Consider the following 41,450-nt stretch of genomic DNA (forward strand, 5'->3'; position numbering starts at 1 on the left):
CCGGCTTCCCGGCCGCCAGCCCCCCGAGCACCAACAACGGCAGGAGCAGCAGCACCCCGTATCGGCTTCGTCTCTCCTGGCTCATATCTTGTGGATAAGTGCCTCGACCCTTTTCGGTTACAGGAAGGCACCGGCTCCGTCCCCAAATTCTCCACAATCCGGCCGTCCACTCTCCCGCAGAGCCGCCGCACGAGCCTCCCCACGGCCACCCGCTTCGGGTAGGCAGGAGGCCATGTCACGCACCCTCGGGGCCTCCGGGCCCGCCGTGTCTCCCCTGGGCCTCGGACTCGCCGCGCTCGGCCGCCCCGGGTACATCACCCTCGGCCATGCGGAGGATCTCGGCGGCGATCGCTCCGCCGAGGCCCTGGAGCGCCAGGCCCATGAGGTGCTGGATGCCGCGTACCTCTCGGGCGTCCGCTACTTCGATGCCGCCCGCTCCTATGGCCGGGCCGAGGCCTTCCTCGCCTCGTGGTTGAAGGCTCGCGGCCTGGGCCCGGAGGACGTCGTGGCCGGCTCCAAGTGGGGCTACACCTATACCGCCAACTGGCGCGTGGACGCCGAGCGCCACGAGGTGAAGGACCACTCGCTGCCCACCCTGCGCCGGCAGTGGGCCGAAAGCCAGACACTGCTCGGGCCCTGGCTGCGGCTGTATCAAATCCACTCGGCCACCTTCGAGAGCGGCGTGCTGGAGGACACGGGAGTCCGGGAGGAGCTCGGACGGCTGAGGGACTCGGGGGTGCGCGTGGGGCTGTCGCTCAGTGGGCCCCGGCAGGCCGAGGTGCTGCGGCGGGCCCTGGACATACGTGCCGGCGGCTCGCCGCTGTTCTCCTGCGTGCAGGCCACGTGGAACCTGCTGGAGCCCTCGGCGGGACCGGTGCTCGCCGAGGCCCATGCGGCGGGCTGGGGTGTCATCATCAAGGAGGCCGTCGCCAACGGGCGGCTCACGGCGCGCAACGAGGATCCGGCGTTGTGGTCCTTGCACGAGGTGGCCGCGGGCCTGGGCGCCACGGTGGACGCGGTGGCCATCGCCGCGGTGCTCGCGCAGCCATGGGTATCCGTGGTGCTGAGCGGGGCCACCACCGTGGAGCAGCTCCAGAGCAACGTGCGCGCGCTGGAGGTGAGGCTCGGGGACGAGGCATGGGAGAAGCTGCGCCGCCTCGGCGAGCCACCGGAGACCTACTGGACGAAACGCTCCGCCCTGCCATGGAACTGAGGGGCTACCGGGGCAGCGGGGCCGTCAGCGTGGAGAACATCAGCTTCAACGCCGCGTCCTGGCCCACCAGCAGCTTCGTCGAGGCCACCACCCACTTCACCGTGCGCCGCGACACCTTCACGGCCCGCCGCTCCAGCACCGCCGCGTTGCCATACAGCTTGCGCAGCGTCATCACCGCCAGGAACAGCGGCCACAGGCAGAACAGGCGGATGCCCCGCTCCTGCCCCGGCAATGCCATCACATACTCGAAGGCCTTGCGCAGCTCCCGGTGCGCCACCGCCACCATCTGCCCATGCGCCTTCATCGCCTCGCCCCGGTTGCCCGGCTCCAGCAGCGCCTCGGGCGTCAGGCCGTGCTCGGCCAACAGTGTCCTCGGCAGCCAGCAGCTGCCCCGCTCCAGGTCCTCGCGCACGTCCTTGAGGATGTTGGTGAGCTGCAGCGCGTTACCGAAGGCCACCGCCCTCGGCTCCAGGGCCGCCGCGCGCTCGGCGATGGCCGGCGAGTACCACTGGAAGAGCCGCGTCAGCATCTCCCCCACCGTCCCCGCCACGTAGTAGCAGTACTCCAGCGTCTCCTCGAGGCTCGCCAGCCCCAGGCCTCCTCCCGAGGCGCGGCCCTTGTCCCCCATCTTCCCCATGCCCTTCGTCATGGTCGCCACGCAGGCCGCCACGTGCTCGCGCACCGGGGCCGCGTGCAGCGCCAGCGCCTCCAGCACCCGCGCCGTCCCCTCCACCAGCCGCACCTCCGCCTCCGGCGCCTGCGCCCTCAGCACCCGCGCCCCCTCCTCCGAGAAGCGCCGCGCGTCCGCCTCCCACCCCGCCGGCAGCGTGCTCAGCCGCGCCAGCTCCGCCAGCAACACCTCGCTCGCCGGGCCGTGGGCCTCGTCCTCCAGCGTGTCGGCGATCCGGCACAGCAGGTAGGCCACCATCACCGCCGTGTCCAACGGGCGCGGCAGCACGGGAATGTTCAACGCGAAGGTGCGTGACACCGCCGGCAACACCTCCCGGCAGAAGGCGATGGCGGCGGGTTCGGTCTGCATCGGTATCCGGGTCGACGCGGGAGGCTGTGACGGCTCGTCCCTGGACATGAGGACGTACGGACGGTCTTCCATCGCTCTCCCACTCGGCACGAGACTCGGCATTACCCCAGACCGGCGCTGCGTGCACGCAATCCGTTCTTCTCCCTCACCGTTCCCCGGGCTGCTTCGTCGCCGGCACCTGCCCGGCGGGCTCCAGGGCGTTCACCACATAACCGTCCTTCTCGAGCGTGAAGCGCGCCCGCACCTCCCGTCCCGGCTGGAGCGCCTGGCTCCGATCCGGGGTGAAGCGGGTCCGTGGCGTCAGCTCGAGCGGGAAGACGGCCCCGCCATGCCGCAGCCAGAGCTGATCCCCCCGTACGTTGACCACTTCGCCGTAGAGCTCGCCCTGGCGGGCCTCCTCGCCGGTGCCCGCCGTCCCCGAGCCGCCCACGCCCGCCGTCTCGTCGGTGATGGGGAGGTCCTCGGCGGTGACGGGAGAGTCATCCGAGAGCGGCGTCCTGCGGAACTCGTCCATGTTGTCGGGGAGATCCTCCGGCACCGCGTCCAGTACCTCCTGCGCGCCCGCCGGGGCCACCAGCCCGAGCACGGCGAGCCATGCCAACGCCTTGCGTGCCATGGGAGCCTCCTGTGTCTGGGTTCTCCTCATGGAGATGGGGAGCCCGAGCCGCCCACGCCCGGTGTCTCCCCCGGGGAGGGAGCCGGAGGAAGGGCCTCGTCCGAGAGCAGGAGGGCCAGGAGGGCGCCTTCCTCGGCGAGGCCGAGCGGGACGATGTCGTCGGGAATCCGCAGCGTCACGGGGGAGGGTGGGCCGCGGAGGGTGTCGCACGTGCGCCAGCCGGCGTAGCGGTTGCCGGCCAGGGGCAGCGAGTAGTCACAGCCGCCCACGCTGCCGGAGATGCCCGTGGGGGTCAGCGTCAGCTCGGCCGGATCCGCGCCGAACCAACCGCGCAGGACGAGCCCGGGCTGGGGGGCGCGGGGGATGGCATCGAGCCGCACGGACGCGCCGGCGGCCCGGCCGGTGATGTCGCCGTCCTCGCTCCACTTCAGCTCCACGGGCTGGCCCTTCAGGCTGCCGCGCAGGCCTCCCTGGACGCGGCGCAGCTCGAGCCCGCTGCCGGAGATGGCCTGGGAGCCGACCTGGAGCTGGAAGCGGCGCTCGCCCACCTGGAGCAGGAGGGGCTCGCGGGCGGAGGCGGTGACCTGGGCCGCGGCGAGCGGGCCGAGACCCCACACCAGCACCGCCGCCAGGGGAGCGAGGAGGCCGCGCCTCGGAAACGGGGGCTGTGTCACGGTGTCACCGCCTTTCGTCGATCACCCCCTCAAGCTAGGGGCGCGGACGCGAGCCAGGAACGGGTGCTCCCCCGGATGCTCCTCGGGCGTCCCTCAGACCGGCGGCAGCACCTGCTCCAGGGATACGAGCAGCCGGTCGAGCTCGGAGTCACGCTCCGATTCGAGGCCAATCCGTACTCCAAACCGAAGGGTGACCTCGCCGAAGACAAAGAGCGCCGGGTTGCTTCGCTCGGAGACATCCTGGCGGAACAGCTTCAAGGCTTCGAGGAGAATGGCTCGGGGCGTTCCATCCGGAGCGACCACATCCAGGTAGGAATGGACGGGATTGCTCCCGGGTGGGACCGAGATGGATTGACGATCCGTCGGTGTTCCCGGCTTCGTATCCGGAAGCGAGGAGGCATTCTCGGGCCAGGGAAAGTCCCGACCATGCAGGTACAGGAAGGCGTTGACGCCCGTCTGACCGTTCCGGGACACCCGATGCGCGGTGGCGTACATCAATTCAGCTCGTAGTGACGAAGGGGACGTTGCTGTCCGGGCACATCATCGAGCAAACGCCTGCCCGAGGGGAATCGCTCCAGGGCCTCCTGGGCCCTTCTCCGCTCCATGTCAACGAACCCCCGCAGTACGCGGGTCAGTTCCGCGCCACGCCCCTGCCTCGACAGCAACGCAGCCAGCGACTCGGGCGGCTCACCTGGAAACATCTCCCGGATATATCGGACGTATTCCTGTTGAACCCTCGCCACCTCCTCCTTCAAGGAAGGGCTCAGGGTGAGCAGGCGGAGCTCCAGCAACTGCAGCACCTGCAACTCGACGCTCTCGTCCGACCCCCACATCTCCGGCACCCGGAGGAGTGACTCGAGCCGCTCATCAATGAATTCGAGCAGAGTCCGTTGCAACAGGCTCATTGCTTCACCGCCACTTCCTTTTCGTCCCACTCCCGCCAGGCCAGGCGGTCGGGATACAGATAGTGCTGGTCAAGATAGGACTGCTCGGGAGTGCCATGGGCACCGGTCAGCGCGTCGACGACATGCTGCTGCACGTGCACGGCGACATGCTCCCACCAACGTACCCCACGCTTGGGAACCAGGAAGCGGCCTTCAACGGGAAACAGCTTGCGCGCTCTCGCCGCCACCTCGAGCTGACGGGCAATGGGGAGAAGCTCCCTTGCAGCCAACTCACAGCGATTGCTCTCCGCAGGATACCTGTCGAGCACTTCGGACACGGCTTCGAGCTGAGCGGGTAACCAGGAGATGGTCATCCCGGGGAATGTTAGACGCCGCACGGCGTGAATGCACCCTTTTTATGACCTGAAAGGTGGTGTTCCGGAGCCCTTCCTGTCCGGTCCATGCCACCAGGCTCTGGCAGCCTCACGGCGCCGCGCGCACCGGGTCCTCGTGGTGATCATGTCCCGGCCCGCCGAACGTCCCCGGCCAGGGGGCCTCGGCCGGCTCCAGTCCCGGCAGCGTGAAGCGCTGGAACCGCGCCCTGCTCTCCGAGAACGGGGGATCGCACTCCCCGCAGCTCGTCGCCCCGTCCATCATCGTCAGCGACCCGGGTCCCAGCTCGAACAGCTGTGGAATCGTCTTCGGCGAGTACCCCAGCTCGCACCGGAAGGCCTCGCTCCCATCCCCCGCCCTCACGCCCACCAGCACCGGCCTCCGTCCCTCCGTCGCGAAGCCCAGCACCATCGTCCGCTTCACCCCTCCCTCCGGCCACGTCCCCAGCCGCAGCTCCTTCGACACGAAGCTGCTCCCCGCCGGCAGCCGGTACGTCCACGCCGGCTCCAACCCCGGCACCGCGTACCCCTCCAACCGCGGTGACTCCACCGGCACCCCGTCCGGATTCACCGTCGCTCCCGCCGGGCTCGGCACCAGCACCTCGCGCGTCGCCACCGCCCTCCCCAGCTTCGACGGCAGCGCCTTCACCGGCTCTCCATCCGACGTGCGCAGCGGCTCCGTTCCTCCCTCCGGCAGCAGCAGCCCCCGCACCAGCCCCAGCTCGCCTCCCGGGAAGGGCAGCGTCCTCCTCCAGCGCGGCACCCCGTCCGACGAGAACGCCATCACCAGCGTCGGTGCCCCCGCCCTCAGCGGCGCCCCCGGGTTCACCGTCGGGCTGAACGTCACGTACAGGTCCCCCGAGGGATCCGACGCCAGCCCGAACGGGTGCGGGTGGTTGCACTCGGACAGCAGCGCATCCTCCAGCAGCTGCGCCGACACCAGCCCTCCCGCCGCGTCCAGCACCACCAGGTAGTACAGCCGGCACTGCGTCCTCGAGTCCTGCCCCGCCGGGTACGCCTCGAAGAGCGCCGCCAGCCGATCCGGCGCCATCACCGCCAGCCTCGCCATGAAGAGCGTCGAGGACTTCCCCGCGATGTCCGGCCTCGCCCTCCCCAGATCGAAGCTCCACCGCGGCGCCGCCGTCGCCCGCTCCATCAGCGACACCTTCCCCTGCTGCGGCAGGTCCATGCACAAGAGCCGCTCGTTCCACAACATGCACCGCCGCCCCGTCACCTGCGCCTGCACCGGCGCCTCCCCCGCCGCGTCCAGCACCGGCTTCTCGAAGAAGCCCGCCAGCGTCACGTCCCCCTCCGGGCCCACCAGCAGATCGTGCAGCTTCTGATCCCGCCCCGCCGCGTCGTACGTCCAGTCCGGCACCAGCGGCCTCGCCGGCGGCCGCTCGCACACCGAGCCCTTGCACCGGCCCTCTCCCTGGCACGGCGAGGCCGGCGCGCACACGAAGTGGTCCGGCGGATCCCTCTTCACGCACGCCCCCTCCACGCACACGTCCGCCAGATCGCACCCGCGGGCCTCGCCACAGAAGGTGCCGTTGCGCGCGGGCCTCAACTGGCAGCCCCGCGAGGGATCGCACCACCCCTCCTGGCACGCCCCATCCCCCGGGCACGGCGGCGCCGGCACCGGCTGGCACCCATCCAGCGGGCTGCACACGTCCGTGGTGCAGGCGTTGCCGTCGTCACACACCCGCTCGCGCCCCTTGCAGCGGCCCTGCTGGCACACCGCGTCCAGCACGCACGCGTTGCCCGGATCGCACCCCGTGCCGTCCTCCAGCACCTCCTCCACGCACTCCTCGCGCTCGGGGTCGAACGTGAAGCGGTGGCAGGCCGAGGGCATGGGACAGGGGGGTGCCAGCCGCGCCTCCCCGGACAGCGGCAGCGTCACCGTGCGGCCCGCCTCGTCCGTGCCCACCAGCGTGGCCGAGAACGTCCCCTCCGCACCCGGAGTGAAACGCACCTTCACCGAGGCTTCCTCCGAGGGCCTCACCTCCGCGGGCAGCCCCTCCACCGAGAAGGGCCCCTGCACCCCGTTCCACACCACCCTCACCCCCGAGCGCCCCGCGCTCACCAGCCGGACCGAGGCCTCCCGCGTGGCACCCACGTACGTGGCCGGAAAGGCCAGCGCCTCCTGCGAGAAGCGCACCTGGCTGGAGGAGCCCACCAGGGGCGGCTGCTCCTCACGGCAGGCCCCCAGCAGCCCGCACAGCAGCACCGCCGCCAGCACCCGCCCCCAACCGTCCACTCTCGTTCCGCTCGCCATGCGTGAGCCCCCGCTCCCACGGCTATAGCCCTCGCTCCTCCCAGGCACGAGGGGGCCCGCCCCACATCCTCCTTCCTCCCGTTCACCACCCCACCCTCGCGGGCACTGGCGTTTCTACGGTCCACCCCGGGGGGGAGTCCCGCCAAACCCCCGAAAACACAGGCCCTCCTCCCGGTATGCTTCTCGCAAGTTCCCCAGTCATGGCTTCCATCGAATCCGCCATTTCCGAGCAATTGGCGCAGGCCTTCACGGTCTGCATCCCGTACGAGCTGCAGCCCGGGATGGACCAGCTGCCATCCGAAACCCGGCACACCCTGCTGGGCGAGCTCTTCCGCCTCGCCGTCCAGGCCTGGCAGGAGCGCTGCCTGCTGCCCCGCCACGGCCCCGTCACCCTGGAGTTCCTCCTGGCCGGCTGCGACGTGGGCATCGAGCTGGATGCCCCTCGCGCCCGCCTCACCCTCGTCTCGCTCATCCGGGGCCGGTACTGAGGGGCCTGCCGGGTCCGGGAGCCGCTGTCCGGCAGCCGGTGGCCGATGGCCATGGGCCGGGGGTGTTTCTCCACAGTTCCACTTGTCCCCAGGGCCCTCTGTTTCTGTACTGAGTGAATAGGTATTTATTTAGATCAGAGGTAACAGAAGGGGCTGTGGGCTTGTGGAAAAGTCAGCAAGCTCGCGGAACCCCTGAGGAATCCCGAACCTGCTACATGTGGGGAAGTTGGCGCTTATCCCCGGCCATCCACAGGGTGTGGATCACCCGGGGGGTTATCCACAGCGGGGGTCCCGGCCATCCACAGGCCGTCCACAGGGTGTGTGGGCTATGGTTCGGCCCATGTCCGCACCGGTCCGGGGGGCTCCCCAGCCGCTGAATTCCGCTCTCCCCGATCCGCACCACGGCCAGCGCATCGGAAGATACGAGGTGCTCACCCAACTGTCAGTGGGTGGCATGGCCGAGCTCTTCCTGGGCTACACCTCGGGGCCGGGCGGGTTCCGCAAGTATGTCGCACTCAAACGGGTGCTGCCGGACGCGCGCGGGGACGAGCAGTTCGAGAAGATGTTCCTGGATGAAGCACGCATCACCGCGGCGCTGAACCACCCGAACATCGGTCAGGTGTTCGAGCTGGGCCAGGACGCCGAGGGCCTCTTCCTGGCGATGGAGTTCATCGCGGGGCAGAACCTCAACCAGGTGGCCGACGTGCCGCGGCGCCGGGGCCAGGTGCTGCCGGTGGGCTTCACCCTGGCGGTGGTGCGCGACGTGTGCCTGGCGCTGCATTACGCGCACGCCTTCACCACGCCCGGAGGCAAGCCCTCGCCCGTCATCCACCGGGACGTGTCCCAGAAGAACGTGATGGTGACGTACGACGGGGGGGTGAAGCTGCTGGACTTCGGCATCGCCAAGGCGCGCGACGGCGTGGTGCGCACGCAGGTGGGCATGGTGAAGGGCACCACCGGGTACATGTCCCCCGAGCAGGTGCGCGGCGAGCCGCTGGATGGGCGCAGTGATCTCTTCGCCGCCGGGGTGATGCTGTACGAGTTGCTCACGGGCGAGCGCCTCTTCTCGGCGGAGACGGAGCGCCAGGAGATGGAGATGATCCTGAAGGCGCCCATTCCGGATCCCGGGGTGAAGGTGCCCACGCTGCCCCCGGGGGTGCCGGAGGTGGTGCTCAAGGCGCTGGCACGAGAGCGGGAGCAGCGTTACGCGAGCGGCCGGGAGATGGCGAAGGCGCTGGAGGCCGCGGCGGGCGGACTGTTGATGGACGCGGAGCAGCGGGCGGCCTTCATGCTCGAGCACTTCGGGGACCGGAGGGAGGCGACGCGCCGGCTGCTGGAGAGCGTCGAGCAGGCGAAGGAGCCGGTGGACGCGGAGATGGCGCGGATGCTGGGAGGCCGCGAGGAGCCGGAGAGGGCGTCCACGGAACCGGAGTCCCCGCGGCCGGACGCGCGTGCGCGGAAGGCGGAGGAGACGCGGCAGGCGGATCCGAAGGAGACGATGCTCGCGCGGGGCCAGAGGGCGAGGAGGGCGGAGCCGGAGGAGGCGCCGGCGGCGGGGGTGCACACCACGGGGAGGCGGGTGACGCGGGAGGCGCCCGTGGCGGCGAGGGAGGCGCGGACGGCGGAGCAGCCCTCGCGGGGAGGAACGGCGAGGTTCTGGGCGGTGCTGATCGCGCTGCTGGTGGTGGGGGGGAGCGCGGGTTACGGGGTGGTGAAGCTGTTCGCGGCGATGAAGGCGCAGGAGGAGGAGGGGACACCCATTCCGATGCCGCTGGGGGACGTGTCCCCGATGACGCCCCTCCAGCCGCCGGGGCAGAAGAAGGCGGAGCCGGAGCCCACGGCGCGGGCGGCCGAGCCGGAGCAGGCGCAGGAGAAGGCCTCGGAGGAGCCGGCGAAGAAGGACGGTGACGACGAGCCGGTGCGTGGCGTGAAGCAGGGCACGCTGACGCTGGTGGTGCTGCCGGAGGCCGAGGTGTTCCTGAACGGGCGCTCGTTGGGGAAGACGCCGCTCATCAAGAAGCCGGTGCCGGCGGGCAGACACCTGCTGCGCATCAAGGGCGCGGACGGGAAGCGGCGGCAGCTGTCGGTTCCCATCCGGGTGGGCAAGACGACGCAGTTCAAGCTCAAGCTGACGGACATCCCCGAGCGCTGAGCTGGCGCCCTCTTCCCCTGGGAGAGGGCGGGGGAGAGCCGCGACGCCTGTCTGGTTGGCTGTACACGAAGCGTGAGGGGAATGAGATACAGCCTCTCCAACCGATGGTGGATCATGAAGGCCACCGTCTTCGTGGGGAGAGAGCAATGCATCGGATTCGAATGGGCTGGCTGGCGGTGTCGGTGCTGTGTGGGTGCAGTGCGGGGCTCACGGAGCCCGAGTGGGAAGCACCGGCGTCGCGACAGCAGGCGCTGATTCCCACCGAGCAGTTCCGGGACACCTTCAACGGTGCCAACAACGCCAACGGCACGGGGCTCAACGACAACCTCGCGGGCAGGCAGTCCGGCTCGCTGGCTCCGGCGACCTATACGCGCCTCTCGGGCCTGTGGTACCCCGCGCCCGCGCCCAGCATCTGGGTGGCCCAGGTCAACCACATCTGGAGCCCGGATACGCTCTCCTTCCATGCGTCCCCCTCGGCGCTGCGCATGGACAAGCCCTTCTCGCGGGATGCCTCGGGGGCCTTCCGTCTCTCCTTCGTCGCCGAGCCCGTCGTCTCCGATGCCCGTGACAGCGGCAACTGGATGTCCGTCATGCTCGGCGGCACGGGGACCTCGAGCGGCTACGTCAGCAACGCGGACATCGACTTCGGCTTCCTCATCCGCTCCAACGGTGGGCTGGGCATCTTCGACAATGGCCAGTTCATGACGGTGACGCCGGGGAGCGTCCCCGCGGCGGACAGGTACTCGGTGAGCCTCGCCGTGCGCGACGGACAGGTGCTCGGCACCGTCAACGGTGTGTCCTTCTCCGCCCGGCTCAACGGGCCCGGCGTGCTTCCTTCCTCGGCGTACCTCTACCTGGGGGCGTACGTGGAGGAGGGACAGGTGTCCCGCTTCGATGACGTGGCGGTCTCCCCGGTGGTCAACCACCTGAAGCACTATGGCTATTACTGGGCCCAGTCCGGGAGTCATGGCCCCCACCTGGATGAGGTGACGGCCCATACCAACCTCAACTTCGTTCAGCGCCCCGAGGATCTCGCCGCTTGCGCCGCGCGCGGGGTGAAGTGCCTGCTGGAGACGCGCTGGCAGTTCTTCAACGGCTCGGCGCTGCGCCCGGATTATGTCCAGGCCTGGAACCAGCTCGTCACGCAGATCACCCCGTACCTGGGGAGCGTGGGCGGGTTCTACGTCATCGATGAGCCCTACTGGGTGGGCGTCTCCGTGAGGGATCTGGAGACGTGCGTGAACACCCTCAAGGACACGTTCCCCACCATTCCGGTGATGGTGGTGCACGCGGTGCCCTCGCTGTCGCCGTCACTCGTCACTCCCGCGCGCGCGGACTGGGTGGGCTTTGACCATTACGGCCCCATGTCCGAGGTGGTGGGCTACCTCAACACGCTGCGTGCGACCCTGACTCCCTCCCAGAAGCTCTGGCTGGTGCCGCAGTCCTATCTGGTGGGCGCCTACAGCGATGACGCGTCGCTCGCCCGCGCGAACTGGGAGTATTACGACCTGGCCCGCAGCGACCCGCGCATCCAAGGCCTGCTCAACTTCGGCTTGTGGACGCACCAGTCGCCCTCCTCCATCCCCAGGACGTTCGAGGCCCAGCGCGCCATCGGCAACGAGCTGCTGCGGCGGTGAGCTGACGGGCGCTCGATTCAGCAAGAGCAGGGTCGAGGCATGTTCCCTCTCCCAACGGGAGAGGGAGAGGGAACGGCACGAGGCGTCAGGAGCCCGTGCGCCTCGGATCCGCCGGAGGCAGCGTGCTCGCCGCGAGCCGCAGCAGCTCGTCATCCGGGAGCTGCTCGGTGGCGAGCACCGAGGGATCCGCCTTCATGGGCTGGACGTTGCCCTCGCGCAGCACGTGGAACTGGCCGGTGACCTGGTTGGGAATCTTCGCGGTGAAGTCCACCCGCGCCTCGCTGAGCATGGGCTTCATCTTGTCCAGCGAGTTCTTCTCCTTCACCCGGCCCACGAACCACGAGCGGATGGTGTCGCGGCACTTGTAGTCGAAGTCCCCCGGGCTCTGCGTGGCGAGCATCACCCCCAGGCCCGCCGAGCGCGCCCGCCGCAACAGGTTCTCCATCGGCTGCTTGGTGGCGGGCTGGCGCGTGGCCGGCAGGTACATGTCCGCCTCGTCGAACATGAGCACCGCCTGCAGCGCGGTGGAGGGATGGTGGCCCAGCCAGCGCGACACCTCGATGAGCAGCTGGGACACCCAGAAGAGCACCTTGTCGGTGTCCCCGAGGAACTTGGTGCTGATGACACTCAGCCGCGTCTTCCCGGGCCGCGCGTGCGCACCCCGGCCGAGCAGCAGCTCCATGTCGAGCTTCTCCCCTCCACTGCCCAGCAGCGCCGAGGAGCTGAGCCGCAGCGTCTCCAGATCCTGCACCAGCTTCTCGAACAGCTTCGTTTCCAGCCGGCCCACGGCGTTCACCAGCCGCGGATCCTTCTCGTCGATGAAGTAGACGAGCTTCTCCAGCGTGACGCCCGCGGGCGAGAGCTGCACGAGTTGATCAATCGCTTGCGTGAGGACGGTCCGGCAGGCCTTGTCCCGGCCGCTGTGCCGGTAGTCCAGCATGCCGCCGAGCGCGTCGCCCGCGAGCTGCGTGGCCTGCTTGCGATCGAACTCGGACAGCGAGCCGAGCCCGTCCGGGACGATGGGAATGGCCAGCGGGCGGCCATGTGGGTGCCCGGGCGTGAAGAGCGCCACGTCGAGCCGATCGCGCAACAGGGCCCGGCGATCGGAGCGGCGCGGATCATCGAGCGGGCGCGTCCAGGTGGGGTGGGACGCGTCCTGCGCGTACCCGGCGAGGTCTCCCTTGCGGTCCACGAGGATGGCCGGAATGCCTTGCAGGAGCAGCTGCTCCACCACGTTGAGCGCGAGCGTCGTCTTGCCACTGCCCGAGCCTCCCAGGAACGCGGCGTGCTGGATGAGCTCCTGGGGGGTGAGGGTGACGGTGTCGCGCGAGAGGCTCTCCAGCTCGCCGATGCGCATGGGCTCCTGCCTCCGGGGAGGCTCCTGGGACGCTTCGTGCTGACGCGAGGGCTGCGGCGACGCCTCCTGGGGCTTCGGATCCGTCCGGAGCGCGAGCGGCTGCTGCGGGGTGCCGGGCTTCTCGGTGGCTGGGGCCTGGGCAGCGGCCGGAGGCGTGCGGGCCACGGGACGCAGATGCTCCAGATCGAGGATGTCGCGCAGGGCCTTGACCTGCGTGAGGGGCCGGGCCGAGCGCAGCCAGGCGGCGAAGTCGGCCCGGGACTCGTGCTGGGCGCGGAAGTCCCGCAGCGCGAGCAGCGTTCGGCAATCACTGTCCTCGAGCACCGCGCGCCGTCCGCCCTTGGCGATGAGCTTGCCCAGCTCCTCGGCCGCCTGCGTCTTGGGATTGCTGGGGAAGACGGTGGTGCGCACGACGACGGGCGTGCGGCCCTTGGCTTCCTTGCGGGCCTGCTCGATCTCCCGCGCGAGTGCTCCTCCATTGGGCTTGCTGTTGCACAGCACCACCTGGAGCTTCGTGTTGCCGGGGGAGACATCCACCTGGATGGACTCGTCCAGCGTCCTGGCCTCGAAGCGGTGGCCGCCGTCCCACTCGTCCGTGCTGGTGCTCAGGGCCCACGTGAGCAGCACCGCCAGCTCCGAGTCGTCATCGGGCGTCGAGCCCTTGTACCCGGTGCGGAAGTCGTTCCAGAGCGGATCCAGCTCCGAGACGGACGTGGATTCGGGAGTGCTCTCCGGGGAGCCCGGCTTCGTCAGCTCCTCCACGAGCGGGAAGTGCTCGGGCAGACGGCCCAGATGGACGGAGAGCTCCCGATAGCGGCGGCAGTGGTTGAGCACGTCGCGGGCCCGCAGGCCCGCCAGGGCCTCGAAACCCTCGTGCGGAAGGGGGTACGTGGGCTCCGCGGCCTCGAAGGGCGCGTTCTCTTGATCGTACAGGTACTCCAGCCGCTTCTCCGCGATGAGCCGCGCCTCCTCCGCCGTGCGCAGGCTGTGCAGATGGATGGGCGCTGGATCCAACGTGAGGCGATCCAGCATCGGACGCGTCAGCATCGGGCTCAGCTTCGTCCAGAAGTCCTTCAGGCAGCTGATGACCACGAGCGACGAGGGCACGCGATCGGCCAGATCGCACAACGTCTGCACGGCTCGCCGGAAGGGCTCGCCCGCGTTGTGCTGATCATACATGTCCTCGAGCTGGTCCACGCAGATCACCAGCGAGTGCCCCAGCGCCCGCATGAGCCGGCCCAGGTGCTCCACCATCTTCTTCGGATCCTCGTCGTGGATGCGCGGCACCATCCCGCCCAGCACCTTGCGATCCGGCTCCGAGAGATCCTCGCAGCGCAGATACTTGAGCACCCGGTTCTTGATGCGCGACTCGCTGCGCTGCAGGTAGAGCAGCGCGCGCAGCAGATCCAGATCCAACTCCTTGAGCTCGGGCTGATCGATGAGCTCGTCGGCCGCGTCGCTGACGATCTGGTGGACGTCGTCCGCGTCCGTCTCGGTCTGCGAGAGGCTGGCGGCCCACTTGCCGCACCGCGCGAAGAGCGCGCTGGAGAGCTTCATCAACCCGGAGCCGGGCTGCGAGGGCTCGAAGTAGGGCTGATCCAACGACTCGATGAGATTGGAGAGGACGTACCGCCCGTAGTTGCTGGTGGACGTCGTCATCTGCAGGTAGCCCACGAAGCCCAGGGAGTGCTCATGGACGCGGGCGCGGAAGGCGCGCACCAGGTGCGTCTTGCCGCAGCCGGACTCGCCGAGCAGCAACAGGATGCGTCCCGAGCTCAGGCCGGGCGGCGTGGTGGCGCGGGTGAGCAGGCGCTCGAAGGAGGCACGGGCGTCCTGGTGCACGCGCTCCACGTCGAAGGGATCCGGCCGCCAGATTTCGTGGCGGTGCTGGATGGAGTGGAAGACCTCGGTGCGGTCCGAGAGGAAGGCGGCGAGGCGGAGATCGGACGGGCTCATGGGGAGTCCCTGGCAACCGGGTGGGGAGAGGACTACAGGGAGATGAAGTGGAAGGTGGCGCCGAGGTAGCGGGTCTCCGAGTCGGCGACATCCGCGGGATCCATGGCCTCCACCAGATCGGCGCGGCTCAGCGAGAGGAACCGGGCCCGGTTGGCCTCCACCAGCCTGTTCTTGAAGGCCTGCTCGTCCAGACCCCGCACCTGGCCCTGGAGGGCGCGCCAGACGTGGGAGATGAAGATCTTGTCCTCACCGAAGCGGCCGCTCGTGGAGGCCTTCGCCGCCTGATGGACCCGCTCGGCGAAGGACTGGAGATCCTCGCGGACCGGAGCCGGGGTCAGCACGTTGCGCGAGGCCGGCGCGGTGGACGGCGCGGTGACGGGCTCCGAGCCGGGGACGAGCCAGGAGCGCAGGGCGGCCAGCCGCAGACTCTCCGCGTCCGAGCGCTTCGCGCCCACGCTCTTCGCCGCGAGCTGGCGCATGGCCTGGGTGGGCTCGGCCTCGCGCGAGGCCTGCAGGACGCGGGCAAGCAGCACGGCCTGCACGGCGGCCGCGGTGAAGGGTTTGTCCGTGTCGATGCCGAGCTGCTTCCAGCACAGCGCATCGCGCACCTGGGTGAGGCTCTTCATGCCGGGGGACTCGCCGCCGAACTGCTTCTGCACGAGCACCGCGCGCATGCCATCGGCCGTGCCCAGCCGGTCCAGGTTGCCGTGGGAGGGCGGCAGCTCCAGCACGCGCGCCAGGAGGTGCGTGTTCTTGAGCTTCTTCCAGGAGGTGCCGTCGGGCAGCCGCTTCACCCCGAGCCACGCGAGCGCATGCGTCCGCCCCTGGGAGGTGAGCTCGAGGCCATTGCGCGCGGTGCGCCGGGCGAGCCCCGCCGTCTCGAGTGCCGTGAGCGTCTCGTCGAGCCGGAGGTTCCAGTCACCGGCGGTCCAACGGTGCTCGGCGAAGGGCTTCAGCGCGCGGGAGAGCTCGCTCCGGGAGCCCTTCCCCTCCTCGCGTGTCAGCAGCCACGTGAGCGCCAGCTCACCCAGTCGAGAAACCTCAGGCCCCTGCATGTGTTCAACCTCCAAGCTCACGTCGATGCGAGATGACTTCCGAGATAGTGTCGAGGATTTCCTCGAGCCGCGCCACCACGTCCTGGGCGAGGAATCGCAGCACGAAGAAACCGTGGCTCTGCAGCGCGGCATCCTTGCGCCTGTCCCGCCGGTAGGCCTCAGCATCCTGGAAGTGGCGGTAGCCGTCGATCTCGATGGCGAGGCGGAAGCGCCGTGACAGCAGATCCACTTCCACGTCACGGCCCGCGAGCCGGAACCCCGGAGAAGCATTGAGCTCGAACAGTCCGTGGGTGGCGGGGTGCGAGTCGAGGAAGGCGGAGAGGAAGCGCTCCTCGGTGCTGCGAGCCCGGTCCTCGGGGGCCTCGGGAGGGGAGGTGCGCTGGTGTTCGCGGACCACTTCACCGAAGAGCGCGAGCACCTCGTCCGAGACGCCCTCCGCGGCGAGCCTGGCCAGGGGGCGGGCGAGCTCCTCCGAGGGTGGGACACCGAGGGCCTCGAGCTTCACCCCGAGGGCCTCGGGAGAGGGGGCGGCGAGCTTGAGGAGGCCCTCGCGCACCATGGCGAGGGATTGGGAGCCGCCGCCCCGCAGGTAGGTGTCGAGGGTGGAGCGGTCCGCGATCAGGGCGATGACGAGGGCCGGGAGGGAGGCGCACAGCCGCGAGGCGACGCGCGCCGCGTGTGCGAACCCCTCGGAGCCGGAGCCGGTGAGCAGCAGCGCGGGCGCCGTGCCGTGCGGGACGAGGGCGTGCAGTGCCGTGAGGGCGCGGAGGGGATCATGCTCGAGTGCGTCGAGCACCGCGTCGAGGGGGGCCCCTGAATTGTGGGTAACTTGTGGCTGGAGCAGACACCTGCACGCGGTGGAGACATCTCCATCGGGAGCGGAGGAGAACAGCTCCTGGAGGAGGACGCCGCGCTCGTGGGCTGTCTTTCCTCTCAAGCGGGCGTGCAGCTCGCCCGGAGCGAGACCTCCGGCCGTGCCGAGGAAGTCCGCGGCATCGGCTTCGAGCGCCCTGACGCGGGCGAGCGCCTCCAGCCAGGCGCGGACCACCTCGGCTTCGCTCGAAGCGGGCACGGTACAGCCCGGCCTGTGGATCGAGCCGAGCCATTGGCGCCAGAAGGAGGCCGCGGTGCCGGGAGGGCCGGCGAGCACGGTGAGGGTGGGGATGCCCTGCTCACGCCGGCGCTGATGCCGCTCCAGCTCGTGGAGGACGAAGGCATCACTCCGGTTGTCCGGTCTGGCGAGAGGCACGGGGGGAGAAGCGTCCATGAAGTCGGGGCGTGTCAGCAAGAGCCCCTCCCCCACGGCTGTGTCTGGCAGTGGTCAGCTCACGGGCATGATGCACGACCCCGCCCGGATTCCATCTACCCCTCAGGTGGTATTGTCTCCGGGGGGCTTTGATGACTCGACGCGCGATGCTCGCGGCGGTGATGGGGTTGTTGATCCTGGGGACCGGTTGCCCGGATGTCTACGGAAAGGGCGGCAAGCTCGATCAGGCCATGGCGAAGGACATCCAGGACATGCAAGAGGAGCGAAGGCGTGAGCTGAGGGAGAGACGGGAGGACATGGAGGACGATGAGGGACAGCACTGTCCCGAGGGTAAGATGGAAGTCCGTGACTGCACCTCGTATCCATGCAAGGTGGAGTGCCAGTGAGGTGGAGCACCCTCCTCGGTGGCATCGCCGGGCTGTTGTTGCCCGTGCCCCTGATGCTTCTGGCCGGTGAGATGCGGCGGGAGCAGCGGGACGAACTGCCTCGAGCGAAGGAGCAGGTGGCTCCCATTCTTCCAATGCGTGAGCAGAAAGCACTCCAGAGCTTCGGGCTCGATTGCTCGGGAGGTGAGGAGTGTGAAGCGCCCCTTGGTTGCTTGTACTTCGCGGGTGAGCGCGAAGGATTCTGTGGAGGCAGCACGTGCCAGGCGGACTTCCAGTGTGGTGAGGACTGGATGTGCCAGACGGTCCGTACGCTGGGGAGTGAAACCCTGATACGCACCTGTGTCCCTCCTGGGTTGAGGAAGGAGGGCGAAGCATGTGTGCAGACCCTGGGGATGAAAGAGGAGACCTGCGCGCGGGAACTTCATTGCAACGTGGGATGGTGTGGCCGCTCCTGCCAGCCAGATGAACCCACGAGTTGTCCCCGGGGCTTCTTCTGCCGCGAGGGCCTGGACGGTCCCTCCTGCCTTCCCACCTGCGAGGCGACGGGCTGCTCCGAAGGCCAGGAGTGCGTCTCCCTCGGGGAGGGCATCTCGGTCTGCGCGGTGGTGCGTGGGGAGAACTGTCAGAAGGTGCCCTGCTCCGAGGGCGGCCTCTGTTCCGTCTGGCCCCCGCGCTACAAGGACTCCCGGCTGGAGCTGAAGATGGCCTGCTCCCGGGTCTCCTGCTCGGACGGTGGGCCGGCGTGCCCCCCGGGCACTTCCTGTGTCCAGGGCTTCTGTCGCCATCCCCATGAGTCCGATGGGGGTACCCACCTGCTCAAACCGTGATGGGAATGCCCAGCTCGATGGCCACGGGCGTGTAGACGTCCACTCCTGGGGTGCGAATCGAGACCACCAGGGCGTAGCGGGTTCTCGTCTTCCAACGCTGATGGCGAGGCCGCTCCCTCCACCAGCCAATCGTCGGATAGACGGCCAGATACCCCTTGTCCGCGAGGTCCACCGCGGGACCTGTCCAGCGATCGGAGTGAATGGACCCGCTGCTCCGGATGTCCGGGCCGAACCTCCAGGATTTGGAATCGCTGGTGCTCGTTGCCTTCTCCTTCTCCTCTCGCGCCGCCTTGTTGATGCGGATCTTGAACTGCTCGAGCGTCTCGGCCGCCGTCTTCAAATCGAACCGCAACCCGTGGGACGCGTACCGATGCCGCTGCTTCTGGTTGTAACCCCGGTCTCCCGGTAGGGGCTCGATGAAGTAGGAGAGCGTCACGCGCAGCTCGACGTCGATCTCTCCCAGTCCCCGGAGGACGTCCTCGGGCCATGGGAGCGCGTGCAGGTGCATGTCCCTGGTGACGAACTCCCCTTTCTTGTGGGGATGCGCGTCGTAGGGCTGGATCTCATGCTGGGCAATCAGCGTGAGCGCGTCATTGGCACTGAAGAGAGCTGCCTCTTCATCGGGTACCCCATGGCCGAACGTTCGAAGGAGCCTCGCGTAGTCGCTCTTCCTGGGCTTCTTCTGGGGAAGGTGGCCGCGCATCGACTCCGTCCACTCCGCGGAGTGGATGAGCAGGGCCCGGACCGTCTCGGGCCAGAGCCGCGGGTACTGGGCGTGGAGCCGTGCCGCGAGCCGTGCCGCGAGTGCCGTGGCCGCGCTGGTCTCTCCCGAGGCGGTGAACTGCCGGATGATCGGCCGGGAGTAGGTTGTCAGCAACGAGAGGCTGTCGGTGAAATCGCACCTCGTCCCCGTGGGATCCACCACGGCATTACCGCCGGGCATCACGATGTCCGGCTTGATGGGCCAGGTCTCGTTCCAAGCAACAGAAGTCGGACTGGAAGGGCAGAGCCCACCCAGCGGAGCCACTGGTTTCCAGCCTGACAGCGCCGGGTCCATCACCACATCCCGGTCGGCGTACGCCCCCACGGTGACGGCATTCCACGACTGCCCCGGATCGCGAATGAGCTCGGTCACGTTGCGATCCGGGTAATGGATGAAGTGGTCCAGCTGGATGTTGCCCGCGGAGATGCACATCAAGCGGCGCTCTCCATCGGCGGAACCAAAGGCGATGGCATCGACGGCGCTCGACCAGGAAGACGGGACCCCCTTCTCATGACCATCGGGACTGGTCACGGCCATGCAGAACGTCCGTGCGAGCCCGGGAGACTGGATCTGCGCACGAGCGGTGGCCTCCTGGGTCACCGCTCCGTAGACTTCGGGCGCGTGCGTATCTCCCGGCATGGGGAACAGCTTCACGCTTTCCAGCTGGTGCCTGAGCGCGACAGGCCCCTTGGACATGAGCACGGGACCCAGATCGCCATACAGCGCGAGCCCGGCCATCTCGGTACCGTGGCCATGGTGGTCATCCGCCTTCCAGCGGGGATCGACCGTGAGCAGGGAGGAGGCGGGGAGCGCCAGTCCGATGAGCTCGTGCCCCCGGTTCACGCCCGTGTCGAGGATACAGATCGAGGGTGAATCCCCGGGCGGTGCCTGGATGCGCGGCAGGAGATTCCTGACCCAGGCGGCCTGCTCGGACGGCGTCAGCTCCATGAACTCCGCCGTGGTGGTCTTGGCCTCCCGGAGCTCGGCGATCAACTCGTCCTGCTCCAGCAGCTGGCTGAGTTGGATGACCGTCGCTTGCAGGTTCAGCACGATGCGATCCACGAAACGCAGCGGCATGTTGCTGACGGACAGCCGCGCCTGCTGCGCCGTGGCTCGGAACCGCTCGAACGCGCCCTGGGTCCGGCGCAGCCAGACCTCCCACCAGAAGGGACCGTCTCCCGAGGGAAAACGCTCCTCCGGGTCCGTCCACAAGGAGCGGACGGAGGCGCGCCGGACATGGGCGATGCTCTCGACGAGGTCCTTGTTGGCGGGATTGTTCTTCTTTCCGCGCGTCTTGGTGAGGTAGTCCTCGAAGAGCTTGATGAAGTGCCCCAGCCTGTCGCGAGGGATCAGCACCGTCGCGAACGTGGTCTCTCCTACGTCCCGGACGGCGAGCAGCTCGATCCCCTGCCGCTCGGACTCGAGGCTTTGAAGCTTGAGATCGAACCCTGGCTCGCTCTCGAATTCGAAGCGGAGCGCCAGCGTCTCGTCTTCCTCGATCCGGGCGAGCTCGGCCTCGTACTGCTCCTTCAGGTGGGCGCCATGCTTCGCCCGGTCCTGGGCCTTGGTCCTGATGCCCCCTCCGCCTGATTTCGGAGAGGTGAAGAGCGAGATGTCCGGAAGCTTCCGGATGAAGAGATGCGGCCGATTGAAGGGTCTAGCCAATCATTTTCCCGGGAGGCTCATGAGCGCCGGGTGGAGCGGCGTTCATCGAACGCTCGAAGAAGGCTTTGAGTCGTGACCGATGACTTGTCATCGAGAATGGCTTCCTTGATGGCGTCATTGCAGGCTCGCGCCAGCTCGGCATAACTCAGCCCCTTCACCGCCTTGCTCAAGAGCTTCCAATCCAGGTCCTCGGAAGAGAAGGACCCCAGCTTGGCGAGAATGGTCCGGGTAGCCAATTCTCCTGAAGGAGTATTGTACTCGACGACATCATCGAAGCGCCGGAAGAGCGCATGGTCCAGCAGCTCGGGATGGTTCGTCGCGGCGATGATGAGGCTGTCCGACTGATCCTGCTCCAGGAATTGCAGGAAGGAGTTCAGGACACGCCTGATCTCCCCCACATCATTCGAAGCACTTCGGTGCCCGCCAATCGCATCGAACTCATCGAAGAGGTAGACACCCCGGGTCGAGCGGATGGCATCGAACACCAGCCGCAGCTTCGCCGCGGTCTCTCCCATGAACCGGGTGATGAGGCCATCCAACAGGATGGTGAAGAGCGGCAGTTGTGTCTCACCCGCCAGAGCGGCCGCCGTCATGGTCTTCCCGGAGCCGGGTGGGCCCACCAGAAGCATCCGATGGCGAGGGCGGAGACCATGCTCCCGGAGTTTGTGTGCCTGCTGCTGTTCGCGCAGGACACGCTCCAGGCGCTCACGGACAGCGGGCTGTAGAACCATCTCGTTGAGGCGCGTGTCCGGGTAGCTGACGGACAGGAGCCCCGAGAGCTCGCCGCGAGGTTGGGCGAGCGGTGTCGGAGGTTCGAGACGGCGGGGAGCCATCTCCCCTCGTGACTTCACCTGATCGACGAGCGAACGAAGCTCTTGAGCAAGCCTGGCATGCCCCTGCCTGGCTGCATGGGCGGCGACCTGCATGGCCACCGAAAGGAACTGGGCCTGGTCACCTTCGGCGTAGCTCCTCACGAGTGCCTTCAGTTGCTCTGCCGTCGCCAAGTCCATCTCCTCGTGAAACGGAATCCTACCGCAACCCTATGACGTCCCCGGCTTCCGAGCCATGAACGGATGGCGCTGCTATGGGAGCGTAGCGGCCGCTACAGGGGCTTCGTTGTTCGGATGCCCGAGGGCAAGGCATCCAACCCTCGTGGAGAGCTCGCTGGAGGTAAGGCGGGGATCGGAGCCGGGGCCCCCTCGTGATTGCCGTATACTCGTGGGTCGAAGTTCCCGGGGTGTCTCCACCGCGCCCCCCATAGCCCCCTCTCCTACTCCGCGTACTTTTTCTGTCGCGCTCGCGCCTCCGTGCGTCTACTCACCGGGTATCATCCTCGTACCCCCCAGGAGGCACCCGTCCCCATGGCCGCGCTCACCTTCGGCTTCCTCATGGATCCCCTCGAGACGGTCCGGGTGGACCATGACTCCACCTTCGCCCTCATGCTCGAGGCCCAGCGCCGCGGTCACCAGGTGCGCTACTTCGAGCAGCCCTGGCTCCGCTTCAGCGGCTCCTGCGCCGAGGCCCGCATGCGCACCGTCACCGTGCGCCGCGAGCCCGGCCGCCACTTCGATCTCCTCGACGAGCAGGTCCGCCCCCTCTCCAGCCTCGACGTCCTCTTCCTGCGCAAGGATCCTCCCGTCGACGCCGACTTCCTCCAGGCCACCCAGCTCGTCGAGCTGTGCAACGGCCGCGAGCCCGTCTTCCTCAACAACCCCACCGGCATCCGCGACGCCAACGAGAAGCTCTTCGGCCTGCGCTTCCCCGACCTCATGCCCGAGACGCTCATCTCCCGCGATCTCACGGCCATCGCCCAGTTCGTCGCCCGCCACCCCCAGGGCACCATCCTCAAGCCCGTCGAGGGCTTCGGCGGCCAGGGCATCGTCTTCCTCCAGCCCGGCGACCGCAACACCCGCTCCCTCCTCGAAATCAGCACCCTCGGCGGCAGGAAGGCCATCGTCGTCCAGGCCTACCTCCCCGAGAGCCGTCAGGGCGACAAGCGCATCATCCTCGTCGATGGCGAGCCCTGTGGCGCCGTCCTCCGCGTCCCCGCACACGATGACCACCGTGGCAACATGGCCGCTGGCGGCACTCCCGTGAAGACCTCGCTCACCCCTCGCGAGCGGGAGATCTGCGCCCGCCTCAAGCCCTCGCTCCAGGAGCGCGGCCTGTACCTCGTGGGCATCGACGTCATCGGCGACTGGCTCACCGAGGTCAACGTCACCAGCCCCACCGGCATCGCGGAGATCGACAAGCTGGACGACACCAACGTCGAGGCGAAGGTGATCGACGTCGCCGAGCGGCTCGTGGGCCAGCGGCGCTGAGGTGCCGGCTCAGTACCGCATCGTCAGATCCAAGCCCAGGAACCACCGCTTCAGCCGTCCCTCCAGCGGGACCGAGAGCGAAATCCCGGGCTGGAATCCCGGTTGTCCGGTGGCGCGCCGCAACGCGAATCCGACGGAATGATGGAGCCTGCTCCTCGAGGAGAGGCTCTCCGCGTACCGGGCGCCCGCGACCTCGAGCAGGGCGACCAGGTATTGATAGCGATAGGCGAACCCCGCTCCCCACCGCGGCGAGAATTGAAAGGATTTGGAGAAGGGCGAATACCCATCCAGCCCGGCTTCGAGCCGGAGCGTGCAGGACGAGCAGAAGGCGCTGCCCAGAATCACCGAAGCGCCCACCCTTCCGCCGAGGGCTCCTGGCTGGAACAGCACGGCCTGGGAGGGACGCTTCGCCGCCACCGAGCCATTCAGGGAAGAGCCCACCTCGTCCTCGTCCCCCGTGGGAAGCAGCATCCCTCCGCGGAGCACGAGCCAGCTGTCGGAGAAGATGGAGCGGCCCCAGGCCATTCCCACGTCGAGGTTGCTCAGCGCCGAGGCCGAGCGCTCCGCTCCCGTGAGCTTCGTCAGGGACACGGCCGCGTAGGCGCCCAGGCCGCATCCCCCCATGAAGGCCGTGGAGAGATCGAGCCGCACGGGGACGCCGTCTCCCCCGCCATCGAACAGGAACCCTGGAGCGAGGGAGAGGTGGCTTCTTCCATCGAAGGGATCCAACAGGGAGAAGCGGGGCCCATACTCCTCGGCATCATCCGCGGGATTCGAGTAGGTGGGTTGGATCATCTCCAGCTCCTCCAGCTCGAGCCCCGTGGTGGCGGCCCACTGCCTGAGCAGGGGTGACTCCATCTCCCGGAGGAAGGCGTACTTGTATCCGGCGGCGATCGCTCCGGCGGCCTCCCGGCCGAGATCCTGTTCGAAGAGGTACCCCACCGCGCAGATGCGTCCCCGCGAGTCGATGAAGGTGGGGCGCCGCGCATCGGTATGGCCGTCGTTCCGGGGGAACTCGCCTCGCCGGACATAGGCCTCCAGCCGCTCGAGACTCCGGGCCCGGGCCTCGCGCGCGGCCGGGGAGAGCTCCGCCGTGGAGCGCCGCCGCAGCCGCTCCAGCACGTATTCCAGGTGGACCCGGATCCGGAGATCCTCGTTGTCCTCCACCGTCGGAGCCCGCCCGAAGCGCTCGTGGAAGCTCTCATCCCCGAGGACGAGGTTGATGGTGTCCGTCTGGAGCCGCGCGGGTGCCGGGGGAGCTCCGCACGCGAGGAAGCCCGCCATCAGGAGAATGGCGGAGACAGCCAGATGCCGCGCTGGGGTCATGGGAGCACCCTGACGCATCACCCGGATCCGGGCCGCATCCGGGGCTCATGGCTCCATCATGATTTCATCATGCGCGCTGTTCAGCGGGCCAGACGCCGCTGGGTGCCCTGCTCGCTCAGCTTGCGCGCCAGATCCCTCGCGACCTCGAGATCGAACGGCTTGCGCAGCCACTGCAGATCCGACCGGCCGATGCGCTTGGCCACTTCCTCCCGGGAGATGTCCGAGAAGGCGCTGCAGATGGCCACCTCCAGCCGGGGATCCTTCTCCAGCATGTGCAGGATGGTCTCCAGCCCGTCCCAGCCCGGCGGCATCCGCATGTCCACGAGCGCGAACGTGTACGGACGCGACTCCTCCAGGGCCGCGATGACCTTCTGGTACCCCTCCATCCCCTGCGAGGCCGTGTCGATGGTGAAGCCCACGTCCGCCGACGCCGCCGGTGGCGTGGCCGGTGGCGCGGACGCGGTCGTGGCCGGCGGCGTGCCCCCGAACAGTTTCTTCTCCAGGTGGTCCAGCGACGAGGGGCGCGACCTCTGCCCCAGCACCCGGCGCCAGACATTCAGGATCGCCGGGTCATCGTCGACGACCAGGATGCGCCTCGGACCCTGCGCCTCCGGCCTCAGCCCTCCCTGCGACGCCTGGCGCATGCCCGGCCCGTGAGCCCCATCGACGGAGCCAGCCATCCAGAGAATGTGCGGCGGCTGCCCTAGGAGCTGCGCCGGCTCGATGCTGCTGTTCGCCATGGGGGTTGTCCTCCAGGCCAGTCTACTCCGGCTCCTCCGCAGCGGACCATTCATTGAACGAACGGGGCGAACGAAGGGTTGCTCGCCTACACGCCCGGAGAGTCAGGTGGCCGATAGTCGGCTCGCGGGGTCGGGGGGCCTCGGGTGAGGCTCACGGGTGGGAATCCGGGGCGCGAGATACCCTCACCCCGTCCCTCTCCCGAGGGGAGAGGGGTTGTTGCTCGGCGTGTGAGGGAGCTTCTCAGTGGGAGCTTCAGTGGTTCGTGCCGCCGCCACCCCGGGTGCCGCCACCCGTCGCGCTCCCGGGCGCCGGGGTCACTTCTCGTTCCGTGGGTTTCACCGACGGCGTCGTGCTCGGGAAGAGGTTCGGCGTGTAGTCCGCCTGCCTCACCGCCAGCTGCCCCTGCCTCGCCAGGTCCATCGCGATGCCCAGGATGCGCGCCGCTTCCTCCGGCGCGTGGAAGCCCATCGAGTTCTCCGCCTCCACGAAGTCCACCATGAACTGCGCCCGCCGCTGCAGCTCCATCGCCGTCTTCAGGTCCGCGTCCGTCTTCCCCGCGCCCCTCGCCGCCTTCATGTCCCCAATCAGCGCGATCATCGCGTCCATCGCCCGGTTGCGCAGCTCGAAGGTCCGGTCCTGGATGGTCGTCACGCGTTGCGTCAGCTCCGTCTCCGTCCAGTTGTGGCACGTCTGGCAGGCCCGGTTCACGTTCAACAGCGGGCTGCGCACGTGGTGGTCGCTGATCTTCAGCGCTCCCTCGCGCTTGTAGGGCATGTGGCAGTCCGCGCACGCCACGCCCGAGCGCGCGTGGATGCCCTGGTTGTACATCTCGAACTCGGGGTGCTGCGCCTTGAGCACCGGCGCCCCCGTCTCCGCGTGCGTCCAGTCCTTGTGCCCGTTCTCCGCGTAGTACGTGAGGATGTTCTCGATCTTGATGCCGTTGGCCCACGGGTACGTCAGCCGCTTCTCCGGGCCCTTGAAGTAGTACTCCACGTGGCACTGCCCGCACACGTACGTGCGCATCTCCTGGCGCGTGGCCTGCTTGTTCACGTCGTAGTTCTGCACGCCCTGGCTCGCCTTCAACGCGCGAATCCCCTCCAGGAAGCCCGGCCGCGTCACCCGCAGCTGCATCGTCTGCGAGTCATGGCAGTCGATGCACGCCACCGGGTGCTCCACCCGCTTGCGCGCCTCGGGGTAGGGCATCGCGTTCACCTTCTCGAAGCCCTTGATGAGGTCTCCCTCGCCCTGCTTCTTGTAGGTCACGTACACCGAGGCGTGGCAGTGCAAGCACGCGCCCGGCTGCTTCGTGACGTGCTGGCGCTCGGTGAAGAGCTGGTCCTCCAGCACGTACGCGTGGCCGCGCTCCTCGCGGAAGTCCGTCGCGAAGGCGTAGCCCGCCCAGAACGTCTTCAGCCGCGGATCCTCCTCCAGCCGCGACTGCGCCGTCACCGCGCGGGGATCATTCGCCGTGGGCTCGCGCGGCACCGCCTCGCTGCCGCCGTACTTCGTGCGCGTCATGTCCACGGTGCGCTTGTAGTCGTCGTACTGGAGCGGGAAGTTCTTGCCCCAGATGGCCGGGTCCACCGTGTCGTCGGTGAGCTCGACGACCCGGTAGAAGGGATTCCGGGCCTCCTGCTTGCGCTCCATGATGTTCACCGCCAGCGCGGCGGCACCGGCGGCGGCGCCCGCGGCGAGCACCATGGCGGCGAGCAGGAGCGTCAATCGGCGGCGGGTAGGCGAAGCTTCCATACGATGCGGTTCCGTGGAGAGGGTTCAGGGTCCGTGTCCGACGTCACTGTGACAGCGGATGCAGGAGAGGTCGTCGCGCTCGTTGCTCGTGGTGGCCGCGTGCGCGTCGATGGCCTGGACGATGGGCTGGTGGCACGAGCGGCAGCGCTGCTCGGTGATGGCGCGGTTGTGCGGGGTGATTTGAATGGGCTCGTGGAAGCCCCCCGCGGTGAAGGCCACCGAGTGGTGCCAGCCATTGCGCGCCTTGGCCAGGTACTTGCCCACGAAGCCCGGCGGCGTGTGGCAGTCATTGCACACCGCCACGGTGTGGTGGCTGGAGTTGGTCCACTCGGCGTACTGATCATTCATCACGTGGCAGTTGGCGCACGCGGCGGGATCGTCCGTCATGTACGAGGCCCCCTTCGCGTAGGCGAAGGTGAAGCTCCCGATGCCGATCGCCACCCCGACGAGCGCGCTCAACCCCAGGCTCAGCCAGGCGAACGCCGAGGGTCCCCGGCGTCTGGGGCCAGGAGGGGACTCCGGTGCGGGAACTTCGTTGGCCACGGCTCAGTCTCCTTCTCCGATGATGGAGAGCGTGATGCCACATCCCCGCTCCGGACTGGACTCATTCGTGAGGTCCCGGGTGCTCAATGCCGCTGTCAGCACACCTTGCGTGACGCCAACCCCGGCACGCTGGAAAAACGCCCACCCCCCCAGGTCACGGACAGCCGGGTAGAGTCAGGGTCCTCTGTCCGACACTCCGCGGAGCCCCGCTTGAGCGAGAAGAGCCACGCCCCCATTCCCCTGGACGAGACGCTCGACTCCATTGGCACCGCGGGCGTGAAGCTGTTGCAGCGCCGGAGCGGCTACCGCTTCACGCTGGATGCCGTGCTGCTCGCCGCCTTCGCGGCCACCGAGGGCGGGGACGCCGGAGGCCCCTTGCTGGAGCTCGGCGCGGGCAGTGGCGTGGTGTCCTTCCTGCTGGTGCGCCAGTTCGGCCTCGGACCCGTGGACGCGCTGGAGCTGCAACCCGAGGTGCATGCGCGCCTGGTGCGCGCCGTGGCCCTCAATGACTGTGAGGGACGGGTGCGGCCGCTGCTCGGGGACCTGCGCGAGGCCCGCTCGCTGTTCCCCTCGGGGGCCTATGCGCACGTGGTGTCCAACCCGCCCTTCCGCACCGTGAATGCCGGCGTGCGTAGCCCGGATGCGGAGCGCGCCCTGTCCAAGCAGGAGCTCGCGTGTGACGCGCCCTCGGTGGTGGCGGCCGCCCGCCACGCGCTGGCTCCGGGTGGGCGGGTGAGCCTCGTGTACCCGGCGGCGCGGGTGGCGGAGGTGCTTGGGCTGCTCATGGCCTCGAAGCTGTACCCGGTGGCCCTGCGCTTCGTGCATGCGCGCGTGGACGCTCCCGCCACGCGCTTCCTCGTGCACGCGGTGCGTGACAGGCAGCGTGGGTTGGCCGTGCGTCCTCCGCTCATCGCTCACGGGGAGGGCCCCGGGGGTTATTCGCCCGAGGTGGCCGCGCTCATGGATGCTCCCCGGGCCGAGCGTCTCGAGCCCGGTTGATTCACGGTGGGGTGCTCAGGCGGCGTGCGGCGGCAGGACGACCCGGAACACGCTTCCCTTCCCCACCTCGCTCTCCACCTGGATCTCCCCTCCCAGCCGCTTCACGATTCCGTGGCAGATGGAGAGCCCCATCCCCATCCCCTCCCCCGCCGGCTTCGTGGTGAAGAACGGATCGAAGAGTCTGCGCTGATCCTCCGGGGGAATCCCGCAGCCCGTGTCCGCGACCTCCAGCATCACCCAGCCATCCTCGCGCCGGCGCGTGCGCAGGAGGAGCTCGTTCCGGCCCGTGTCTCCCGTCGTCATCGCCTGGCCCGCGTTGAGCAGCAGGTTGAGACAGACCTGCCCGAGCTGTGACTCGCTGCCCAGCACCCGGGGTACCTCCTCCAGCTCCTCGATGATCCGCGCGCGCGGCTCCAGCTCGTGCAGCGCCAGGTTCAAGGACCGCTTCGCCACCGCGCGCACGTCGACCGCTTCCAGCCGCTCGTCCCCGCCACCGCCCCGAGCGAAGAGCCTCAACTCCTTGACGATCTGGTTGACCCGCCGAGCCCCTTCCAGGCTCTCCGCGGCCACCTGTCCCAGCTCGGCCAGCTCCTCCTTCGCCCCGCCGTTGCCTTCCGAGCGCGCCAGCTCCGGCAGCTCCTTGGCCAGGAACGCCAGGTTCGCCGTCACGTAGGCCATGGGGTTGTTGATCTCATGGGCCACCCCGGTGGCCAGGGTGCCCACCGAGGCCAGCCGCTCCGTCAGCAGCGCGCTCTTGAGCCGGGCCGCGTCCTCCGCCCGGGCCAGCGCCACCGCGAGCTCCGCGTTCGTCCGCGTCAGGCTCGCCGAGAGCGTCTCGTTCACGTAGCTGAGCTGGATGAAGTCCGCGATGAGCAGCACCCCCACGCACAGCCCCAGGTTGATCATCGCCACCGAGAAGAGCCGGGGCGCCTGGAACACATACAGATCGGTGAGCAGATCCACCACGCCCGCGCCGAGCATGCAGAAGACGGCCGCCGCGAACACCGCATCCGACGGGCGCTTGCGGCGAAGCAGCGTGGCCATCGTCAGCCCCGTCACGTACAGCACGGTCCCGAAGATGTAGAGGGCGAAGAGCCGGTAGAGCACCACCGCCCCCCCGAGCGGACCGAGCCCATGCACCGCGAGGAGGGTGGCCGCGAACACCCCGCAGACCGCCCGGTGGACCTTCCCGCCGCGGGTGATGTGCCCGAGGCAGTAGTGCTGGGAGAACTCCATCATCGCCCAGACGAGGCCCCCCACCGTGAGGATGAGCACGGTGAACGTCAGGGGAGAGGATTGCCTCAAGGGCAGCAGCCCGGTCCGGGTGCCCAGATAGAGCGCCGCCCAGGTCACCACGAAGACGGTGGAGCGCTGCAGCGCCCGCCGCGAGGGATCGGCTTCCCGGCTCATGAACATGCCCAGCAGCAGCAGCATGAACGCGAAGAGGGCGAGCGCTCCGTTCTGGAAGAACTGGCGGATGTCGCTCGCGCGCAGGTAGTACGGCGTCAGCCGCTCCTGCGCCCCCAGCAGCATGCGCGCGTCCACCACGCCATCGCTTCCGGGCAGCATCCACTCGAAGCGCAGGGCGAGCACGTTGGAGCCCGGCCGCAGCTCCCGGCTGTCCACCCTCCAGGCCTCCAACCCATCCACCTCGCCCTTGAGTCCCCGGAAGGACTCGTCCGTCCGGCCCACTTCGTGTCCGTTCACGAAGAGCGTCACGCGGCTGGTGCGCATGCCTCCCAGCGTGAGGAGCAGGGGTTTGTCCCGGAGCAGTGGAGGAAGCTCGAAGCGCTTGCGCGCCCACGCCTGGCTCGCCCGGTACCCCTGCGCCGAGTACCCCCCGGGGAAGCGGATCTCCCCCCACCCCGAGTCGTCATACTCCGGCTCCGCCCACCCCACCCCGTCGCCCTCCTGGAGCTTCCACGTCCCGTTCAGGCGCAGCACGTAGGGCTCGGCGTGGGCGGGCAGGACGTACGCGTCGATGAAGAGCCAGCAGACGAGGAACGGGGCGGCCACCGCGAGCAGCAACGGGAGGCGTCGAGCCACTGTGTCGATGGGCACCAACAGCCACACCCCCGCGCAACGCGTGTACGGCCAGCCTACGAAGCAGCGGAATCCTACCAGGAACCCCCGCTTTCCCGTTCCTCCCGGGATGGGCGGGGCTCCCTCGGGGTTGAATCCGCCAACGCTTGACGGCTCAGCTCATGGAGAAGGCGGGGGGAACAGGTACTCGAGCACGTTGCCGAAGCGCGCGGCCCAGGAGGCCTCGTTGTGCCCGCCGCCCTCCACCTCGGTGTACTTCAGGTCGCTGTCGAGCACCCAGCCCTCGCGCACCAGCGCGTCGCGCAGCAGCCGCGTGTCGTCCACCGTCTCCTGGCTGCTGCTGCCCTCGTCGGTTCCGATGTCCACCCAGAGGCGCAGCGGCAGCTTCCCGGACAGCGCGTCCACCCTCGTCACGATGTCGTTGTTGCCCCAGAAGACCGAGGGCGAGAGGACGCCCAGACGGGTGAACGTGCCGGGGTGCTTCATGCCCAGGTACAGGGACACCAGGCCACCGAGCGACGAGCCGGCCAGGCCCGTGTACTCCGCCTCCGGCTTCGTGCGGTACTTGCCGTCGATCATCGGCTTGAGCTCGTTGATGATGAACTCGCCGTACGCGTCCGCCCGGCCGCCGTTGGCGCCGTCCACCTGGGGGTAGCGGGCATCGGGGACCTGCGTGTACTCGGGGCCGCGGTCCGAGGTGTTGTAGATGCCCACGATGATGAGCGGCTCCACCTTGCCGGCCAGGACGCGCTCCTGCGCCGTCTCGTCCACGCCCCACTCCCCGGCGAAGGCCGTGGTGGCGTCCATCAGGTTCTGCCCATCGTGCATGTACAGCACCGGGTAGCGGCGCTCGGTGGCCGTGTCGTAGTCCGGCGGCAGCCAGATGATGATGTCGCGCTTCTTCAGCAGCGTGTTGCCAGGCGTCACGTCGCGCAGGTACTCGATCTTCCCGGTGAGCACCGCCTCGGGCGGCTCCTCGGTGAAGAAGTCCGCCCAGCCCCCCACGGTGATGGAGACGCGCTCGAAGCCGCTCCCCGTCTTGTGGGTGCGATCGGCGATCTCCGCGCCCGTGGCCGTCTTCTCCACCTTCGTCCACTCGCCCCGCGTCACCTTGAACGCGAGCGACGTGTCCGGCGCGAAGGACAGCACGGTGGCGTAGCCGTTGTTCACCGCCTTGTAGAGCTTCGCGCCCGCCGGGTTCCATCCGCCCAGCTGCTCATGGTTGCCGGCCAGGTAGATGTCCTCGGTGTTGGGCGTCGTCTCCGGCACCGCGACCACGAAGGCGGTCCGCGGCTGGGTGTCTCCCCCGGCCGGGCCCCAGCGCTCCACGCCGAAGCTCACGTTCTCCTCGTTCTCGTGCGCCTCGAGCGTCCTCGCGGGCACCGCGCTCCCCGCCGTGTCGAGCGCCACCTGCTCGGACGGCGTGGTCATCCGCACGGTGTAGGTGAGCGGCTGGTGCTTGGGCACCCGCGTCTTGACGGAGAAGGTGGTGCCGCCCTGATAGACGAGCTCCAGGCCCTGCCCGGTGGGGCCCTTGAAGGCCGCGTCCTCGCCCGAGAGCAGGAGCGTGGCGTTCACGGGCGTCTCAAGCGGCACCGTCACGTCGAACTGGATGTCGGAGTAGTTCTGCTCGGGAGTCGTCGTCGGGGGTCTGGGGCAGCCGGTGAGGGCCGTCAGCGTGAGCAGGAGCAGGAGCGGAAGCCGCGTGGGAGTTCGGTGCGTCATGTGGATGGGGGACTGCGGGTGAGGGGAAAGAGTCATCGCACCTCCAAGGCGCGGCGCAGGACGTGGAAGACACTCTTCTTGTTGCCGAACTCGGCGAGCACCTGTTTGACGGGCTCGAAACCGCCGCGCTTCCAGAAGCGCTGGCCGGCGGCGTTGTGCTCGGACACGGCGAGGCGCAGGTAGGCGGCGTCGTGCCGGAGCAGCCATTGGGTGAGCGCGTCGAGCAGCCTGGCGCCCAGTCCCTGGTTGCGCCAGGCCGGCTCGAGCACCAGCAGGCCGAGGTACCACTCGTGGGGCTCGGGGTAGTCGCGGATGACGTCGATGGCGCCCACCAGGCGGCCCGAGCCATCGAAGACGCCCATGCCGAACTTGTCGCCGAGTGTCTTGCCCGGAGGCAGGTCCGTGAGCAGATCGCGGATCATCTGCGCGGGGTCGGGGGGTGAGCCGTAGTGGAGCTCGAGGTGCTCCAGGCAGCGCTCGCCCAGCTCGCGGATGATCGGCGCGTCCTCCTCCGAGACCCGCCGGACCCGGTACTTCCCGACCTCGAACAGGGTCTCTCCTCTCGGAGTCATCGTGCGCCACATGCGGGCGGCAACCCTAGCAGGTGGGACGGACCCGGCCCACCCGGGTTCGCCGGGGGTGTGGCCCTCCTCACGCCCCGAGCCCTGGCGGAGTGCGTCAGGGGTCCGTTCCGGCGCCGTTGGCCCGCCGGATGCTTGAGCGTGGGTGGCCATGTCTGGACCGCATGATCTCTTCGCCCGCTATACCTTCGGCCACCCCGAGCGGGCCGCCGCTGAACTGCGCGCCGTGCTGCCCGCGCACGTCGTCTCCGAGGTGGACTGGACGTCCCTGCGGCGAGAGCCCATCAGCGTGGTGGACCGCAGTCCACACAGCGGCGAGACGGGTGTTACATTCAGTGCTGGATGCGCAGCGAGCGGAGGAACTGATGAGAACCTGGGCCGAGGAGATGCTCGAGCAGGGAGTCCAGAAGGGTCTGGTCAGGGGCCGGGAAGAGGGCCGGGTGGAGGGGCGTGCCGAGTACATCCTGCGGACACTCACCGCGCGCGGCGTGCACGTGGATGAGGCGTCCCGCCAGCGCATCCTCACCTGCACGGACGTGACCACCCTCGACCGTTGGTTCGACCGGGCGTTGAACGCCACCACGCTCTCCGACGTCCTGGAAGACCTGGCGCAGTAGCTCAGTCCAGCTCAGCCCACGCGGGCCCGGGGCCGGCGCACCTTCACCGCGCCGCAGGCCCGTGCATGGCGCGCCAGGGCCTCGTCGAGCGCCGCGTCGTCCAGCTTCACGCCCTTCTCCCTCCACAACTTCTCCACACGCAGCACGCCCTCCTGCACGCGTGCCTCCAGCCTTCCCACCAGCTGGCCCCGGTGCAAAAGCGGGCACACGTACCAGCCCCAGCGGCGCTGCTCCTCGGGCTTGTACACCTCCCACACGTACTCGAAGCCGAAGAGCTGGTTCACCAGCCCTCGGTCCCACAGCAGGGGATCCAAGGGGCCGAGTATCCGCATCCGCTCGTCCGGCGCCGTCACGGACCGCGAGCGGAAGCCCGCGGGAGCCAGGTAGCGCCGGGGTGAGCCGGGCAGTGACACCTCTTCCAGCACCCCCTCGCGCACCATGGCGTCCGGCAGTGGCGAGGTGCGCACCGGAGACAGCGTGGACCAGTGCGGGCCGCTGGCGCGCGAGAGCAGGCCCGCGGCCTCCACGCGCTCGGTGAGGGCCCAGCGCGCGAAGCTCTCGTCATGGGTGTGGCCCGCGGGGGCTCGCGCCACGTCCGGGAGCGCCCGGTGCGGCACGTCGTAGCGCTTGCCACCGGGGCCCCGGCCACACACGACGATCTCACAGCGCGTCCACAGCACCTCGAGCGCCATGGAGGTGGCCTTGCCCGTGCCCTTCCACCCGCTCCAGTCGAGCGGCTGTACCGCGCCATGGTCGGTCAGCTCCGCGGCGGTGAGGGGGCCGCGGGCCTCGAGCTCCTCGAGCACGGCGCCCAGCACCTTCTCGGGCAGACGCTCCAGCCGCGTGGCGAGGCGCCACCACGGGGTCTCCAGCGAGCGCTCGCGGTAGTGGGGGAAGGCGCTGGCGGGCAGGATGCAGCGCTCCTTGGCCCAGTGCTCGAAGGCGTGGCCGGGGTAGAGGTGGCGGTACACGTCGCCCTTGGCGATGCCGTCCACGCGCGCGAGTGCCACGAGGTCCGCGTTGGTGCCGATGACATCGAGCGGATCCAACTGGATGTGGCGCAGGTGGCGCAGCAGCGCGCGCACGCCCTCGGCGCCCTGGGGCCAGGAGGACGTGGCCAGCCCGAGGTGGCTGACGAGCCAGGCGCGTGCCTCATCCGTGGGGAGCGTCATCGCGGGGGGAAGGGTCGTCCTGGGCATGGTGTCTGGGATTACGGTCCGGATCGGCGCAGCGAGTCCACGATGAAGGTCTTCAGCGCCCGCGCCGCCGCCGTGAGGTACTCCTCGCCCCGGTGCACCAGCGCCACCTGCCGCCTCGGGCCTCCCTTCTCCACCTCCACCACGTCGAAGCCTCGCGACGCATGGTCCCGGGCCATCAGCTTCGGTAACAGCGCCACCCCCAGGCCCCGCTCCACCATCCGCCTCAGCCCCTCGGCGTTGTCCATCTCCACCGCCACCCGCGGCTTCATCCCCCGCGCCTCGCACGCCGCCTCCAGCGCGTGCGTGCCCGCCATGCCCGGAATCACCACCAGCGGCTCCTCCACCACCTCCGCCAACGCCACCGCCCGCTTCAGCTTCGTCAGCCGATGCCCTCGCGGCACCGCCAGCACCAGCTCCTCCTCCCACAGCTTCTGCGCCACCAGGTCCACCCGCCTCATCGGCAGGTTCACGATGCACAGATCCAACTCGCCTCCCGCCACCCGCGCCTCCAGCTCCACGTGCGTCCCCTCGCTCAGCCTCGGCAGCACCTCCGGGTAGCGCTCCTTGAAGGCCCTCACCAGCTCCGGCAACAGGTACGTCCCCACCGAGTGCAGTGTCCCCAACGCCACCGTGCCCCTCGGCGTCGTCGTCAGCGCTCCCAGCTCCGCCGTCCCCGCCGCCAGGGCCTCCAGCGCCCGCCTCGCGTACGGCAGGAAGCGCTCCCCCGCGTCCGTCAGCACCGCCCCTCCCGGCGTCCTCACCAGCAGCCGCACCCCCAGCTCCGTCTCCAGCGCCTGCAGCTGTCTCGACAGCCCCGGCTGCGACACCCCGAGCTGCCTCGCCGCCACCGTGAGCCGGCCCTCCCGTGCCACCTGCACGAAGGCCCTGAGCTGTTCCGTGTTCATGCGCTTTCCGCATCCACTCTATGCGCCAGATGCGGTTTCCGCATGCTTCCCGGAGGCGTACTCCTTCCCCATGGACGTCTCCTCCGGGCTCCAGCCCGCCGCCCTCCCCGGCACCGCCCGGCGCATGGCCACCACCGCCGTGCTGCTCGGCCTCGTCGTCTCCGCCTTCGAGGCCACCGTCGTCACCAGCGCCATGCCCACCCTCACCCGGGAGCTCGGCGGCCAGCACCTCTACTCCTGGGTCTTCTCCTCCTACCTCTTCGCCTCCACCCTCGGCATCCTCCTCTTCGGCAAGCTCGCCGATCAGCTCGGCCGCAAGCCCGTCTTCTCCGCCGGCATGGGCCTCTTCCTCCTCGGCTCCGCCCTCTGCGGCTTCGCCCCCTCCGTCCCCGCCCTCATCGCCTTCCGGGTGGTGCAGGGGCTCGGCGCCGGGGCGCTCCAGCCCACCACCATGACCCTCAGCGCCGACCTCTACACCCTGCGCGAGCGCGCCGCCGTCCAGGGCCTCTTCACCGGGGCCTGGGGCGCCGCCACCGTCGTCGGACCCCTCATCGGCGGCTGGCTCGTCACCTCCGCCTCCTGGCGCCAGGCCTTCCTCGTCAACCTCCCCGTCGGCCTGCTCGCGCTCGCCCTGCTCCACGCCTCCTACCGCGACCCCGCACGCGCCTCCTCCTCCCGCGTCGACGTCCAGGGGCCCGTCCTCACCGGCGTCTCCCTCGGGCTGCTCCTCTTCGCCTTCGAGCGTGGCGGCTCCTCCGCCCTCCGCCTCTCCTTCGCCCTCGCCGCGGGGGTGGGGCTCGCCGCCGTCGTGCGCCAGCAGCGCTCCTCTCCCTCCCCGCTCGTCCCCCTGGAGCTCCTGCGCGATCGCACCGTGCTGTGTGGCGTGCTCGGCGGGGTGATTGGCGGCGCCCTCCTCTACACCACCACCGCGCTCGTCCCCCTGTGGATGACGGGACTCGGAGGCCACAGCCCCCTCCTGGCCGGGCTCGCCCTGGTGCCGCTGCTCGGCGGGTGGGCCTGTGGCTCCACCTTCGGCGTCCGCGTCTTCCTCCGGGGCGGCCTCCGCGCCAGCGCCGGGGGCGGCTTCGCCCTCTGTCTCACCGGCGCCTGCCTGCTCGCCCTCGCCGTCTCCCGGGACTGGGGCACCCCCGCCGCCTTCGTCAGCCTCGGGTTGATGGGACTGGGCCTCGGGCCCGCCGCCTCCACCTCCCTGCTCGGGCCCCAGACGCGCGCCCCCTGGCACCACCGCGGCATGGTCACCAGCGCCCTCTACGCCACCCGCATGCTCGGCGGCTCCTTCACCCTCGCCGCCCTGGAGCTCGTCCCCCCCGGCTTCTCCGTGCGCTTCGCCGTCCTCGCCTCCCTCGCCGGCACCGCCGCCCTGGGGCTCGCCCTCTTCGCCCCCGGCCACGTCGTCACCGAGGCCACCGCCACCTCCTGAGCCCGGCTCCCGCTCGCCTCCCCTCCGGGCTCCCGGGCGGCGCTTCCCCGGACAGCGGGATTCTTCGCTCCCAGGCCCCGGACGCGCCATGATGCGCCCCCATGGGAAGCACGAGGCATTCTTCCAAGCGGCTTGGAACCCCCCTGGCACTCCTGCTCGGAGCGCTGGTCGCGGGCCCGGCCGCGCGCGCCCAGGACGCGAGGACTCCAGAGCCCGCTCGGGAGCCCGCTCGGGACTTGGGCCCCGCGGCCCCCGCGAGCCCGGCCGAGGCCGCCCCCGCGCCCGCTTCCTCCCTGTCCGCTCCCGTCTCGGCCGTGGAGCCGGAGATCACCCACTGTGGCGACACGCAGGTGGGCACCGGCGAGGGCATGCTCCGGCCGCTCGGACAGGGCTTCTACGCCGATGGGCGCCGGGTGCGCCGGGGCTGCACGCTGCTGCTGCAGCGCCCGCTGAAGAACCGTCCACCGGTGCCCTTCGCGCCGGACTCCTTCCGTCCCATCGGCTGCGGCTACTTCCGCTACGCCACCAGCGTCTACTGGGGCCGGCCGCTGAGCGAGGAGGACCATGTGAACGAGCCCAACGGGCAGCGGGCCGACGTGCTCACGCGCATGGACCTGGCGGACGCGGAGACGTTCGAGGTGGACGCGGACTGCCGGCCGCGGGACGCGCGCTTCTTCTACCTCAACCACACCGAGCGCCCCGAGTTGCCCGCCTTCGTCGCGGTGCCGCGAGGGGATGGGCAGGGGTACGAGGAGCTGGGCTGCGGCTTCGTGCGCTACGAGGGCCGCGTCTTCTTCGGCACGCGGCTCGTGGAGGGGGTGCATGCGCCGTCCTTCACGCCGGTGCTGGGCCGGCTGCCGTACCTCGAGTGCGGCGCGGGCATGTACGGGAGGGACCGGACGAAGGTGTGGTGGCAGCACCAGCTGCTGCGCGGCGCGAAGGCGAAGACGTTCCGCGTGCCCAAGGAGGAGAACCCCGAGTTCCGCGTGGCCTGCAACGGCAAGCGCTCGTTCCAGCTCGCCTCCGTGGACAAGAAGCCCCATCCGTTGTGCCGCCCCAAGAAGGCCGTGAAGAAGCGCGGCGGCAGGTAGACGGCTCCGCGCGGGGTCATTTCCTCAAGCGTGGGTTCAAGCGCTCCGCGTACCACCACAGGGTCCTGTTCCAGTCCTCGGCCCTGTCCCGGGCGACGGAGCTGGCCGCCTTCTTCTGCGCCTGGAAGCGTGCGCGCAGGGCCTCGTCCAGCTCGGATCGGGTTTCGCTGCCGATGGACATGCCCAGCTCACACAGGACGTGGAGCTCGTCCCGGAGCGAGAAGAGCTTGTGCAGCTCCTCGTATTCGAGCTCCCCGGGTGCGGTCGCCAGTCCGTGCGCGTACTCCGCGGTTCGAGCGGGGAGATCCTCCAGCCCCCACTCCGGCAGGCTGTCGAGGAAGTGCTCGAGCAGCTTCTGGACCGCGGACGGATCCACCTGGGTGTCACGCGAGAGGGTGAACAGCCTCATCGCCCAGTCCGTGGCCTGATGGGGAAGGGGCGCTCCTCCCTCCATCTGCCTCTGGAGTGCGTTCAGTTCCCGCGCCACCTTGCTCATCGCCTCACCTGCGGCCTTCTGTCACTGCCGATCGGCTTCAGGGTGCCTCTGCGGAAATCGGGCGTGATGGCGCCCATCATCGCCTGAACGAGATGGAGCACCTGCGAGTTCTCCTCGGTGAGACTCATGCGGGACTGGTTCTTCCAGTCAGGGGGATGGACTGTGCGACATGGCCTCGTTCCATCTCCTACCAGGTGGGGATTTCGCGGATCGAACGGGCTCGAATCAGCTCGACGTCCAACCCGTGCGCTGCTTCCTCGATGAATTGGAGCGAGCCTCCCTTGTCTCGACTGAGGCTCAAGAAGTGAAGCCCAAACTCTCCCCATCGCCAGATACACGCATGGGAAGAGTGCTTCAATATGAATTCCAGACACATCGAGTCGATCGCATGTGGTGGAGAGCGGAACTCCACTTCTTGGCTCCCTTGAAAAAGTGATCTCAAAAGGGCTGGGGGTTGTGGCGGCGGGTTCCTTCCGTACCGTTTGAGCAACGCCTGCTTCTTCAGTGCATCTCGAAGTTTCTGGAGATTCTCCAGTTCCTTGCGCAGGTTGGAGTCGGGTGAATCAAAGGAGACGCAGCCGGGAGATGCCTCTTTCCGTACGATCTCGAATAAGGGGTGCTGAGCCAGGGGAATGGAGTCCAATCCTTGAGAGAGGATCGTCGAGGTTCGAAGAATGTGCTCGACCAAGGCCTGTCCTTCTGGAAAGCGATCAAAGCCAGAAGGACCCATGTGAGATGCCTTGTAGACGAGCAAGTAGCACTCAGCAGAGGAAAGGAAATTGCTCCAATACGATACTTCCGTTTTGAGGCGCTCATGCCCATCCGTGAAGAAGATACCCACAAGACACCTCAATGCTTTCCGGGATAGGTGATGATGATTTCGTCACCTTTTCTGTTGACTGAATGGATATGAGGCGACTCGTGGTGCGCGGGATGACCCGGACCGATCATGTCGGGATGCCCATCTGGATGATCCATGAAATGCGCGCTGCTATGAGGATCTCTTCGGCCCAGATTGGTGGCTCCATCCTTTTTGAGGCTACCGAAGTTGGGGCCCTTGCTTGTCGCGTTCAAGTCGTCAAATCCAATGACTTGACCGCCTCGGGAGATTCTCGGCACCTGGGCATGTTGCTGGGCAAGCCGCATCGCCTGTGAGCGTGAGTTCGCACGAACGACCTTGGGCCCGCATTTGGCCAGACCCAGAGGATCGGTGGCGGAGAGCGGATCCTCGGGGTAGCCATAGAGGCGGGGCCCAGCGGCGAGCCCCAGTGGGTCCTGGCTGATGTAGCGCCCGGCGTAGGCGTCGTAGTAGCGGAAGCGGTTGTAGAGGAGACCCGTCTCCTCGTCCTCGTACTGTCCCGGCCAGCGCCAGGGGCAGTGTTGGAGGGCCACGTCGGCCTTGCCTACACCAAATGCGTCCAGTTGCATCCGCCAGGCGAGCTGCCCCAGCTCGTCGTACATCTCGGTGGGAGCGCCCAGGTGGTCCGTCACCACGGCGTAGCGCCCCGTGGAGTCCTCCCTGGCCAATGGCGCGAAGCTCTCCGGCTCGAACAGCCAGGTGGTGACGTCTTCGGTGGAGGCCACCTCGTGCAGGGGGACGTGCCCGTCCCAGACGAAGCGCACCTCGCGCTCGGGGGCCGCCCGGCCCTCCGCCTCCGCGCCCAGCACCACCTTCCGCGTGCGCCGGGCCAGTGCGTCATATTCCAGGTGTACGCGCACCCCATCCGGCCGCTGCACCTCGGAGAGAAGGCCCGCTCCATTCCAGCCATAGCGCCAGGTGCCCTCGGGCGTGTGCTTCTCCGTCAGGTTGCCATCGGCGTCATGGGTGTACCGGGTGCCATCCGCTTCCTGCAGCCGTCCACCCGGGCCGTAGCGCCTGTCCTTCATCCCGGGGTGTCGGTAGAGGTTGCCCACCGCGTCCATGGCCCGGTGCTGGAGGCCGCCGTCGGGCCTTCGCTCTCCTACCATCCGTCCCCAGGCGTCATGAATGTACTCGGTGTGGCCGTGCGCCGCGTCCGACATGGCCGCCAGCTGCCCCTCGGGACGCCAGCGCCAGGTGCGTTGGGCCACCGTCCCGCCGCCCACCAGGGTGCGCCGCTCCGTGGGGAGGCCCGCCTCGTCATGCTTCCAGGTGGCCACCACCCCGCCCGGCATCCACCGCGACACCTCCAGCCCGCCCGCGTCCCGCTCCATGCGGACCGCCCACTCCGGCCTGCCGGGTGAGGTGTACGTCACCCCCCTTACCGTCCCGAGTGCGTCCCGCAGCAGCTTCTGGTGCGCGCCCAGGCTGCTTTCCACCTCCATACGGTGGCCAGAAGGCGAGTAGCGCGACGTCACCTCCCCCTCCGCCTGTTTCTCGGCCACCACCCGTCCCAGGGAGTCCCTCGTCAGGGCCACCTTCCCCGACTCGTTCTCCGCCTCCACCAGGGCCCCGTCCGCCCGGTAGCGGAAGGCGTGGAAGGTGCCGTCGCCGTACTCCACCCGTGTCAACCGGCCAGCCTCGTCGTAGGCGAAGTGCCGTGTCCGTCCGCTGGGCTGGGTGGTCTGCCTCAACTGCCCGGCCGCGTCGTACTGGTAGTGCCACGCGGCCCCGTCGAAGCCCTCCTCGCGCACCACCCGGCCCAGCTCGTCCCGGGTGAAGCGGTACAGCTCGCCCACCTCGTTCTTCACCTCGACCAGCCGGCCCTCGGCGTCGTGGCGCCAGCTCAGGCGGGTGCCAGCCTCCTCACGCCAGGCGGGCCAGTGGAAGCCCTCGTAGCCCAGGCGCACCCGGCGCAGCGGGCCCCTTTCCTCCAGGAGGTTGCCCTCCGCGTCGTAACGGCCCTCCCACAGCTCGTGGCCAGGCCCCTCCACCCGCACCGGCCTGTCCAGCAGATCGTACTGCATCCGCTGCCCGCCACCGCGCGCGTCCCGCAGGGAAACCCTCCGGCCCCGCCGGTCGTACTCCAGGCGCACCTGCCCTCCCGTGGGCAGGCGGACGCGGGTGAGGTTGCACTGCGCGTCGTACCCGTACTCCGTCCGCTCTCC

At 69.0% G+C, this 41,450-nt stretch carries 35 protein-coding genes and 1 pseudogene; 11 read left to right on the forward strand and 25 right to left on the reverse strand.

The window, feature by feature from the left end; all coding sequences use genetic code 11:
• Nucleotides 1-232 precede the first annotated feature (232 nt).
• A complete protein-coding gene (locus VFZ09_RS40265; protein WP_329733098.1) occupies nt 233-1,213 on the forward strand; it encodes an aldo/keto reductase in 981 nt (326 codons plus the stop codon).
• A gap of 4 nt (nt 1,214-1,217) precedes the next feature.
• On the opposite strand, the gene VFZ09_RS40270 is transcribed toward VFZ09_RS40265, so the two are convergent.
• The 7 genes from VFZ09_RS40270 to VFZ09_RS40300 all read right to left on the reverse strand — a co-directional run bounded on the left by VFZ09_RS40270 (nt 1,218) and on the right by VFZ09_RS40300 (nt 7,093).
• The gene (locus tag VFZ09_RS40270) at nt 1,218-2,252 is read right to left on the reverse strand and encodes a phytoene/squalene synthase family protein (protein WP_329733099.1); all 1,035 of its coding nucleotides are present in this window, start codon (nt 2,250-2,252) and stop codon (nt 1,218-1,220) included.
• A 145-nt stretch (nt 2,253-2,397) separates the two neighbouring features.
• On the reverse strand, nt 2,398-2,868 hold the full coding sequence (locus tag VFZ09_RS40275; RefSeq protein WP_329733100.1) for a hypothetical protein: 471 nt from the start codon (nt 2,866-2,868) through the stop codon (nt 2,398-2,400).
• Nucleotides 2,869-2,894: 26 nt separating this feature from the next.
• A complete protein-coding gene (locus VFZ09_RS40280; protein ID WP_329733101.1) occupies nt 2,895-3,542 on the reverse strand; it encodes a hypothetical protein in 648 nt (215 codons plus the stop codon).
• Nucleotides 3,543-3,635: 93 nt separating this feature from the next.
• Nucleotides 3,636-4,037 (reverse strand): hypothetical protein, encoded by a 402-nt coding sequence (locus tag VFZ09_RS40285; protein ID WP_329733102.1) that lies wholly within the window; start codon nt 4,035-4,037, stop codon nt 3,636-3,638.
• On the reverse strand, nt 4,037-4,447 hold the full coding sequence (locus tag VFZ09_RS40290; RefSeq protein WP_329733103.1) for a hypothetical protein: 411 nt from the start codon (nt 4,445-4,447) through the stop codon (nt 4,037-4,039). Before VFZ09_RS40290 ends, VFZ09_RS40285 begins: the two co-directional genes overlap by 1 nt.
• Nucleotides 4,444-4,800 carry a hypothetical protein gene (locus VFZ09_RS40295; protein ID WP_329733104.1) on the reverse strand — a complete coding sequence of 119 codons (357 nt, stop codon included), beginning with the start codon at nt 4,798-4,800 and terminating at the stop codon, nt 4,444-4,446. Before VFZ09_RS40295 ends, VFZ09_RS40290 begins: the two co-directional genes overlap by 4 nt.
• Before the next feature lie 109 nt (nt 4,801-4,909).
• Complete coding sequence (locus VFZ09_RS40300) at nt 4,910-7,093, reverse strand: tenascin-X (protein ID WP_329733105.1); 2,184 nt, start codon at nt 7,091-7,093, stop codon at nt 4,910-4,912.
• A gap of 200 nt (nt 7,094-7,293) precedes the next feature.
• On the opposite strand from VFZ09_RS40300, the gene VFZ09_RS40305 reads away from it, so the two are divergent.
• The 3 genes from VFZ09_RS40305 to VFZ09_RS40315 all read left to right on the forward strand — a co-directional run bounded on the left by VFZ09_RS40305 (nt 7,294) and on the right by VFZ09_RS40315 (nt 11,370).
• Complete coding sequence (locus VFZ09_RS40305; protein ID WP_329733106.1) at nt 7,294-7,581, forward strand: hypothetical protein; 288 nt, start codon at nt 7,294-7,296, stop codon at nt 7,579-7,581.
• 340 nt (nt 7,582-7,921) lie between these two features.
• On the forward strand, nt 7,922-9,733 hold the full coding sequence (locus VFZ09_RS40310) for a protein kinase domain-containing protein (protein ID WP_329733107.1): 1,812 nt from the start codon (nt 7,922-7,924) through the stop codon (nt 9,731-9,733).
• A gap of 146 nt (nt 9,734-9,879) precedes the next feature.
• Nucleotides 9,880-11,370, forward strand: a complete 1,491-nt coding sequence (locus tag VFZ09_RS40315; RefSeq protein WP_329733108.1) for a hypothetical protein — start codon at nt 9,880-9,882, stop codon at nt 11,368-11,370.
• An 85-nt stretch (nt 11,371-11,455) separates the two neighbouring features.
• On the opposite strand, the gene VFZ09_RS40320 is transcribed toward VFZ09_RS40315, so the two are convergent.
• The 3 genes from VFZ09_RS40320 to VFZ09_RS40330 are packed head-to-tail and all read right to left on the reverse strand — an operon-like array spanning nt 11,456 to nt 17,026.
• Entirely contained in the window at nt 11,456-14,683 is a 3,228-nt protein-coding gene (locus VFZ09_RS40320) for an AAA family ATPase (RefSeq protein ID WP_329733109.1), read from the reverse strand.
• Between the two features lie 32 nt (nt 14,684-14,715).
• Nucleotides 14,716-15,738: a hypothetical protein gene (locus VFZ09_RS40325; protein WP_329733110.1), complete on the reverse strand. Its 1,023-nt coding sequence runs from the start codon at nt 15,736-15,738 to the stop codon at nt 14,716-14,718.
• Nucleotides 15,739-15,742: 4 nt separating this feature from the next.
• Nucleotides 15,743-17,026: an endonuclease domain-containing protein gene (locus VFZ09_RS40330; RefSeq protein ID WP_329733111.1), complete on the reverse strand. Its 1,284-nt coding sequence runs from the start codon at nt 17,024-17,026 to the stop codon at nt 15,743-15,745.
• 110 nt (nt 17,027-17,136) lie between these two features.
• On the opposite strand from VFZ09_RS40330, the gene VFZ09_RS40335 reads away from it, so the two are divergent.
• Nucleotides 17,137-17,391 (forward strand): hypothetical protein, encoded by a 255-nt coding sequence (locus VFZ09_RS40335; RefSeq protein WP_329733112.1) that lies wholly within the window; start codon nt 17,137-17,139, stop codon nt 17,389-17,391.
• An 816-nt stretch (nt 17,392-18,207) separates the two neighbouring features.
• Here the strand turns inward: VFZ09_RS40335 and VFZ09_RS40340 are convergent.
• Nucleotides 18,208-20,646, reverse strand: a complete 2,439-nt coding sequence (locus VFZ09_RS40340; protein WP_329733113.1) for a S8 family peptidase — start codon at nt 20,644-20,646, stop codon at nt 18,208-18,210.
• Nucleotides 20,647-20,663: 17 nt separating this feature from the next.
• On the reverse strand, nt 20,664-21,650 hold the full coding sequence (locus VFZ09_RS40345) for an ATP-binding protein (RefSeq protein WP_329733114.1): 987 nt from the start codon (nt 21,648-21,650) through the stop codon (nt 20,664-20,666).
• 357 nt (nt 21,651-22,007) lie between these two features.
• Between VFZ09_RS40345 and gshB the strand changes: the two genes are divergently transcribed.
• Nucleotides 22,008-22,967, forward strand: a complete 960-nt coding sequence (gshB, locus tag VFZ09_RS40350; RefSeq protein WP_329733115.1) for a glutathione synthase — start codon at nt 22,008-22,010, stop codon at nt 22,965-22,967.
• A 9-nt stretch (nt 22,968-22,976) separates the two neighbouring features.
• Here the strand turns inward: gshB and VFZ09_RS40355 are convergent, their stop codons facing one another.
• From VFZ09_RS40355 to nrfH, 4 genes are all read right to left on the reverse strand, one after another.
• Entirely contained in the window at nt 22,977-24,293 is a 1,317-nt protein-coding gene (locus tag VFZ09_RS40355) for a hypothetical protein (RefSeq protein WP_329733116.1), read from the reverse strand.
• An 80-nt stretch (nt 24,294-24,373) separates the two neighbouring features.
• Nucleotides 24,374-25,033: a hypothetical protein gene (locus VFZ09_RS40360; protein WP_329733117.1), complete on the reverse strand. Its 660-nt coding sequence runs from the start codon at nt 25,031-25,033 to the stop codon at nt 24,374-24,376.
• A 253-nt stretch (nt 25,034-25,286) separates the two neighbouring features.
• A complete protein-coding gene (locus VFZ09_RS40365; protein WP_329733118.1) occupies nt 25,287-26,783 on the reverse strand; it encodes an ammonia-forming cytochrome c nitrite reductase subunit c552 in 1,497 nt (498 codons plus the stop codon).
• Between the two features lie 24 nt (nt 26,784-26,807).
• A complete protein-coding gene (gene nrfH / locus VFZ09_RS40370; protein ID WP_414640796.1) occupies nt 26,808-27,326 on the reverse strand; it encodes a cytochrome c nitrite reductase small subunit in 519 nt (172 codons plus the stop codon).
• A gap of 210 nt (nt 27,327-27,536) precedes the next feature.
• Between nrfH and VFZ09_RS40375 the strand changes: the two genes are divergently transcribed.
• Entirely contained in the window at nt 27,537-28,325 is a 789-nt protein-coding gene (locus VFZ09_RS40375) for an SAM-dependent methyltransferase (protein WP_329733119.1), read from the forward strand.
• A 15-nt stretch (nt 28,326-28,340) separates the two neighbouring features.
• Here VFZ09_RS40375 and VFZ09_RS40380 read toward each other — a convergent pair whose 3' ends face one another.
• The 3 genes from VFZ09_RS40380 to VFZ09_RS40390 all read right to left on the reverse strand — a co-directional run bounded on the left by VFZ09_RS40380 (nt 28,341) and on the right by VFZ09_RS40390 (nt 32,665).
• Nucleotides 28,341-30,371, reverse strand: coding sequence for a sensor histidine kinase (locus VFZ09_RS40380; RefSeq protein ID WP_329733120.1), 2,031 nt, complete (start codon nt 30,369-30,371; stop codon nt 28,341-28,343).
• Between the two features lie 156 nt (nt 30,372-30,527).
• Nucleotides 30,528-32,129, reverse strand: a complete 1,602-nt coding sequence (locus VFZ09_RS40385; protein ID WP_329733121.1) for an alpha/beta hydrolase-fold protein — start codon at nt 32,127-32,129, stop codon at nt 30,528-30,530.
• Nucleotides 32,126-32,665, reverse strand: a complete 540-nt coding sequence (locus tag VFZ09_RS40390) for a GNAT family N-acetyltransferase (protein WP_329733122.1) — start codon at nt 32,663-32,665, stop codon at nt 32,126-32,128. The genes VFZ09_RS40385 and VFZ09_RS40390 overlap by 4 nt, the downstream gene beginning before the upstream one ends.
• 160 nt (nt 32,666-32,825) lie before the next feature.
• Between VFZ09_RS40390 and VFZ09_RS40395 the strand changes: the two are divergent.
• Nucleotides 32,826-32,954: pseudogene (locus VFZ09_RS40395) on the forward strand (transposase); the annotation flags it as partial.
• Between the two features lie 85 nt (nt 32,955-33,039).
• The gene (locus VFZ09_RS40400) at nt 33,040-33,291 is read left to right on the forward strand and encodes a hypothetical protein (protein WP_329733133.1); all 252 of its coding nucleotides are present in this window, start codon (nt 33,040-33,042) and stop codon (nt 33,289-33,291) included.
• A gap of 11 nt (nt 33,292-33,302) precedes the next feature.
• Here the strand turns inward: VFZ09_RS40400 and VFZ09_RS40405 are convergent, their stop codons facing one another.
• Entirely contained in the window at nt 33,303-34,490 is a 1,188-nt protein-coding gene (locus VFZ09_RS40405) for a winged helix DNA-binding domain-containing protein (RefSeq protein WP_329733123.1), read from the reverse strand.
• Nucleotides 34,491-34,501: 11 nt separating this feature from the next.
• A complete protein-coding gene (locus tag VFZ09_RS40410) occupies nt 34,502-35,395 on the reverse strand; it encodes a LysR family transcriptional regulator (RefSeq protein WP_329733124.1) in 894 nt (297 codons plus the stop codon).
• Between the two features lie 70 nt (nt 35,396-35,465).
• Between VFZ09_RS40410 and VFZ09_RS40415 the strand changes: the two genes are divergently transcribed.
• Both VFZ09_RS40415 and VFZ09_RS40420 read left to right on the forward strand, forming a co-directional pair.
• Entirely contained in the window at nt 35,466-36,836 is a 1,371-nt protein-coding gene (locus VFZ09_RS40415) for an MFS transporter (RefSeq protein ID WP_329733125.1), read from the forward strand.
• A gap of 101 nt (nt 36,837-36,937) precedes the next feature.
• Entirely contained in the window at nt 36,938-37,927 is a 990-nt protein-coding gene (locus tag VFZ09_RS40420) for a hypothetical protein (RefSeq protein WP_329733126.1), read from the forward strand.
• Between the two features lie 16 nt (nt 37,928-37,943).
• Here the strand turns inward: VFZ09_RS40420 and VFZ09_RS40425 are convergent, their stop codons facing one another.
• The 4 genes from VFZ09_RS40425 to VFZ09_RS40440 form a co-directional block, all read right to left on the reverse strand.
• Nucleotides 37,944-38,423, reverse strand: a complete 480-nt coding sequence (locus VFZ09_RS40425) for a hypothetical protein (RefSeq protein ID WP_329733127.1) — start codon at nt 38,421-38,423, stop codon at nt 37,944-37,946.
• Complete coding sequence (locus VFZ09_RS40430) at nt 38,420-38,551, reverse strand: hypothetical protein (protein WP_329733128.1); 132 nt, start codon at nt 38,549-38,551, stop codon at nt 38,420-38,422. The genes VFZ09_RS40425 and VFZ09_RS40430 overlap by 4 nt, the downstream gene beginning before the upstream one ends.
• 59 nt (nt 38,552-38,610) lie before the next feature.
• Nucleotides 38,611-39,264 carry a hypothetical protein gene (locus tag VFZ09_RS40435; RefSeq protein WP_329733129.1) on the reverse strand — a complete coding sequence of 218 codons (654 nt, stop codon included), beginning with the start codon at nt 39,262-39,264 and terminating at the stop codon, nt 38,611-38,613.
• An 8-nt stretch (nt 39,265-39,272) separates the two neighbouring features.
• Nucleotides 39,273-41,450: RHS repeat-associated core domain-containing protein (locus tag VFZ09_RS40440; RefSeq protein ID WP_329733130.1), on the reverse strand; the 2,178-nt coding region annotated here is incomplete at its 5' end.

Origin of the sequence: Archangium sp., from assembly GCF_036277355.1 — a bacterium.
In the GTDB taxonomy this organism is placed as follows: Bacteria; Myxococcota; Myxococcia; order Myxococcales; family Myxococcaceae; genus Archangium.

Bases quoted from the DNA above. Each gene is read 5' to 3' on its own strand.
- VFZ09_RS40265 (WP_329733098.1), top strand. From the start codon at position 233: ATGTCACGCACCCTCGGGGCCTCCGGGCCCGCCGTGTCTCCCCTGGGC.
- VFZ09_RS40270 (WP_329733099.1), bottom strand. From the start codon at position 2,252: ATGCAGACCGAACCCGCCGCCATCGCCTTCTGCCGGGAGGTGTTGCCG.
- VFZ09_RS40275 (WP_329733100.1), bottom strand. From the start codon at position 2,868: ATGGCACGCAAGGCGTTGGCATGGCTCGCCGTGCTCGGGCTGGTGGCC.
- VFZ09_RS40285 (WP_329733102.1), bottom strand. From the start codon at position 4,037: ATGTACGCCACCGCGCATCGGGTGTCCCGGAACGGTCAGACGGGCGTC.
- VFZ09_RS40290 (WP_329733103.1), bottom strand. From the start codon at position 4,447: ATGAGCCTGTTGCAACGGACTCTGCTCGAATTCATTGATGAGCGGCTC.
- VFZ09_RS40295 (WP_329733104.1), bottom strand. From the start codon at position 4,800: ATGACCATCTCCTGGTTACCCGCTCAGCTCGAAGCCGTGTCCGAAGTG.
- VFZ09_RS40300 (WP_329733105.1), bottom strand. From the start codon at position 7,093: ATGGCGAGCGGAACGAGAGTGGACGGTTGGGGGCGGGTGCTGGCGGCG.
- VFZ09_RS40305 (WP_329733106.1), top strand. From the start codon at position 7,294: ATGGCTTCCATCGAATCCGCCATTTCCGAGCAATTGGCGCAGGCCTTC.
- VFZ09_RS40310 (WP_329733107.1), top strand. From the start codon at position 7,922: ATGTCCGCACCGGTCCGGGGGGCTCCCCAGCCGCTGAATTCCGCTCTC.
- VFZ09_RS40315 (WP_329733108.1), top strand. From the start codon at position 9,880: ATGCATCGGATTCGAATGGGCTGGCTGGCGGTGTCGGTGCTGTGTGGG.
- VFZ09_RS40320 (WP_329733109.1), bottom strand. From the start codon at position 14,683: ATGAGCCCGTCCGATCTCCGCCTCGCCGCCTTCCTCTCGGACCGCACC.
- VFZ09_RS40325 (WP_329733110.1), bottom strand. From the start codon at position 15,738: ATGCAGGGGCCTGAGGTTTCTCGACTGGGTGAGCTGGCGCTCACGTGG.
- VFZ09_RS40335 (WP_329733112.1), top strand. From the start codon at position 17,137: ATGACTCGACGCGCGATGCTCGCGGCGGTGATGGGGTTGTTGATCCTG.
- gshB (WP_329733115.1), top strand. From the start codon at position 22,008: ATGGCCGCGCTCACCTTCGGCTTCCTCATGGATCCCCTCGAGACGGTC.
- VFZ09_RS40355 (WP_329733116.1), bottom strand. From the start codon at position 24,293: ATGACCCCAGCGCGGCATCTGGCTGTCTCCGCCATTCTCCTGATGGCG.
- VFZ09_RS40360 (WP_329733117.1), bottom strand. From the start codon at position 25,033: ATGGCGAACAGCAGCATCGAGCCGGCGCAGCTCCTAGGGCAGCCGCCG.
- VFZ09_RS40365 (WP_329733118.1), bottom strand. From the start codon at position 26,783: ATGGAAGCTTCGCCTACCCGCCGCCGATTGACGCTCCTGCTCGCCGCC.
- VFZ09_RS40385 (WP_329733121.1), bottom strand. From the start codon at position 32,129: ATGACTCTTTCCCCTCACCCGCAGTCCCCCATCCACATGACGCACCGA.
- VFZ09_RS40390 (WP_329733122.1), bottom strand. From the start codon at position 32,665: ATGACTCCGAGAGGAGAGACCCTGTTCGAGGTCGGGAAGTACCGGGTC.
- VFZ09_RS40400 (WP_329733133.1), top strand. From the start codon at position 33,040: ATGAGAACCTGGGCCGAGGAGATGCTCGAGCAGGGAGTCCAGAAGGGT.
- VFZ09_RS40405 (WP_329733123.1), bottom strand. From the start codon at position 34,490: ATGCCCAGGACGACCCTTCCCCCCGCGATGACGCTCCCCACGGATGAG.
- VFZ09_RS40410 (WP_329733124.1), bottom strand. From the start codon at position 35,395: ATGAACACGGAACAGCTCAGGGCCTTCGTGCAGGTGGCACGGGAGGGC.
- VFZ09_RS40415 (WP_329733125.1), top strand. From the start codon at position 35,466: ATGGACGTCTCCTCCGGGCTCCAGCCCGCCGCCCTCCCCGGCACCGCC.
- VFZ09_RS40420 (WP_329733126.1), top strand. From the start codon at position 36,938: ATGGGAAGCACGAGGCATTCTTCCAAGCGGCTTGGAACCCCCCTGGCA.
- VFZ09_RS40425 (WP_329733127.1), bottom strand. From the start codon at position 38,423: ATGAGCAAGGTGGCGCGGGAACTGAACGCACTCCAGAGGCAGATGGAG.
- VFZ09_RS40430 (WP_329733128.1), bottom strand. From the start codon at position 38,551: ATGAGTCTCACCGAGGAGAACTCGCAGGTGCTCCATCTCGTTCAGGCG.